Annotated in this window: 63 protein-coding genes (2 of these 63 cut by a window edge); 35 read left to right on the forward strand and 28 right to left on the reverse strand. The window is 62.8% G+C overall.

Going from position 1 to position 55940, the window contains the following annotated elements:
- Positions 1-851: the 5' portion of a recombinase RecA gene (gene recA / locus F1002_RS07520; RefSeq protein ID WP_150428393.1), read on the reverse strand. Its footprint begins 175 nt before the window's first position; only the first 851 of its 1026 coding nucleotides appear in the window; its start codon is at positions 849-851; its stop codon lies beyond the left edge, outside the window.
- Positions 852-1032: 181 nt separating this feature from the next.
- Here recA and F1002_RS07525 point away from each other — a divergent pair, with 181 nt between their 5' ends.
- The 14 genes from F1002_RS07525 (at position 1033) to F1002_RS07590 (ending at position 16841) form a co-directional block, all read left to right on the forward strand.
- Positions 1033-1233 (forward strand): hypothetical protein, encoded by a 201-nt coding sequence (locus tag F1002_RS07525; protein WP_150428394.1) that lies wholly within the window; start codon positions 1033-1035, stop codon positions 1231-1233.
- Positions 1230-1883, forward strand: coding sequence for an RluA family pseudouridine synthase (locus F1002_RS07530; protein WP_150428395.1), 654 nt, complete (start codon positions 1230-1232; stop codon positions 1881-1883). Before F1002_RS07525 ends, F1002_RS07530 begins: the two co-directional genes overlap by 4 nt.
- A 71-nt stretch (positions 1884-1954) precedes the next feature.
- Positions 1955-3448, forward strand: a complete 1494-nt coding sequence (locus tag F1002_RS07535) for a sodium:solute symporter family protein (protein ID WP_150428396.1) — start codon at positions 1955-1957, stop codon at positions 3446-3448.
- 107 nt (positions 3449-3555) lie between these two features.
- On the forward strand, positions 3556-4614 hold the full coding sequence (locus tag F1002_RS07540) for a VanZ family protein (RefSeq protein ID WP_150428397.1): 1059 nt from the start codon (positions 3556-3558) through the stop codon (positions 4612-4614).
- Positions 4615-4671: 57 nt separating this feature from the next.
- Positions 4672-7377 carry an HAD-IC family P-type ATPase gene (locus F1002_RS07545; RefSeq protein WP_223879495.1) on the forward strand — a complete coding sequence of 902 codons (2706 nt, stop codon included), beginning with the start codon at positions 4672-4674 and terminating at the stop codon, positions 7375-7377.
- Between the two features lie 125 nt (positions 7378-7502).
- Positions 7503-8612: an ABC transporter substrate-binding protein gene (locus tag F1002_RS07550; protein WP_223879496.1), complete on the forward strand. Its 1110-nt coding sequence runs from the start codon at positions 7503-7505 to the stop codon at positions 8610-8612.
- Positions 8612-10927 carry a hybrid sensor histidine kinase/response regulator gene (locus F1002_RS07555; protein WP_191090337.1) on the forward strand — a complete coding sequence of 772 codons (2316 nt, stop codon included), beginning with the start codon at positions 8612-8614 and terminating at the stop codon, positions 10925-10927. The genes F1002_RS07550 and F1002_RS07555 overlap by 1 nt, the downstream gene beginning before the upstream one ends.
- Positions 10928-10981: 54 nt before the next feature.
- The gene (locus F1002_RS07560; protein ID WP_150428399.1) at positions 10982-11290 is read left to right on the forward strand and encodes a ferredoxin; all 309 of its coding nucleotides are present in this window, start codon (positions 10982-10984) and stop codon (positions 11288-11290) included.
- Between the two features lie 4 nt (positions 11291-11294).
- Positions 11295-11933 (forward strand): alpha/beta hydrolase, encoded by a 639-nt coding sequence (locus F1002_RS07565; RefSeq protein ID WP_150428400.1) that lies wholly within the window; start codon positions 11295-11297, stop codon positions 11931-11933.
- The gene (locus F1002_RS07570) at positions 11921-12838 is read left to right on the forward strand and encodes an ATP-binding cassette domain-containing protein (protein WP_150428401.1); all 918 of its coding nucleotides are present in this window, start codon (positions 11921-11923) and stop codon (positions 12836-12838) included. Before F1002_RS07565 ends, F1002_RS07570 begins: the two co-directional genes overlap by 13 nt.
- Before the next feature lie 121 nt (positions 12839-12959).
- Entirely contained in the window at positions 12960-13850 is an 891-nt protein-coding gene (locus F1002_RS07575) for an HDOD domain-containing protein (protein ID WP_150428402.1), read from the forward strand.
- A 115-nt stretch (positions 13851-13965) separates the two neighbouring features.
- Positions 13966-14751, forward strand: a complete 786-nt coding sequence (locus F1002_RS07580) for an ABC transporter permease (protein ID WP_150428403.1) — start codon at positions 13966-13968, stop codon at positions 14749-14751.
- A gap of 9 nt (positions 14752-14760) precedes the next feature.
- A complete protein-coding gene (gene cutA, locus F1002_RS07585; RefSeq protein WP_150428404.1) occupies positions 14761-15078 on the forward strand; it encodes a divalent-cation tolerance protein CutA in 318 nt (105 codons plus the stop codon).
- On the forward strand, positions 15075-16841 hold the full coding sequence (locus tag F1002_RS07590; RefSeq protein WP_150428405.1) for a protein-disulfide reductase DsbD: 1767 nt from the start codon (positions 15075-15077) through the stop codon (positions 16839-16841). Before cutA ends, F1002_RS07590 begins: the two co-directional genes overlap by 4 nt.
- On the opposite strand, the gene F1002_RS07595 is transcribed toward F1002_RS07590, so the two are convergent.
- Entirely contained in the window at positions 16838-17512 is a 675-nt protein-coding gene (locus tag F1002_RS07595) for a phosphatase PAP2 family protein (RefSeq protein WP_223879497.1), read from the reverse strand. The genes F1002_RS07590 and F1002_RS07595 overlap by 4 nt on opposite strands.
- 116 nt (positions 17513-17628) lie before the next feature.
- Here F1002_RS07595 and F1002_RS07600 point away from each other — a divergent pair, with 116 nt between their 5' ends.
- From F1002_RS07600 to F1002_RS07660, 13 genes are read left to right on the forward strand one after another with little or no spacing between them, the layout of a single operon-like run.
- Positions 17629-17868, forward strand: coding sequence for an acyl carrier protein (locus tag F1002_RS07600; protein ID WP_150428406.1), 240 nt, complete (start codon positions 17629-17631; stop codon positions 17866-17868).
- A 3-nt stretch (positions 17869-17871) separates the two neighbouring features.
- Positions 17872-19128 carry a beta-ketoacyl synthase gene (locus F1002_RS07605; protein ID WP_150428407.1) on the forward strand — a complete coding sequence of 419 codons (1257 nt, stop codon included), beginning with the start codon at positions 17872-17874 and terminating at the stop codon, positions 19126-19128.
- A 17-nt stretch (positions 19129-19145) separates the two neighbouring features.
- Positions 19146-19418: a phosphopantetheine-binding protein gene (locus F1002_RS07610; RefSeq protein WP_150428408.1), complete on the forward strand. Its 273-nt coding sequence runs from the start codon at positions 19146-19148 to the stop codon at positions 19416-19418.
- On the forward strand, positions 19415-20080 hold the full coding sequence (locus tag F1002_RS07615; RefSeq protein ID WP_150428409.1) for a hypothetical protein: 666 nt from the start codon (positions 19415-19417) through the stop codon (positions 20078-20080). The genes F1002_RS07610 and F1002_RS07615 overlap by 4 nt, the downstream gene beginning before the upstream one ends.
- On the forward strand, positions 20077-21417 hold the full coding sequence (locus tag F1002_RS07620; RefSeq protein ID WP_150428410.1) for an AMP-binding protein: 1341 nt from the start codon (positions 20077-20079) through the stop codon (positions 21415-21417). Before F1002_RS07615 ends, F1002_RS07620 begins: the two co-directional genes overlap by 4 nt.
- The gene (locus tag F1002_RS07625; protein ID WP_150428411.1) at positions 21404-21709 is read left to right on the forward strand and encodes a hypothetical protein; all 306 of its coding nucleotides are present in this window, start codon (positions 21404-21406) and stop codon (positions 21707-21709) included. Before F1002_RS07620 ends, F1002_RS07625 begins: the two co-directional genes overlap by 14 nt.
- Positions 21706-22617: an acyl-CoA synthetase gene (locus F1002_RS07630; RefSeq protein ID WP_150428412.1), complete on the forward strand. Its 912-nt coding sequence runs from the start codon at positions 21706-21708 to the stop codon at positions 22615-22617. The genes F1002_RS07625 and F1002_RS07630 overlap by 4 nt, the downstream gene beginning before the upstream one ends.
- Positions 22614-23183 (forward strand): LolA-related protein, encoded by a 570-nt coding sequence (locus tag F1002_RS07635; RefSeq protein ID WP_150428413.1) that lies wholly within the window; start codon positions 22614-22616, stop codon positions 23181-23183. Before F1002_RS07630 ends, F1002_RS07635 begins: the two co-directional genes overlap by 4 nt.
- Positions 23180-25522: an MMPL family transporter gene (locus F1002_RS07640; RefSeq protein WP_150428414.1), complete on the forward strand. Its 2343-nt coding sequence runs from the start codon at positions 23180-23182 to the stop codon at positions 25520-25522. Before F1002_RS07635 ends, F1002_RS07640 begins: the two co-directional genes overlap by 4 nt.
- Before the next feature lie 28 nt (positions 25523-25550).
- Complete coding sequence (locus tag F1002_RS07645) at positions 25551-26192, forward strand: alpha/beta fold hydrolase (RefSeq protein ID WP_150428415.1); 642 nt, start codon at positions 25551-25553, stop codon at positions 26190-26192.
- A 2-nt stretch (positions 26193-26194) separates the two neighbouring features.
- Positions 26195-26995, forward strand: coding sequence for a polysaccharide deacetylase family protein (locus F1002_RS07650; protein WP_150428416.1), 801 nt, complete (start codon positions 26195-26197; stop codon positions 26993-26995).
- On the forward strand, positions 26992-27714 hold the full coding sequence (locus F1002_RS07655) for a class I SAM-dependent methyltransferase (protein WP_150428417.1): 723 nt from the start codon (positions 26992-26994) through the stop codon (positions 27712-27714). Before F1002_RS07650 ends, F1002_RS07655 begins: the two co-directional genes overlap by 4 nt.
- Before the next feature lie 9 nt (positions 27715-27723).
- Positions 27724-28896 carry a DUF1615 domain-containing protein gene (locus F1002_RS07660; protein WP_150428418.1) on the forward strand — a complete coding sequence of 391 codons (1173 nt, stop codon included), beginning with the start codon at positions 27724-27726 and terminating at the stop codon, positions 28894-28896.
- Positions 28897-28929: 33 nt separating this feature from the next.
- On the opposite strand, the gene F1002_RS07665 is transcribed toward F1002_RS07660, so the two are convergent.
- The 12 genes from F1002_RS07665 to F1002_RS07720 form a co-directional block, all read right to left on the reverse strand.
- Positions 28930-29370 (reverse strand): cyclopropane-fatty-acyl-phospholipid synthase family protein, encoded by a 441-nt coding sequence (locus tag F1002_RS07665; RefSeq protein ID WP_150428419.1) that lies wholly within the window; start codon positions 29368-29370, stop codon positions 28930-28932.
- A gap of 14 nt (positions 29371-29384) precedes the next feature.
- Positions 29385-29999, reverse strand: a complete 615-nt coding sequence (locus tag F1002_RS07670) for a LysE family translocator (RefSeq protein ID WP_150428420.1) — start codon at positions 29997-29999, stop codon at positions 29385-29387.
- Positions 30000-30395: 396 nt separating this feature from the next.
- Complete coding sequence (locus F1002_RS07675; RefSeq protein ID WP_150428421.1) at positions 30396-30731, reverse strand: hypothetical protein; 336 nt, start codon at positions 30729-30731, stop codon at positions 30396-30398.
- Between the two features lie 358 nt (positions 30732-31089).
- On the reverse strand, positions 31090-31554 hold the full coding sequence (locus F1002_RS07680; RefSeq protein WP_150428422.1) for a hypothetical protein: 465 nt from the start codon (positions 31552-31554) through the stop codon (positions 31090-31092).
- Positions 31555-31598: 44 nt separating this feature from the next.
- Positions 31599-32195 (reverse strand): hypothetical protein, encoded by a 597-nt coding sequence (locus tag F1002_RS07685; protein ID WP_150428423.1) that lies wholly within the window; start codon positions 32193-32195, stop codon positions 31599-31601.
- A 66-nt stretch (positions 32196-32261) separates the two neighbouring features.
- Positions 32262-32792, reverse strand: a complete 531-nt coding sequence (locus F1002_RS07690) for a methionyl-tRNA formyltransferase-like protein (RefSeq protein WP_150428424.1) — start codon at positions 32790-32792, stop codon at positions 32262-32264.
- An 81-nt stretch (positions 32793-32873) separates the two neighbouring features.
- A complete protein-coding gene (locus F1002_RS07695; protein ID WP_150428425.1) occupies positions 32874-33221 on the reverse strand; it encodes a hypothetical protein in 348 nt (115 codons plus the stop codon).
- A 96-nt stretch (positions 33222-33317) separates the two neighbouring features.
- Positions 33318-33665 carry an iron chaperone gene (locus tag F1002_RS07700; RefSeq protein ID WP_150428426.1) on the reverse strand — a complete coding sequence of 116 codons (348 nt, stop codon included), beginning with the start codon at positions 33663-33665 and terminating at the stop codon, positions 33318-33320.
- Positions 33666-33776: 111 nt separating this feature from the next.
- Positions 33777-34340: a hypothetical protein gene (locus F1002_RS07705; protein ID WP_150428427.1), complete on the reverse strand. Its 564-nt coding sequence runs from the start codon at positions 34338-34340 to the stop codon at positions 33777-33779.
- A 13-nt stretch (positions 34341-34353) separates the two neighbouring features.
- Positions 34354-34746: a hypothetical protein gene (locus tag F1002_RS07710; RefSeq protein WP_150428428.1), complete on the reverse strand. Its 393-nt coding sequence runs from the start codon at positions 34744-34746 to the stop codon at positions 34354-34356.
- A 132-nt stretch (positions 34747-34878) separates the two neighbouring features.
- Positions 34879-35301, reverse strand: coding sequence for a hypothetical protein (locus tag F1002_RS07715; protein ID WP_223879498.1), 423 nt, complete (start codon positions 35299-35301; stop codon positions 34879-34881).
- A gap of 93 nt (positions 35302-35394) precedes the next feature.
- Entirely contained in the window at positions 35395-36519 is a 1125-nt protein-coding gene (locus tag F1002_RS07720; RefSeq protein WP_150428429.1) for an ABC transporter substrate-binding protein, read from the reverse strand.
- A 136-nt stretch (positions 36520-36655) separates the two neighbouring features.
- Between F1002_RS07720 and F1002_RS07725 the strand changes: the two genes are divergently transcribed.
- The 7 genes from F1002_RS07725 to F1002_RS07755 all read left to right on the forward strand — a co-directional run bounded on the left by F1002_RS07725 (position 36656) and on the right by F1002_RS07755 (position 41239).
- The gene (locus F1002_RS07725) at positions 36656-37846 is read left to right on the forward strand and encodes a beta-ketoacyl-[acyl-carrier-protein] synthase family protein (protein ID WP_191090338.1); all 1191 of its coding nucleotides are present in this window, start codon (positions 36656-36658) and stop codon (positions 37844-37846) included.
- Positions 37843-38646, forward strand: a complete 804-nt coding sequence (locus tag F1002_RS07730) for a beta-ketoacyl synthase chain length factor (RefSeq protein ID WP_150428431.1) — start codon at positions 37843-37845, stop codon at positions 38644-38646. Before F1002_RS07725 ends, F1002_RS07730 begins: the two co-directional genes overlap by 4 nt.
- Positions 38640-39089 carry a hotdog family protein gene (locus F1002_RS07735; RefSeq protein WP_223879499.1) on the forward strand — a complete coding sequence of 150 codons (450 nt, stop codon included), beginning with the start codon at positions 38640-38642 and terminating at the stop codon, positions 39087-39089. Before F1002_RS07730 ends, F1002_RS07735 begins: the two co-directional genes overlap by 7 nt.
- Entirely contained in the window at positions 39086-39805 is a 720-nt protein-coding gene (fabG, locus tag F1002_RS07740) for a 3-oxoacyl-ACP reductase FabG (protein WP_150428433.1), read from the forward strand. The genes F1002_RS07735 and fabG overlap by 4 nt, the downstream gene beginning before the upstream one ends.
- Positions 39806-39877: 72 nt before the next feature.
- Positions 39878-40201 (forward strand): DUF4124 domain-containing protein, encoded by a 324-nt coding sequence (locus F1002_RS07745; protein WP_191090339.1) that lies wholly within the window; start codon positions 39878-39880, stop codon positions 40199-40201.
- A gap of 9 nt (positions 40202-40210) precedes the next feature.
- Complete coding sequence (locus tag F1002_RS07750) at positions 40211-40906, forward strand: DnaJ domain-containing protein (RefSeq protein WP_150428435.1); 696 nt, start codon at positions 40211-40213, stop codon at positions 40904-40906.
- Positions 40907-40990: 84 nt separating this feature from the next.
- Positions 40991-41239, forward strand: coding sequence for a hypothetical protein (locus F1002_RS07755; RefSeq protein ID WP_150428436.1), 249 nt, complete (start codon positions 40991-40993; stop codon positions 41237-41239).
- Positions 41240-41242: 3 nt separating this feature from the next.
- Here the strand turns inward: F1002_RS07755 and F1002_RS07760 are convergent, their stop codons facing one another.
- Genes F1002_RS07760 through F1002_RS07810 form a run of 11 tightly spaced genes read right to left on the reverse strand, consistent with a single transcriptional unit; the run spans position 41243 to position 51818 of the window.
- A complete protein-coding gene (locus F1002_RS07760) occupies positions 41243-41572 on the reverse strand; it encodes a thioredoxin family protein (protein ID WP_150428437.1) in 330 nt (109 codons plus the stop codon).
- Between the two features lie 14 nt (positions 41573-41586).
- Positions 41587-42786: a cation:proton antiporter gene (locus tag F1002_RS07765; protein ID WP_150428438.1), complete on the reverse strand. Its 1200-nt coding sequence runs from the start codon at positions 42784-42786 to the stop codon at positions 41587-41589.
- A 7-nt stretch (positions 42787-42793) separates the two neighbouring features.
- Positions 42794-43936, reverse strand: a complete 1143-nt coding sequence (locus tag F1002_RS07770; RefSeq protein ID WP_150428439.1) for an HPP family protein — start codon at positions 43934-43936, stop codon at positions 42794-42796.
- Positions 43937-43952: 16 nt separating this feature from the next.
- Positions 43953-44711, reverse strand: a complete 759-nt coding sequence (locus F1002_RS07775; RefSeq protein WP_150428440.1) for a class I SAM-dependent methyltransferase — start codon at positions 44709-44711, stop codon at positions 43953-43955.
- Between the two features lie 5 nt (positions 44712-44716).
- On the reverse strand, positions 44717-45475 hold the full coding sequence (locus F1002_RS07780; protein WP_150428441.1) for a glycosyltransferase family 2 protein: 759 nt from the start codon (positions 45473-45475) through the stop codon (positions 44717-44719).
- Between the two features lie 8 nt (positions 45476-45483).
- Positions 45484-46266, reverse strand: coding sequence for a 1-acyl-sn-glycerol-3-phosphate acyltransferase (locus F1002_RS07785; protein ID WP_150428442.1), 783 nt, complete (start codon positions 46264-46266; stop codon positions 45484-45486).
- On the reverse strand, positions 46259-47107 hold the full coding sequence (locus tag F1002_RS07790; protein WP_150428443.1) for a MipA/OmpV family protein: 849 nt from the start codon (positions 47105-47107) through the stop codon (positions 46259-46261). Before F1002_RS07790 ends, F1002_RS07785 begins: the two co-directional genes overlap by 8 nt.
- A gap of 1 nt (position 47108) precedes the next feature.
- Positions 47109-48107, reverse strand: a complete 999-nt coding sequence (locus F1002_RS07795) for a hypothetical protein (RefSeq protein WP_150428444.1) — start codon at positions 48105-48107, stop codon at positions 47109-47111.
- A gap of 3 nt (positions 48108-48110) precedes the next feature.
- The gene (locus tag F1002_RS07800) at positions 48111-49445 is read right to left on the reverse strand and encodes an NAD(P)/FAD-dependent oxidoreductase (RefSeq protein WP_150428445.1); all 1335 of its coding nucleotides are present in this window, start codon (positions 49443-49445) and stop codon (positions 48111-48113) included.
- A 41-nt stretch (positions 49446-49486) separates the two neighbouring features.
- Positions 49487-50137 carry a hypothetical protein gene (locus tag F1002_RS07805; protein WP_150428446.1) on the reverse strand — a complete coding sequence of 217 codons (651 nt, stop codon included), beginning with the start codon at positions 50135-50137 and terminating at the stop codon, positions 49487-49489.
- Between the two features lie 34 nt (positions 50138-50171).
- A complete protein-coding gene (locus tag F1002_RS07810) occupies positions 50172-51818 on the reverse strand; it encodes a B12-binding domain-containing radical SAM protein (RefSeq protein WP_150428447.1) in 1647 nt (548 codons plus the stop codon).
- 232 nt (positions 51819-52050) lie between these two features.
- Here F1002_RS07810 and F1002_RS07815 point away from each other — a divergent pair, with 232 nt between their 5' ends.
- On the forward strand, positions 52051-52659 hold the full coding sequence (locus F1002_RS07815; RefSeq protein WP_150428448.1) for a DUF2726 domain-containing protein: 609 nt from the start codon (positions 52051-52053) through the stop codon (positions 52657-52659).
- Positions 52660-52916: 257 nt separating this feature from the next.
- Here F1002_RS07815 and mnmE read toward each other — a convergent pair whose 3' ends face one another.
- The 3 genes in view from mnmE to yidD are tightly spaced (at most 24 nt apart) and all read right to left on the reverse strand, a layout consistent with a single transcriptional unit that may run on beyond the window.
- Positions 52917-54263, reverse strand: coding sequence for a tRNA uridine-5-carboxymethylaminomethyl(34) synthesis GTPase MnmE (gene mnmE, locus F1002_RS07820; protein WP_150428449.1), 1347 nt, complete (start codon positions 54261-54263; stop codon positions 52917-52919).
- 3 nt (positions 54264-54266) lie between these two features.
- Positions 54267-55910, reverse strand: coding sequence for a membrane protein insertase YidC (gene yidC / locus F1002_RS07825; protein WP_150428450.1), 1644 nt, complete (start codon positions 55908-55910; stop codon positions 54267-54269).
- 24 nt (positions 55911-55934) lie between these two features.
- On the reverse strand, positions 55935-55940 hold the 3' end of the coding sequence (gene yidD, locus F1002_RS07830; protein WP_150428451.1) for a membrane protein insertion efficiency factor YidD. It continues 204 nt past the right edge of the window; only the last 6 of its 210 coding nucleotides appear in the window; its start codon lies beyond the right edge, outside the window; the stop codon is at positions 55935-55937.

Consider the following 55940-nt stretch of genomic DNA (forward strand, 5'->3'; position numbering starts at 1 on the left):
ACCAGCTTGTGGGCGACGCCCATTTCGACGACTTCGCCCTGACGGGAAATGCCCTCGCCGTACAGGATGTCGAAAATGGCTTCGCGGAACGGGGGGGAAACCTTGTTCTTGACGACCTTGACCTTCGTTTCGCTACCGATGACCTCGTCGCCCTTTTTGATCGAGCCGATGCGGCGGATGTCGAGGCGGACGGAGGCGTAGAACTTCAGGGCGTTGCCGCCGGTGGTGGTTTCCGGCGAGCCGAACATGACGCCGATCTTCATGCGGATCTGGTTGATGAAGATAACCAGGGTGTTGGTCTTCTTGATGTTGGCGGTCAGCTTGCGCAGGGCCTGCGACATCAGGCGGGCGTGCAGGCCGACCATCTGGTCGCCCATTTCGCCTTCGATTTCGGCGCGCGGGGTGAGGGCGGCGACCGAGTCGACGATGATGATGTCGACCGAACCAGAGCGGACCAGCATGTCGGCGATTTCCAGCGCCTGTTCACCGGTATCCGGCTGCGAGATCAGCAGGTCGGAAACATTGACGCCGAGCTTCTGGGCGTATTGCGGATCAAGCGCGTGTTCGGCGTCGATGAAAGCGGCGGTACCGCCGAGCTTCTGCATTTCGGCAACTACTTGCAGACAAAGCGTGGTCTTGCCCGAGGATTCCGGACCGTAGATTTCAACGACACGGCCGCGCGGCAAACCGCCGACGCCGAGCGCGATATCCAGACCGAGCGAGCCGGTCGACACAACCTGGATGCCTTCGTCGATTTCGGCATCGCCCATCTTCATGATGGAACCCTTGCCGAATTGCTTCTCGATTTGTTGCAACGCTGCAGCGAGCGCTTTTGCCTTGTTGTCGTCCATGGGGTGACCTCGAAAATTTGAGCGGATTATGGCACAGGGGCCAAAGATGGAATAGAAATTGCTGGAAACCTTGCATCCGGGCCGGCCCAAACGCGGTATATTCGCCACCGCTACCGACCAGCCGGATACTGTGTATACATACAGTACATTGACCAGCCTTTTCTTGGCAAGAAAATTCTTCATGTCGATCAGACGTTTACCCATCGCTCTCCTGCTGCTGGTCAGCACCGCCGCCAGCAGCGCGCCGGCGCCGTGGTACTGGTGGACAAGCAAGGTGGACGGCAGCCGAGTCTGCCGCCAGACTGGGCTGGGCGAAGGATGGACGCAGGAACCGGTAGCTTTCAAGGACGCCCGCTGCCGACTTCGCCTCGCCCCCCGATGACTGCCTACCTGCCCCCACCCCCCGGCGCTTCGCCGGTCGTTTTTGCCGACGACTTTCTGATCATTGCCGAAAAACCCTGCGGACTGCTGTCGGTACCCGGTCGCGGCGAGCACAAGGCCGATTGCCTGCTCAGCCGGGTTCAGCAGGAATATCCGGATGCGCTGACCGTGCATCGGCTGGATATGTCGACTTCCGGTATCCTGGTCTTCGCCCGCGGCGCCGACATGCACCGCAAGCTGTCGAAGATGTTCCAGGACAGGCAGGTGGACAAGCTCTACGTCGCCGTGCTGGCCGGCCTGCTGCCCTACGACGAGGGTGGCGTGGACCTGCCGCTGATCGTGGACTGGCCGAACCGGCCGAAGCAAAAGGTCGATTTCGACCTCGGCCGGCCGTCGCAGACACGCTTCCGCCTCATCAGCCGCGACACGGAAAAGCAGACGACCCGCGTCGCACTCGAACCGGTCACCGGCCGTTCGCACCAGCTGCGGGTGCACATGATGTCCCTGCAACACCCCATCCTCGGCGACGACTTGTACGGCGGAGCGGCGGAAAAAATGGCCGATCGCCTGCTGCTGCATGCGATGGACCTCGGCTTTACGCACCCGGCAACCGGCGAGCGCATGGATTTTCACAGCGAACCGCCTTTTTGACGCCGCGAAAACGCGCAATAACCTTATAATCCGCGCAATTTCAACCCCTTAGCTCTTGTGGTTTGGCGCCCATGCTGATCTGGTTCGTCGTCCTCTATCTGCTTCTCTCCATCGGTATCGGCCTCTATGCGGCGACACGCGTCCATAGCGCCAAGGATTTCGCCGTCGCCGGCCGCCATCTGCCGCTACCGGTGGTCACCGCCACGGTTTTCGCCACCTGGTTCGGCGCCGAAGCCGTGTTCGGCGTCTCCGCCACCTTTGTCAAGGAAGGCCTGACCGGCGTCGTCGCCGACCCCTTCGGCTCCTCGATGTGCCTGATCATCGCCGGTTTCTTCTTTGCCAAGAAACTCTACAAGCTCAACATCCTGACGCTCGGCGACTACTTCCGCATGCGCTACAACCGCAGCGTCGAAGTGCTGACCACCTTGTGCATCGTCGCCTCCTATCTGGGGTGGGTATCGGCCCAGATCAAGGCACTCGGCCTGGTATTCAACGTCGTGACCAATGGTTTCGTCAGCCAGACGGCCGGCATGGTCCTCGGCGCCGCCATCGTGCTGACTTACACCACCTTCGGCGGCATGCTGTCGGTGGCCATTCTGGATTTCGTCCAGATGGGCGTGATCATGGGCGGCATGCTCTACATCGCCAGCGTCGTCGCCGTGCCGGCCGGCGGCGTCGAAACCGTGATCCAGCACGCATCGGCCGCCGGCAAGCTGGACTTTTTCCCGCCCCCCGATCCGTGGCTGTGGCTGACCTTCCTCGGGGCGTGGATCACCATGATGCTCGGCTCCATCCCGCAGCAGGACGTCTTTCAGCGCATCACCTCGGCCAGGACCCAGAAGATTGCGCTGTGGGGTTCGGTGATCGGCGCCACGATCTACTTCTGCTTCACTTTCGTCCCGATGTTCATCGCCTATTCGGCGACCCTGATCGATCCCGAACTGTTCAACGGCCTGCTCAAGACCGATTCGCAATTGGTCCTGCCGACCCTGGTTTTGCAGCACACCCCCGTTTTTGCGCAGGCCATCTTCTTCGGCGCCGTGCTGTCGGCCATCATGAGCTGCTCGTCGGCCACGCTGCTGGCCCCGTCGGTCGCCTTCTCGGAAAACATCGTACGCGGCTTCTACCCGAACATGGGCGACCACCAGTTCCTGAAAGTCATGCGCACCTCGATCGTCTGTTTTGCCATGGTCGTGCTCGGTTTTGCGCTGTATTCCAACGCCAGCATCTTCAAGATGGTCGAAAACGCCTACAAGGTGACGCTGGCCGGTGCCTTCGTGCCGCTCTTCTTCGGGGCTTTCTGGAAGCGGGCCACGACACAGGGCGCGCTGGCAGCGATTTTCGGCGGGCTGTCTTCCTGGCTGCTGATCGAAACGCTGATCGGCGAAGCCAGCCTGGTTCCGCCCCAGTTGATCGGCCTCGGCGTCAGCATGCTCGGCATGGTCATCGGCTCGCTGCTGCCGCAATGGGTTGGCCACAAGCACGCGGCGGAAGATATTCACGAGGCGCTGCACCACCGGGCCGCTGCCGAAACGCACCACGCCATCGAGCCGCATCGCCACTGATTTCATTCACACTGTGACCGGCCGACAGGAATTTCTGCGCCCACCGGAAACCAGTGTTTCCAGACGGCGAAGCTGACGCCCTGCCGGAAAGTCCCTAAAATCAAGGCATGCCCCATTCCAGCCTTGGCCCCGTCCGCTTTGCCACCTATCTTGCGCTCGCTTGGTGCGGCCTGGTCATTTATGGCAGCTTGCACCCGTTCAGCGGCTGGCGCGACACCGGCGTATCGCCGATCGCCTTCCTTGAAGGCGGCTGGCCGCGTTACTGGACAACCTTCGATCTGGCTGCCAATGTCGCCGTCTATCTGCCGCTCGGCTTTTTCCTGACGCTGGCACTGAGCCGTCTGCCCGGCCGTTTCACGGCACCGGTCATCGCCACGCTGCTCGCTGCGGGCGTCAGTTTCGGACTGGAAACCCTGCAAACCTGGCTGCCATCGCGCGTGCCCTCCAACCTCGACCTCGCCTGCAACAGTCTGGGCGGATTGTTCGGCGCGCTCTGGGCGAAAGCGGTCGGACCCCGCATCTTCGCCCGCGTCGTCGCCCTGGAACACCGCCTGATCGCCCCCATCCCGCACGCCGAACTCGGCCTGACCCTGCTCGGGTTGTGGCTGCTCGTGCCGCTATCGCCCGAAACACTCCTCTTCGGTGCCGGCGACGTCCGCCAGTTGTTCGGCCTGACCGGCGCCGTGCCTTTCGCCGCGGAAAGCTTCGTGATGATCGAAGCCAGCATCACCGCCTTCAATGCGGTGGCGGTCGGGCTCATCGTGCGCATGCTGAGTGCCCGACTGGCCGTGGCCTATGCCGTCGTACCGCTGTTCCTGCTGCTCAGTCTGGTTGTCGCCACCCTCGCCACAGCCATTCTGGTCAGTCCCGCCGACGCATTCTCCTGGCAGACGCAGGGTTCCCGCCTCGGGCTGATGGCCGGGGCGGCCATCCTGGCCATCGCCATCGCCCTGCCGCCCACACCGCGACTGATGATTGCCGCCCTGTCGCTGATGGCGGGGACCGTCCTGGTCAACCTGGCGCCTCCCAACCCTTATTCAGCCGCCGCACTGGCGACCTGGCGCCAGGGGCATTTTCTCAATTTCAACGGCCTGACCCGCCTGGTCGCCACGGCCTGGCCTTTCCTGACGCTACCCTTCCTGGTTCTGGCCAGCCGGCGCGGATAGCGCTCACCCTCAGGCTGCGCTAGACTGGCGCTGAAGCCTTTGCACGACAGGACTGCAATGCTGGGTCATGAAAACGACACGCACCGGGACGAGTACGCCCCCCGGAAAATGGCGTGGCACGCCCACTCGACCGAGTCGGCGACACGACACATGGACGTCGACGGCACGCAGGGACTTTCCGAAGCGGAAGCGGCGGATCGCCTCGCCCGCCACGGCCCCAACCGGCTGACCGAACGCCCGGGCAAGCCCGCATGGCAACGCTTTGCCGCCCAGCTCCGACAGCCGCTGGTGCTGGTCCTGCTCGCCGCCGGTGTGATCACCGCCGCCCTTGGCGAAACGGTCGACGCCGGCGTCATCTTCGGAGTCGTCCTGGTCAATGCCCTGATCGGCTACTGGCAGGAAGCCAAGGCCGAGGGCGCACTCGCTGCGCTGGCCCGCAGCGTGACGACGCCGGTCACCGTCCGCCGCGGCGGACATCGCCGACAACTGGATGCCGGCGAACTCGTACCGGGCGACATCGTCATACTGGCGGCCGGCGACCGGATTCCCGCCGACCTGCGCCTCTTGCACCAGCACGAACTGCACACTGACGACTCGATGCTGACCGGCGAATCCCAGCCCGTCGGCAAGCACGCCCGGCCACTGCCTGCCGATACCGAGCTGGCCGACCGCGCCAACATGGCCTGGGCCGGTGCCACGGTGGTCATGGGGCAGGGCAGCGGGCTGGTCGTGGCAACCGGGGATGCCACGGAAACCGGGCGCATCGCCGGGCTGATCGCCGCCGCCCCCGAACTGGTCACCCCGCTGACGCGCAAGATGGCGCGCTTTTCCAACTGGCTGCTGTGGGCCATCGCTGCGCTCGCCGGGCTGACCTTTGCGGTTGGTCTGGCTCGCGGCGAAACGGGTTTCGACATGTTCATGGCCGCCGTCGCGCTGGCCGTCGGCGCCATACCGGAAGGCTTGCCGGCCGCCGTCACCGTCACGCTGGCCATCGGCGTCGCCCGCATGGCCAGGCGCCGGGCGATCATCCGCCACCTGCCGGCGGTCGAGACGCTGGGCAGCACGACGGTGATCTGTTCCGACAAGACCGGCACGCTGACCGAGAACGCCATGACCGTCCGCGTCCTGTGGTGCGGCGGCGAAAGCTACATGCTGACCGGCCAGGGTTATGCACCGACGGGCGATATCCGCCGCGACGAAATGCCGGCCACCATCGCCGGTGTCGTTCACGAATGCCTGATCGCCGGCGCCTTGTGCAACGACGCTTCGCTGCGCCAGGAAGACGGTCGCTGGCTGATCACCGGCGATCCGACCGAAGCCGCCCTGCTCGTCGCGGCACGCAAGGGCGGGGAAGACGAACATGCCTTGCGCGCCAGCCATCCCCGCCGGAACGAACTGCCCTTCGACGCCACCCGGCAATACATGGCCACGGCCCACGCCGACGACACGGCATGCGTCCTCTACGTCAAAGGCGCACTCGAGAAGCTGCTGCCGCAATGCATCGACCAACTGGCAGCCGACGGCATCGGCCACCAGCCGCTCGACGTGCCGGCTGTCGAACGTGCGGCCCTGACCACCGCCGAACAGGGCATGCGCCTGCTGCTCATCGCCCGCCGCCGGCTGGCGACGGCCGACGAACTGAGCGATGCGTCCATCGCCGGACTGACCCTGATCGGCCTGGTCGGCATGATCGACCCGCCCCGACAGGCGGTGATCGGCGCCATCCGCAACTGCCATTCGGCCGGAATCCGGGTCAAGATGATCACCGGCGACCACGCCGCCACCGCCCTCGCCATCGCCCGCCAGATCGGCATCGACGCCGGTCATGCACTGACCGGGCGTGAACTGGCGGCGCTCGACGATGCCGCGCTGGCCGATGCGGCACTGGCAACTGACGTGTTCGCCCGTGTCGAACCGGAGCAGAAACTGCGTCTGGTCCGCGCCCTGCAAGGCCGGGGCGAAGTCGTCGCCATGACCGGCGACGGCGTCAACGACGGTCCCGCCCTGAAGCAGGCGAACATCGGCGTCGCCATGGGCCTGGCCGGCACCGAGGTGGCCAAGGAAGCCGCCGCCATGGTGCTCACCGACGACAATTTCGCCAGCATCGAAGCGGCGGTGGAGGAGGGCAGGGGGGTCTGGGACAATCTGGTCAAATTCATCACCTGGACGCTGCCGACCAATTTCGGCGAAGGCCTGGTCATCGTCGTCGCCATCCTGTTCGGGGCAACACTACCGATCACGCCGCTGCAGATCCTGTGGATCAACATGACCACCGCCGTTCTGCTCGGCTTGCCGCTCGCCTTCGAGCCGATCGAACGCGGCATCATGCACCGCCCGCCCCGACGGCTCGACCAGCCGGTGCTCGACGGCGCGCTGATCCGGCGCATCGTGCTCGTGTCGCTGCTTTTGCTGACCGGCGCCTTCGGCCTCTTTCTGCGCGAACTGGAGCAGGGGCATACCCTGGCCGAAGCGCGCACGGTGGCCGTCAATGTCTTCGTGATGGTCGAAGCCGCCTATCTGTTCAATTGCCGCTCGCTCAGCCAGGGCTTCTGGAAGCAGGGGCTGTTCTCCAACCCGTGGCTCTGGATCGGCATCGGCACCATGTTGGCGCTGCAGATTGCCTTGACCTACCTGCCGTTCATGAATGCCCTGTTCCAGACGGCCCCGATCGGGATGGAGGAATGGCTGACGATCCTTGCGATCTCCCTCATCAGTTCCCTGCTGATCGGCCTGGAAAAGGCAATCACCACGCGCAAACGTTGATTACCCCTTTCCGCCAGCGACAGCGGAGATGGACGCGTTCCGGAGGCAATGCTTGGCATAGAATGGCGTAACCTTGTCACAAAATATAGAACAAGAAAAATCAACAACAACGCGGAGGAGATGTCTTGGGTAATACATCCTTGCTCGCGGGGGCGCTCGCCCTGGCGTGGGTGCTGACCGGCTGCGCCCCTCCCGAACCCATACGTATCGGCCTGTTGGCCGGCCTTTCCGACCGCGGTTCCGACTTCGGCGAAAGCGTCCGCAACGGGGTGATCCTCGCCATCGAGCAACAGAACGAGGCCGGTGGCATCAACGGCCGCAAGATCGAACTGATCGTCCGCGACGATGGGCAGGACAAGGTGAAAGCCGAACTGGCCGCCCAGGAACTGATCGCCCTGCGCCCCGATATCGTCATCGGCCCGGTCACCAGTTCGATGGCCACCGTCGTCATTCCGCTGATGGACAAGGCCGGCCAGATCATGATCAGCCCGACGGTCGCATCGACCAATTTCTACGGGAAGGACGACAATTTCTTCCGGGTCAATTGCACGACGCGCGAAGCCGCCATCCAGCATGCCCGGGTCCTTTATGAACGCGGAGCACGCCGGGCCGGGCTGGCTTTCGATGCCTCGAACCTGCCGTTCAGCGGCACCTGGATCGAGGCCTTCTCGGCCGAGTTTGAAAAACTGGGCGGCAGCACCAGCGCAACGGCCGGCTTCGAGTCAGCTGGCAGTACCCGTTTTTCCGATGTCGTCGCCCGCCTGCTCGAATCGAAACCCGATGCGCTGGTGCTGGTGGCCAGCACCCTCGATACCTCGCGGCTGGCCCAGCAGGCGCGACGACAGGCCCCCGGCCTGCCGCTCAGCTCATCCGAATGGGCGGCCTCGGCCGAAGCACTGATCGAGATGGGCGGTAGTGCGGTCGACGGCCTGTTGATGACGCACGCCTACAACCGTGGCGACAACAGCGCGGCCTACCAGAACTTCCGGAATGCCTTCAAAAAGCGCTTCCAGCGCGAGTTCGGCTCGTTTTCCCTGCTTGCCTACGATACGGCCAACATCGTGTTCGCCGCCATGAAAAAGCGGGAAGCCGGCGAAGGCATGAAATCGGCCCTGCTCAAATATGGCCCCTACCAGGGTGTGCAGCAGGAAATCCGCTTCGATGCCAATGGCGATGCCACCCGCAAGGTCTATTTCACCGAGATTCGCGGCGATGCGCCAGTACAGGTGAAATGATGAAAACCCGACTGCGTGAATGGCCCCTGCATGCCTACCTGGGTGTCCTGCTGGCCGTCACATCGACGCTGACTTTCCTGATCGTCGGCTCGATCTTTCTTCTGATCCGGATTCCGCAGCTGGAATCCGAAATCCGCACCCGCGCCGAAAGCGATGCCCGCGAGCTGGCGTTCCGCATCGAAATGCAGATGCTGGCGCAGCAGGAACAGCTGGCTTTGGTCGCCTCCGCCCTGCTCAACAGCGAAGCGCCGGCTACCCTGATCAGCCAGGCGGTCGCTGGCGGCAAGGTGTTCCGGGCGCTGTACCTGCTCTCGCCGGACGGCGAGGTGATCAATGCCGGCCTGACACCGGAATATCGCCATCTGGAGCGGGAAGTGCTCGGCAGCGACCTGTCGGCGACGCCGCTCGTCCGCGAAGCCCGCCAGCGCGGCACGCCGGTATGGAGCGACAAGTACCTCTCGTCACTCAGCGGCGTCGTCACCGTCGGCCTGGCCGTACCGGTGAACGGCGGCCGCGTCCTGCTTGCAGAGATACCGCTCGACTACCTGCTCAACATCCTGGACCGGAATCCGGTCGACAAGCAGCGAACCATCTGGGTCATCGATCAACGGGGCGAACTGCTGGCCGATACGGAATCGACCAAACTGCTCGGTACGCTCAATCTCTACAACTCGCCCATCCTCAACGCCGTGCTCAAGGGCGAGGAACTGCCCACCCAGTTCAGTTTCTCCGGACAGCAGTACTACGTCGGCGGAGCACGCTCCCAGGCGCTCGGCTGGTCGTTCATCGCCCGCCTGCCGGCCGGATTCGCCAACCCGGAAATCCGCATGACCGTATTGATCGTGGTCGGTGGCTTCCTGGCCTCGCTGGCCATCGGCGCCCTGCTCTCGCTCTACGCAGCCAGACGCCTGATGCGGCCGCTGTCGGGTATCGTCAGTCGGGCGCATCAGCTCGCTCTCGGGCAAGCGGCCAATCAATGGCCGCACGGACGGATCGTGGAATTCAACCGCCTGTCGTCCGACATCGGCCGCATGGCCGGTGCCATCCTGGCCCGCGAACAGGAATTGCGCGACCTCAACACCCAGCTTGAAGCACGTGTCGACGAACGCACCGTCGCCCTGTATCAAGCGAAAGAAGCCGCGGAACAGGCCAATCGTGCCAAGAGCATCTTCCTGGCCAACATGAGCCACGAAATCCGCACCCCGCTCAATGCCATCAACGGCATGGCGCTCCTGATCCGCCGCAGCGGCCTGGCACCGGAGCAGAGCAGCCGTCTCGGCAAGCTGGAAGCCGCCAGCCAGCATCTGCTCGAAGTCATCAACATGGTGCTCGATCTCTCCAAGATCGAAGCCGGAAAGCTGGTACTGGAGGAAACGGCATTCGAACCGGCCACGCTTTTCGAGAACGTCCGTTCCATGCTGCACGAGCGCGTGCTCGAAAAGCACCTGGAGTTGATCTGCGAACCGCCGGGCGATCTGCCGAGCCGCCTGATCGGCGACCAGACACGTCTCCAGCAATGCCTGCTCAATTACGCCTCGAATGCCGTGAAATTCACCGAGCAGGGCAGTGTCGTATTGCGCATGCGCCTGCAGACCGATGAGCCGGAACACGTGATCCTGCGCTTCGAGGTCGAAGATACCGGCATCGGCATCGCACCCGAGGCCCAGGCACGACTGTTCAACGCCTTCGAACAGGCCGACGGTTCGACCACCCGGAAATATGGCGGTACCGGCCTGGGACTCGCCATCACCGCGCACATCGCCGCGGCCATGGGCGGCGAGGCCGGAGTGCGCAGCGAACCGGGGAAGGGAAGCACCTTCTGGTTCACCGCCCGCCTGAAGAAATCGGCGGACATCACGATACCCGAGCCCATCCACGCCGGCGATTACGAAGCTTCGCTGCGCCAGATGTGTTCCGGGATTTCGGTCCTGCTGGTGGAGGACGAGCCGGTGAACCGCGAGGTGGCCCAGATCCTTCTCGACGATATCGGTTTCCGGGTCGACACCGCCGAGAATGGCGTCGAGGCAGTCCGGATGGCCGGCCAGCGGCGGTATGACCTGATCCTGATGGACATGCAGATGCCGGAAATGGACGGCCTCGAAGCGACACGCCGTATCCGTGCGCTGCCCGGAGGCAGCGATCTGCTGATCATCGCCATGACCGCCAACGCCTTTGCCGACGACAAGGAACGCTGCCTGGCGGCCGGCATGGATCACTTCACCACCAAGCCCATCGACCCGGAGGTCTTTCTCAAGCTCCTGCTGACCAGCCTCTCCCGGCCGCACACGCCACCGGCGGGGCAGGCAGGCGCATAGGCGCCCACCACCAGGCCCCTCGCCTATAATGCGGGTCTGCACAGGAGAACCCGCATGAGCTATTTCAAACACCACGTCTTTTTCTGCACCAACCAGCGCGAGGCTGGCGAGCAATGCTGCAACAATCTCGGCGGCTCCGACCTGTTCGCCTATGCCAAGGATCGCATCGGCGCATTGAAGCAGAACGGCCCCGGCGCCATCCGCATCAACAAGGCCGGCTGCCTCGGTCGCTGCGACAACGGGCCGGTCATGGTGGTGTACCCCGAGGAAACCTGGTATTCGTTCATCGACAAGGAAGACGTCGAGGAGGTCATCCAGGAACACCTGATCGGTGGCAAGGTCGTAGACCGTTTGAAGATCTGATGACATGAAAGCCCCCGAAGAAAAAATCCTGATCGACGGCCCGGCCGGCAAGATCGACATCATCATGGAGCGTCCGGATGCGCCGAAAGGCATCGCACTGGTCGCCCATCCGCATCCGCTCGGCGGCGGCGCCAACACCAACAAGGTGGCCTACACCCTGGCGCGTACCTTTGTCGGCCTCGGCTACGCTGCCTTCCGCCCCAATTTCCGGGGCGTCGGCGGCACCGAAGGCCTGCATGACGAAGGCCGCGGCGAAACCGACGACCTGCTCGCCGTGCTGGAGGAAGCCAGGCGCCGCTGCGGCGACCTGCCGATCGTACTCGCCGGATTTTCCTTCGGTGCCTACTGCCAGAGCCGCGTCGCCAAGCGACTCAAGGAAGCCGGGCATCCGGCCCAGCGCCTGGTTCTGGTCGGCACCGCTGCCGGCTATGTCGAGAGCACCCGTCATTACGACACCGAGGCCGTGCCGCACGACACCATCGTCATCCATGGCTCGGACGACACGCTGGTGCCGCTGAGCAACGTCTTCGAGTGGGCCTTGCCGCTCGACCTGCCCGTCGTCGTCGTCCCCGGTGCCGATCACTTCTTCCACCGTCGCCTGCACGTCATCCGCGACATCATCACCCGCGCGTGGCGGCACTAGACGTCCGCAACCTGCGCAAGGCCTACGGCGACCAGGAGGTGGTCGCCGGGCTCTCCTTCGCGGTCAATTCCGGTACCTGTTTCGGCCTGCTCGGCCCGAACGGCGCCGGCAAGACGACCACGCTGCGCCTCTGCCTCGGCCTGACTGCACCGGCCGGCGGCGACATCACGCTGAACGGGCATGCCATTCCCGCCGCCGCGCAGCTGGCCAGGGCCCGGGTCGGTGTCGTGCCGCAGTTCGACAACCTCGACCCCGATTTCACCTGCGCCGAGAACCTGCTCGTCTTCGGCCGCTATTTCGGCATGGCGGATAGCGACATCCGCCGCCATATCCCGCAGCTGCTCGATTTCGCCGGGCTGGCCGGCAAGGCGGACGCCCGCATCGCCACGCTGTCGGGCGGCATGAAACGACGGCTGACCCTGGCCCGGGCGCTGATCAACGACCCCGATATCGTCTTTCTCGACGAGCCGACGACCGGCCTCGATCCGCAGGCCCGGCACCTGATCTGGGATCGGCTGAAGCAACTCAAGTCGGCCGGCAAGACACTGATCCTCACCACTCACTTCATGGACGAGGCGGAGCGCCTGTGCGATACGCTGATCGTCATCGACCACGGCCGCAAGATCGCCGAGGGCAGCCCGCGCGCCCTGATCGCGGAGTACATCGAACCGCAGGTCGTCGAAGTCTTCGATGAAGCGCGCGGCCAGTTGACGCCCTTCGTCGAGCGCCACCGCTTGCTGTGCGAGCGCGTCGAAACGAGTGGCGAAACCGCCTTCTTCTACTGCCGCGACCCGCGCCCCTTGCTCGCCGCGCTGGCCGAAGCCGAAGGCCTGCGCTACGTACACCGCGCCTCCAACCTCGAAGACGTTTTCATCAAGCTGACCGGCCGCGAATTACGCGACTGAGCCTTCGGTCCGACACCTGAGTCCGGCGGCCAGACGAGGGGCTGACAATCTGTCGCAAACCCGTTCCAAGCTATGACATAAGGCATATAATCGGCGCTTCGTGACCTTGACCGAGACTTGCGTGGAAGACCTCCAGCACAATCCCGCCGACCGCCAGAAGACGACGGCCGATGCCGTCGAATCCCGGATGAAGATTGAACTCCGCGATATCGGCATCCCGCCGCGACCGACCATCCTCGTCCAGATCGAACAGGAAACGGCCAAGGACAACCCCGATTTCCTTTTTCTCGCCAAACTGCTCGGCCAGGACGTTGCCCTCTCCGCCGGCGTGATCAAGGTCGCCAATTCGCCCTTCTTCTCGTTCGGCAAGAAAGTGCCGACGGTGCAGGAAGCCCTGCTCGTGCTGGGGCTCAAGCAGGTGCTCAGGACCATCGCCGGGCTGTCTCTGCAGCAGGTATTCAAGCACGTTCCGAACATGGACCGTTTCTGGGATGCATCGGCCACGACGGCCGAAGTCTCGGCCATGCTGGTCAAGGAGATTGGCAATGGTATCGGCATCCGCCCGGAAGACGCACACACCTTTGCGCTCTTCCGCGACAGCGGCATCCCGATGCTGATGATTCCCTTTCCGGAATACCGCGATGTTCTGACCAAGGCCAATCAGGAAGAAACCGTGAGCTTCACCGACATGGAAGAGCAGGCCATCGGCCTCAACCATGCCTTGCTCGGCGCCCAACTGGCGGAAGACTGGCTGCTGCCGGAGGAAACCTGCCAGGCCATTCGCCATCACCACGATCGGGCCACCCTCGAAGGCGGCCTGGATCTGACGGATCGCACCCGTCACCTGATCGCTGTCGCGCAACTGGCCGAATACCTGATCCAGCAGAAAACCGCCCAGTCACAGGACTGCGAATGGAAAAAGCTCGGCGATGCCAGCCTCGCCTGCCTCAAGCTGACACCGGAACAGCTGCCCGAACTCGCCCAGGCCTGCCTGCCGGAAACCACCGGCTGATCCGCCCCGGCAGACGGCCCGCCGAACGCTGTCACAAAGCATTACGGTCGACGCATCGCGGCGCCCCTAGAATGGCAGACTGTCACCGTCGCCCCTTTGCCGGATAACCGCCCCGATGCACGCCACCTTGCCCGCCCATCGCCCAAGCCTGACCGGCTTCCTGCCGGTGTGGCGCCGCAACTTCCTGGTCTGGCGGAAGCTGGCCTTGCCCTCCATCCTGGGCAATCTCGCCGATCCGCTGATCTACATGCTCGGCCTCGGCTACGGCCTGGGCGCCATGCTGCCCAGCGTCGACGGCCAGCCCTATGTCGCCTTCCTCGCCGCCGGTACGGTCTGCGCATCGACGATGAATGCCGCCACCTTCGAGGCCCTGTATTCGGCCTTCTCGCGCATGCACGTGCAGAAGACCTGGGACGCCATTCTTAACACGCCGCTCGGACTGGCCGACGTGGTCGCCGGCGAACTGTTCTGGGCGGCGACCAAATCGCTGTTCTCCGGCGCCGCCATCCTGGTCGTCATCACGGCCATGGGCTTGACCAACGGCCCGCTGATGCTCTGGGCGCTCCCGGCCATCGTGCTGACCGGCCTGGCCTTCGCCGCACTAGGTCTGATCTGGAATGCACTGGCGCCGAGCTACGACTTCTTCATGTATTACTTCACGCTGTTCATTACGCCGATGACGCTGATTTCCGGCGTTTTCTTCCCGACCGACCAACTCCCCGCCTGGCTCGCCGCCATCGGCGGCTGGCTGCCGCTGGCCCAGGGCGTAGCGCTGGTTCGCCCGCTGCTGGCCGGGCAAATGCCGGCCGATGCCCTGATGCACATCATGGCGCTGCTCGCCACGACGGGCGTAGCCTTTGCCATCGCCCTGCACCTGACCCGCCGCCGGCTGCTCAAGTAGAATTTCCCAATGGAAACCCTGATCGTCATCACCAACTGCCCCGACGAGGAGACCGCCAACGCCATCGCGCTGGCCGTCGTCGAGGAACAGCTCGCCGCCTGCGTGAACATCCTGCCGCGCGTGCAATCCGTCTACCGCTGGCAGGGCAGTGTCGAGTCGGCGGCCGAGATACCGCTGCTGATCAAGGCGACCACCTGCAATTACCCGGCCCTTGAAGCCCGGATCAAGGCCATGCATCCCTACGACGTGCCGGAAATCGTCGCCCTGCCGATCGCCCATGGCCTGCCGGCCTATTTGAACTGGGTAGCCGCCGAGACACGCCAATGACCATCCGCGTTCTGCTTTTCCTGTTTTCGCTGCTCGTCCCGCTCGCCCATGCCGACGAGTTTCTCGATCCGGCCGTCGCCTTCAAACCCTCGGTCCGTGCGCTCGACGGACAGACCCTCGAAGTCCGCTACGAAATCGCCAAGGGCTACTACCTCTATCGCGACAAATTCCGTTTCGCCATCGACGGCGATGCTGCCCGGCCCGGTACGGCGATCTATCCCAAGGGCAAGGAAAAGGACGACGACACCTTCGGCAAGGTCGAGGTCTATTACAAGTCGGTCGCCATCCGCGTGCCGGTTGAGCGAAATGCCTCGGGGCCGCTGACGCTCGACCTCAAGGTCACCTCCCAGGGCTGCGCCGATGCCGGCGTCTGCTACCCACCACAAACCCAGCCGCTCAGCGTCGTACTGCCCGACCCGGCGACCACCCCCAGCACAGCGGCGCCGGCCGAAGCCGGCGAGGGCGACGAAAGCGGACTGATCGCTGCCACGCTGAAGAATGCCGGCTTCTGGGCCATTCTCGCCTTCTTCTTCGTTGCCGGCCTCGGCTTGTCGCTGACCCCCTGCGTCTTCCCGATGATTCCCATCCTCTCCGGCATCATCGCCGGGCAGGGCCACAAGGCTTCGCACGCCCGCGGCTTTGCCCTGGCACTGGCCTACGTGCTCGGGATGGCCGTGACCTACGCCGCCGCCGGCGTCGCCGCTGGACTGACCGGCACGCTGATCTCCAGCGCCCTGCAGAATGCCTGGGTACTCGGCAGCTTCGCGCTGGTTTTCGTCGTTCTCTCCTTTTCGATGTTCGGCTTCTACGAACTGCAGCTGCCGACCGCGCTGCAGAGCAAGCTGTCGGAAGAATCGGGCCACCTGCAGGGCGGGCGCGGCATCGGCGTCTTCCTGATGGGCGCGCTGTCGGCGCTGATCGTCGGCCCCTGTGTCGCCGCGCCGCTCGCCGGGGCCTTGCTCTACATCGGCCAGACCGGCGATGCCGTCCTCGGCGGCACGGCGCTGTTCGTCATGGCGCTGGGCATGGGTGCGCCGCTGATCGCCGTCGGCGTCGCCGGCGGTTCCCTGCTGCCCAAGACCGGGCCGTGGATGGAAGGCGTCAAGAAGGCTTTCGGCGTGCTGTTGCTGGCCACTGCCGTCTGGCTGGTCTCGCCGGTCGTGCCGGCGGTCGCCAGCATGCTCGCCTGGGCGCTGCTGCTCATCGTGCCGGCCATCTACCTGCACGCCCTCGACCCGCTGCCGCCGCATGCCAAGGGTTGGCAACGTTTCTGGAAAGGCATCGGCATCGTCATGCTGCTCACCGGCGCATCCCTGCTGATCGGCGCCCTGTCCGGCAGTCGCGATCCCTTGCAGCCGCTGGCCGGCCTGCGTGGCAACGCGGTCGCCGCCGAAACCAGGCACCTGCCTTTCACGCGCGTCGTCTCGGTAGCCGACCTGGAAGCGAAAATCGCCGCTGCCGGCAAGCCGGTGATGCTCGATTTCTATGCCGACTGGTGCGTGTCATGCAAGGAAATGGAGAAATTCACCTTTTCCGACCCGGCGGTTCAGGCAAAACTGGCGGGGTACACCCTGTTGCAGGCCGACGTGACCGCCAATTCGGATGATGACAAGGCCTTGCTGGCCCGCTTTGGCCTGTTCGGCCCACCCGGCATCATCTTTTTCGACGCCAGGGGCCAGGAAAACAAGACGGTTCGCGTCGTCGGCTTCCAGGACGCCGAGCACTTCATCAAATCGCTGCAAAAAACCGGCGCAGCCGGCTAGATTTCTCTTTTCGGCGCCGTGCGCAACGCATGGCGCAAGCCGGACAGGCCGAAAGCGAAGCCGACGACAGCCCCGGCGATTACGTCGAGCACCACATGCTGACGCGTCGCGATGGTCGACCACAGGATGGCCAGGCAATGCAGCCAGCTCAACCAGCCTACGACGGACGGCGCGCCGACGCTTTCGAATATCCGCCCCAGCCAGACCGCGGCGAATACCGCCGAGGCGACATGCAGCGATGGGCAGGCATTGCCGCCGGTATCGACATCCTTGATGACGGCCATTTCCGGGTACAGCGACCAGTCAATGCCGGCCGGCGGCACGCCGCTCGGCAACCACCAGAAAATGCCCAGGCAGAGCAGGCACATCATCGCCATCCACAAGCCGAACAGCAGCATGGCGCGGATATCCTTCATGCAGGCGACCGGCAGCGAGGCATAGACCCAGAGCGAGGCGTAGAACGGAAAAGCCAGCGAGGTGACCGGTATCGCCGTGTCCAGCCAGGTCAGCGGCATCACGGTGACCGGATTCAACGGATTGCGCAGGATGGCGAAATAGGCCCAGAAGAAGATCACCATGAACGCCGCCGTACCCAATGCCTTGAGCGGCCACAGGGTATACATCCGGGCGGCGATCTGGCGATACCAGGGCAATTCGCGAAACAGGTGCATCGGTAGCTTGGCGTCAGTCGGAAAGGAGAAAGGGCGGCGGTATGGTAACAAATCGGCCGACGAGCTGCCCGGCAAGTCTTTGGAAAACATGGGCTTTCAGCTAAAATCGCGAACCTATGGATTCCATTGGCCTGATTCGCGAATTTCTCAAAGACCGCCTTGGCGTCGCGCCCGATACCGTCGTGCCGGAAGCGCCGTTGGCTGACCTCGGCGTCGACTCGCTGATGATGCTCGAGCTGATGTTCGAGTTCGAGGATCGCTTCAACATCAAGCTGTCCAGCGACCTGAAGACTCCCCAGACCGTCGGCGAAATGGTCGCCTTGATGGACGGGTTGATCGCCAGCCAGAAGAGCTGAGCCATGACGAAGCGGCGGGTAGCGATCACTGGCCTCGGGCTGGTCAGTCCTTATGGCGGCGACCTCGCTGACTTCTTCGCCCGCCTGAGCACCGGCGAATCGGCCATCCGCTACCTGCTGACCGACGATCTACCGCGCCCGCTGTCCATTCCTTTTGTCAGCTGCCCCGCCTTCGACCCGGATGCCGCGCTCGGCCGGCCGCTGGCCTCGATGATGGATCGCTTCGCGCAGCTCGGCATGGCTGCCGCGTTCAGTGCCTGGGACGATGCCGGCCTGCCGCGCAAGCGCGAAGACGATGCCGAATCGCGCGACACCTGGGGCGTATCCTGGGGTACGGCGCTGGGCGGTACGCTGGCCTATGAAAAGGGCTACCGCGAACTGTGGCAGAAGGGCCGCGAGCGCCTGTCGCCGCTTGCCGTCGTGCTCGGCATGAACAATGCCGCCAATGCCCACATCTCGATCCAGCTCGGGCTGGGCGGCATCAGCCAGAGCCATACCGTGGCCTGCGCCTCCTCGGCCATCGCCATCGGCGAAGCCTTCCGCCGCGTCCGTTCGGGTGAATCGACCATCATGGTCACCGGCGGCTCCGACGTGCCGCAAGCCTACGGTGTCGCCCGCGCCTGGGAAGCCTTGCGCGTCATGGCCCCCGGCGATGCCGACAGTTCGCCGTTCGCCTGCCGGCCGTTCGCTGCCGACCGTCGCGGCCTGGTGCTGGGCGAGGGCGGTGCCTCGCTGGTGCTCGAGGACTGGGACCATGCCGTCGCCCGCGGCGCCCGTATCCACGGCGAAATCGTCGGCTACGGCACCAGTTGCGACCACAGCCACCTGGTTCGCCCGGAAGTCGAAGGCCAGGTCCGCGCCCTCAACCTGACGCTGGCCGACGCCGGACTGATGCCCGACGACATCGACTACATCAATGCCCACGGCACCGCCACGGCCGAAGGCGACCCGGTCGAAGTCGGCGCCCTGAAAGCCATTTTCGGCGAACGCGCCGGGCAGCTGGCGGTCAGCGCCACCAAATCGATGCACGGCCATCTGCTCGGCGCCGCCGGCGCCATCGAGGCCATCGCCACCGTGCTCACCCTGCGCGAGCAGATCGTCCCGCCGACGGCCAATCTCGAAAACAATCTCGATCCGGCCTGTACCGGCGTCGATCATGTGACCGCCGGTCGCCGCCAGACGCTGCGCGCCGCGCTCTCCAATTCCTTTGCCTTCGGCGGCAGCAACGCGGTCCTAGCCTTCCGCGCCGTCGCCCCGTAAATCCCGGAAATCCCGTCATGTCGCAAGCAGCCATCGAAGCCCTGTTGCCGGAAGTCGCCGAATTGATCGTATCGGCCCTCAATCTCGACCTCGCCCCCGGCGAAATCGAAGCCGACGCCCCCTTGTTCGGCCACGGTCTGGGCCTCGACTCGATCGACGTCCTCGAAGTCGCGCTCGTCGTTTCCAAACGTTACGGCGTTCAGCTCAAGTCGGACAACGAGGACAACATCCGCATTTTTTCGTCGCTGCGCGCCCTGACCGCCTACATCGCCAGCCAGCGAACCCAATGACGATCACCCCGGCCCAGCTGCTGCGCGGCCTGGCCGTACTCGTCTTTCTCGTCGCCTGGGCACTACTCGCCCACTACGGTACGGCCGGCGACAGCTCTCCGGATCTGTCGGTTCTGCTCGGCGTGTCGCCGATTGTCGCGGCGGTCGGCCTGCTGTTCTGGCGTACCCGCCACCCGCTGCTAGCCGGCGGCGGCAACCTGTTGCTGCTCGGCAGCCTGATTTGGCTGTGGCCGACCCTGCGCCAGAACGTTCCGCTGGTCTTTTTCATCCAGCACCTCGGCACCAACCTGGCGCTCGCCACCCTGTTCGGGCGGAGCCTGTTCGGCGGCGGCGAGGCCCTGATCACCCAACTCGCCCGTGCGGTTTATCACGGCAAGATATCCGAGCGAAAACGGGTCTACACCCGGCAAGCCACCATCGCCTGGACGCTGTACTTCCTGGCCAACGCGCTGATTTCCGCTGTGCTCTGGCTGTTTGCCCCGCAGTCGGCATGGTCGGTCTTCGCCAACCTGCTGTCCTTCCCGCTGCTCGTCGGCATGTTCGTTGCCGAACACATCTGGCGACTATGTGCCCTGCCGCCCGAGGAAAGACCGAGCATCGCCCAGGTCGCCCGGGCCTATCGCATGCACGGCAAGCAGACTCCGCCGGCCAACCCGTCATGAACCTTGTGCCGCTGCTCGCCCATGGCGACCTTGCTGCCGTCTTCGCGTGGCGTTCGGATGGCCCGGTCAGCGTCGGCGACTATCTGGCGGATGTCCATGCACTGGCCGAACAATTGCCGGCGGCCGGCTACCTGCTCAACCTGTGCCACGACCGCTACCGCTTCGCCGTCGGTTTCGCCGCCGGCCTGCTGCGCGGCACGACCAGCCTGCAACCGTCCTCGCAATCGCCGGAAACCTTCCGTCGCCTGCGGGACGACTATCCCGCACTGCTCGCTCTGTGCGACGGATCGACCGACACACAGGACCTGCCGCGCTTCGATTTTCCCGAACTCGCCGGCGAGCGGAACGCAGTATCCGACATTCCAGGCATTCCGGCCGAACACCTGGCCGCCATCTTGTTCACCTCCGGCTCGACCGGCCTGCCGCAGGCACAGCGCAAGACCTGGGGAAAGCTGGCGCAGAACGGCCGGGCCGAGGCCGTCGCCCTGGGTCTCGACATCAATCCGCATGTGCTGGTCGGTACCGTCCCGGTCCAGCACAGCTACGGCTTCGAATCGACCTTCCTGCTCGCCCTGCACGGCGGTTGCGCCTTCTGGGCCGGCAAACCGTTCTATCCGCAGGACATCGCCGCCGCGCTGGCGGCCATGCCGCAACCCCGCCTGCTGGTCACCACGCCGTTCCATCTCTCGGCACTGCTGGCCTCGGGGATAGACCTGCCGGCCATCGACATCCTGCTTTCCGCCACCGCCCCCTTGTCTACGACGCTGGCGGCCGAAGCCGAAAGCCGTACCGGCGCCCCGATGCTGGAAATCTACGGCTCCACGGAATCCGGACAGTTGGCCAGCCGGCGCACTACCGACGGCGCGACATGGACCCTGCTGCCCGGCGTGCGACTGGAACAGGAGGGTGACGACACCGTCGCCTGCGACGGCCACGTCGAAGGACGTGTCACCTTGTCCGACGTCATCGAACTGCTGCCCGACAACCGTTTCCTGCTCCACGGCCGCCATGCCGACCTGATCAACATCGCCGGCAAGCGCACCTCGCTGGCCTACCTGAACCACCAGCTCGGGGCGGTTCCCGGCATCGTCGACGGCGCCTTCTTCCTGCCCGACGAGGAAGGTCCGGACGGCATCACCCGCCTGACCGCCTTCGTCGTCGCCCCCGGCCTGACAGCGCGACAGATCATCGTCGCCCTGCGTCAGCGGATCGAGGCGATCTTCCTGCCCCGACCGCTGCTGCTGGTCGACAAGCTGCCGCGCAACAGCACCGGCAAGCTGCCGCGCAACGAACTGCAGGCGCTGTACGCCGAAAGGGTAGGGCATGGCCGAGGCTGAATACCGCTGGCACGTCCCGGCCGATCACCCGGCCTTTCCCGGACACTTCCCTCAGCGCCCCATCGTCCCCGGTGTCGTGCTGCTCGACCGCGCCATCCTGTTCGCCGAGGAAATGCTCGGGCGCCCGGGTCTGGCCTGGCAAGTCGGCAACGCCAAGTTCTTCAGCCCGGTAGGCCCGGAGGAAGCACTCACTTTTCTGCTGAATCAGAAACCAAGCGGAGCGATTGCCTTTACGGTACGGGCCGACGATCGCGACGTCGCCGCCGGCAGCCTGACGCCCCCCGCGCCATGAACCAGGAAAAGCCCGCCGAAGCCGCGTGGCTGCGCCAGCAGGAACGCAGCAACCTCGCCATCCTGAAACTGATGGTGTGGATATCGCTGACCTTCGGCCGCGCCATCGGCCGCCTCGTGCTGCTCGGCATCGCCGCCTATTTCGTGCTGTTCTCGCCCAAGGCCCGCCGCTTCAGCCGCAACTACCTGCACCGGGCGCTGGGTCGCTGGGCCGAATGGTCGGACGGGTTTCGCCACGTTTTCAGTTTCGCGAGCACCATCCACGACCGGATCTACCTGCTCAACGACCGTTTCGACCTGTTCGACATCGAGGTGATCGGCGCCGACGCGGTGACTGAAGCGGCCCGGACTCATCCCGGCGCACTGCTCATCGGTGCCCACCTGGGCAGTTTCGAAGTGCTGCGCGCCGTCGGCCGGGGCAGGGAAGGGCTGCCGGTGGCGATGTTGATGTACGAGGAAAACGCCCGCAAGATCAACACCACGCTCGAAGCCATCAACCCGGCAGCCAGCCAGGACATCATCCCGCTCGGCCGCATGGATTCGATGCTGCAGGCCCGCGACAAACTCGATGCCGGCTACGCGGTAGGCATACTGGCCGACCGCAGCCTGAACCACGACGCCACGATCGACTGCCTTTTCCTCGACAAACCGGCTCCCTTCCCGCTCGGTCCCTGGCGTATGGCAGCCATGCTGCGCCGGCCGGTCTTCTTCATGACCGGGCTCTATCTCGGCGGCAACCGCTACCAACTGCATTTTGAGCCGCTGGCCGACTTTTCAGATACGCCGCGCGAGGAGCGCGACGCAGCGATTCGCGCAGCCATGCAGCACTACGCCGACCGTCTGACGCATTATTGCCGGCAGGCCCCGTACAACTGGTTCAACTTCTTCGATTTCTGGCAGAAAAAATGATCAAACGACTATTCGGCTGCATTTTCCTGCTCGCCCTGGCCATTCCGGCCAGCGCCGCTTTCGACATCGGCCAGCTGATGGGCGAACTGGCCAAGCACAAGGGCGGTCGCGCCAAGTTCGTCGAGAAGAAGTATCTGGCCATCCTCGACAAGCCGGTGGTATCGACCGGGGAAATGACCTATACCGCGCCCGACCGTCTGGAAAAACGGACGTTGACCCCGAAAATCGAGACCTTGCTGCTCGACAAGGACATCCTGTCCATCGAGCGCGAAAAGCAGAAACTGAGCATCAACCTGGCCAACCAGCCGGAGGCGCTGGCCTTCGTCGACAGCATCCGCGGCACCCTGTCCGGCAACCGGGCGGCGCTGGAAAAAAACTACGCCCTCCATCTGGCGGGCAACGCTGACAAGTGGGTGCTTACACTCCTGCCCAGCGACCAGAAAATTGCCAGCATGGTCCAGCGCATCACGGTGACCGGCAACAAGAATCAGGTGCGTGTCATCGAATACCTGCAGGCCGACGGCGACCGCGCGGTTCTCAACATCGACCCGATCGACGCCAAATGACCCGTCAAGCCGGCCGCGCCCTGGCAATCTGGCTGCTGGCCATGCTGGCCGGGGCTGTGATCGTCTGGAACAGCCGTTTCTCGGCCGACATGTCCTTCTTCCTGCCGGCCAAACCGAGCGCCGAGCAGCAGGTGCTGGTCGACCAGTTGAAGGAAGGGGTCGTCTCCCGCCTGCTCATGGTCGCCATCGCGGGAGGCGATGCCGCCCAGCGAGCGGAGACCTCCCGCAAGCTGCGCGCCCGCCTGGAAAAACTGCCGGAATTCGTCTCGATCCAGAATGGCGAAACCGGCAGCATGAACGCCGACCGCGACTTCCTGTTCAATCACCGTTACCTGCTCAGCCCGGCCGTCGCCCCCGAGCGCTTTACTGTCGACGGCTTGCGCGAGTCCATCGCCAACAGTATCGACCTGCTCGCCTCGCCGGCCGGCATGATGCTCAAGCCGCTGCTGCCGCGCGACCCGACCGGCGAACTGGTCGAACTGATCTCCGGCCTCAATGCCGGCGCCCAGCCCAACGCCCGTGACGGCGTATGGGCCTCGCGCGACGGCGAGCGCGCCATGCTGCTGATCCAGACCGCCGCCCTCGGCTCCGATACCGATGGCCAGGAACGCGCCATCGGCCTGATCTATAGCCAGTTCGCCGAGGCCGCGCCGGGCGGCCGGTTGAGCCTGCAACTCTCCGGCCCCGGCCTGTTTGCGGTCAAATCGCGGGCGACGATCAAAAGTGAAGTCAGCCTGCTGTCCACCCTCAGCACCGTCGCCATCGTCGCCGTGCTGTTCTTCGTCTACCGCTCGCTGCGCCTGATGACCCTCGGCCTGCTACCCGTCGTCAGCGGCGCGCTGGCCGGCGTCGTGGCGGTCAGCCTCGCCTACGGAACCGTCTTCGGCATCACCGTCGGCTTCGGCTCGGCGCTGATCGGCGAAGCCGTCGATTACTCCATCTATTACTTCGTGCAGTCCGGCCGGCTCGGGGTCAATCACTGGCGCGCCCGCTTCTGGCCGACCATCCGCCTCGGCGTGCTGACCTCCGCCTGCGGCTTCGGCGCGCTGCTTTTCTCCGGCTTCCCCGGCCTCGCCCAACTCGGCCTCTACTCGCTGAGCGGCGTCGTCGTCGCCGCGCTGGTCACCCGCTTCATCCTGCCGCCCCTGGCCGGCGACGACCTGGGCATGCGCGACCTGAGCCACATCGCTCCCCGCCTCAAGAGCGGCATCGCGCTGCTGCAAGGTCTGCGCTGGCCCATCCTGCTGCTGGCGCTGGCGGCCGCCACCCTGCTCGCTGTCAATCGCGACCGCCTGTGGCACCCCAACCTGTCGGCCTTGAGCACGGTCAGCGCGGCCGACGGCGAAATCGACCAGGCTTTGCGCGCCGACATCTCCGCTCCCGACGCCCGCTACATGGCGGTGATCACGGCATCCGACCGCGAATCGGCGCTGCAGGCCGCCGAGCGGGCAGGGCAGAAGCTCGACCGGCTAATCGTCGACGGCATTATCGGCGGTTACGACAGCCCGGCCCGTTTTCTGCCCAGCGAAGCGATGCAGGCCAGCCGACGCGCCAGCCTGCCGCCGACGGCCGAACTGCAAGCGCGCCTGCTGGTCGCGCAGGCCGATTCGCCGCTGGCCGCCGGCAAACTCGGCGGTTTCATCGACGATGTGGAAGCCACCCGCAGCCAGGGCCGGGTCAGCCGCGAATCGCTGGACGGCACCGGCCTGGCGCTGGCCGTCGATTCGCTGCTGCTGCAGCGCCCGAACGGCTGGAGCGTCCTGTTGCCGCTGCGCCCGCCCGGAGGCGACAAGGGGGTCGATATCGCCATCGAACCGGTGCGCGCCGCGCTGGCCGGGTCCGGCGCCCTGTTCGTCGACATGAAGAATGAATTCGACACGCTGTACAACGACTACCTGCATGAAGCGACGCTGCTGTCGCTCACCGGCTTCGTCGCCATCGTCGGCCTGCTCACCGTCACGCTGCGTTCGCCGCAACGCCTGGCCCGGCTGCTGCTGCCGCTGCTGCTGTCGGTCGTACTCGTCATCGCCGGCCTGCACCTGGCGGGGCAGCAACTGCATCTGCTGCACCTGATCGGCATGCTGCTGATCGTCGCCGTCGGCTCCAACTACGCGCTGTTCTTCGACGATGCCAGCCAGGCCACCCGGCGCTTCGAGGATTTCGACGACGCGACGCTGGTGGCGATGGCCGTCGCCAACCTGACCACTGCCATCGGCTTCGGCACGCTCGCCCTGTCCAAGGTGCCGGTGCTGCATGCCGTCGGCGTCACCGTGGGGCCGGGTGCGATCCTTGCCCTGCTGCTCTCGGCCTGCTTTGTCGGCAGGAAGGGCAGGGCATGAACGCAGCCGTTTCACGTGGAACCACGGCATGAGCGGGCCTTTGCGTACCGTCGGCCGCGCTTGCGGCGCCGGGACCTTGCTGGTGCTGCTGCCGGGCGCCTACATGACGGCCGACGACTATGCCGTGCAATTCTTCCCGGCCGTGGAACGGCGCGGCTTGAGGCTTGACCTGGCGGCCATCGATCTCGGCCTCGATGCCGTTTCGGCCGGCGACGCCTTGCCGGCCGTACTCGAACAGATTCTTCGCCCGGCGCGGCAGACCCATCGGCAAGTCTGGCTCGGCGGCATCTCGCTTGGCGGCCTGCTGGCGCTGGGCCTGACTGCCGACCACCCCGGTGCCGTCGACGGACTATGCCTGATCGCACCCTATCCGGGCAGCCGGCTGACCACCAACGCCATCGCCCGCAGCGGCGGACTCGATGCCTGGCAGCCGACCGCGGAAGAACTGAACGACCCCGAATTCCGCGCCTACCGCTGGCTGAAGGCACCGCCGGCGGCGTTGCCCGCCTTTGTCGGCTACGGCAGCGAAGACCGCTTTGCCACGGGCATGCAGGCCATCGCCGAACGCTTTCCCCCCGCTGCCCGGTGCGCCGTTCCCGGCAACCACGACTGGCCGGCCTGGTGCAATTTGTGGGAACATTTTCTGGATTCCGGTCTCATTCCCGCCTGACCATGCCGCCCCCCTGGAAACCCACCCCCGCCATCCACGCCACGCTCGCCATCCATGCCGGCGCGGCGGTCGGCTGCCTGCTGGCACCGGCCCTCTGGCCGTGGGCGCTCGGTGCGCTGGTCATCAACCATGCGGTGATCACCACCGCCGGCCTGTTGCCGCGCTCGACGCTGCTCGGACCCAACCTGACCCGCCTGCCGCCGGCCGCCATCGCCCACCGTGAGGTGGCCATCACCATCGACGACGGCCCCGACCCCGAGGTCACGCCCCAGGTGCTCGACCTGCTCGATGCCGCCGGCGCCAAGGCCACCTTTTTCTGCATCGGCTGGCGCGCCCGCGAGAACCCCGGGCTGTGCCGGGAAATCGTCGCCCGCGGCCATCAGGTCGAGAACCATGGCGACAGCCATTCCAAGGCTTTCGCCTTTTTCGGGCCGCGCCGCATGCAGGCCGACATCGCCGCCGGACAGGCCACACTGGCCGAGATCACCGGGCAGACGCCACGCTACTTCCGCGCCACCGCTGGCCTGCGCAACCCCTTCCTCGACCCGGTGCTGCACCGCCTCGGCATCAAGCTCGCCGCGTGGACGCGCCGTCCCTACGACACCCGCTGTGGCGATCCGGATACAGTGCTCGAACGCCTGACCCGCAACCTGGCACCCGGCGACATCCTGCTCATGCACGACGGTCACGCCGCCCGCATGCCGGATGGCCGGGCGGTTATCCTCGCCGTCCTGCCGCGTTTGCTCGCCACGCTGCACGAAAAACAACTCAACCCCGTCACGCTGAACGACGCCACCACATGACCAAGCGTTTCCTGAGAACACTGCTCGACGAAGCCAGCCGCCCCTTCCAGACCGGCGGCCATTTCGCCTACCGCTACGCACGCGGCAAGCTGTCCTCCGACAGCATCTTCCGCGAAGTCCTCAAGCGCGGCCTGTTCCCGGCCGAGGGCCGCTACCTCGACCTCGGCTGCGGCCAGGGCAGCCTGTTCGCCTGGCTGCTCGCCGCCCGCAAGCTCTACGAGGCCGGCAGCTGGCCCAAGGACTGGCCTGCCGCGCCCAAGGCCTTGCGCCTGCACGGCATCGAACTGATGCAGAAGGATGTCGACCGCGCCGCCCGTGCCTTCGGCCGCGATCACCCGGTCGTCCGCATCGAACAGGGCGACATGACCAAGGCCGATTTCGGCCAGGCCGACGTGATCACCATCCTCGATGCCCTGCATTACTTCGACCACGCCCACCAGAAGGACGTACTCAAGCGCATCCGCGCCGCGCTGCCGCCGGGCGGCCTGTTCCTGACCCGCGTCGGCGACGCCTCGGCCGGCCTGCCGTATCACCTGTGCAACTGGGTCGACCACGCCGTCACCTTCGTGCGCGGCCATCGTCTGCCACGCCTCTATTGCCGGCCGCTGGCCGAGTGGGTCGCGCTGCTGCAAAGCCTGGGTTTCAGCGTTGAAACCGACCCGATGAACGAAGGCAAACCCTTCGCCAACGTCATGCTGGTCTGCCGCGTGCCGGCCTGATCTCGCCCCATGCGCCGCGCCATCCTGCCTGCCTTGTTGACCGCCGCGCTGCTGGCCGGCTGCTCGACCTTCGACGAAGGCGAGGGCGACGGACCGGCCCTGCCGCCCGACATGGCCCGGCGCGCCGATGGCAAGACGGCCACCGCCTGGCCGACCTCGCTGGGCGATGTCGAAGTCAGGAAGCGCATCGCCCGCCTGCTGCCAGGCACCGTCAAGGACAAGGCCGGCTGGGCTGAAGACCTGCACACCGCTTTCAAGACACTGGAAGTGCCGCACGCGACCCAGACCTATTGCGCCGCCATGGCCATCATCGAACAGGAATCCGGTTTCCAGGCCGACCCCGTGGTCCCCGGCCTGCCCGGCATCGTGCGCAAGGAACTGGAAACGCGGGCCGGCCGCTACGGCGTACCGTCGCTGCTCGTCACCGCCGCGCTGAGCAAGAACTCGCCGACCGGCAAGAGCTACAACGAGCGCATCGACGCGCTGAAGACCGAAACCCAGCTCAACGACCTGTTCGAGGACATGATCGGCGAACTACCCTTCGGTCGGCAGTTGTTCGCCGACTACAACCCGGTGCGCACCGGCGGCCCGATGCAGGTCAGCGTCGAATTCGCCGCCCAGCACGTCAAGGAACGCAGTTACCCATACCCCATCGCCAGAAAACTGCGCAATGAGGTCTTCACGCGGCGCGGCGGCGTCTACTTCGGCAGCGCCATCCTGCTCGACTACGAAGTGCCCTACGACGCCGTCGTCTATCGCTTCGCCGACTTCAACGCCGGCCGTTACAGCAGCCGCAATGCCGCCTTCCAGCTCGCACTGGGCAAGCTCAGCGGCAAGCCCCTGACGCCGGACGGCGACCTGCTTCGCTACGAAAACGGGCTGCCGGCCAACGTCGCCAGCAGTGTCGAGGATGCCGCGCTGAACATCGCCTACAAACTGGAGATGAGCCGCCCGCAAATCCGCCGCGACCTGCTGCTGGAAAAAAGCGCCGCCTTTGGCCGCAGCCCGCTGTTCAACCGCGTCTTCGAACTCGCCGACAAGCAGGGCAAGCCCATGCCCCGCCAGGCCATGCCGCAGATCGACCTGAAAAGCCCCAAGATCACCCGCAAGCTGACCACCGAATGGTTCGCCAAACGGGTCGAAGGGCGCTACAAGACCTGCCTGGGACGCGGCGTCTCCTGAGCCGGCATGACAGGACGGCACGCCCCAGGCCGCTCAGCCGGCAGCGCGGTCAAGCCTGATTTCCAGCAAGGGATCGCCGCCATCGATGAACAACCTCCCGCGCCGGGAAAGCGCATGCCGCAGCCGCTCAAGCGCGACCAAGCCGGCTTGGGGATGGCGTCCGTCGAGCGCTCCGACACGTACCGCAAACGCCAAATCATAGGGCGGCTCGTCCTGCGCCAGAACGAAATCCTCGATGGCGACACAACGGAACGCCAGCCTGCCCGACGCCAGCTCCGGCAGTGATCCGGCCATGGCCTGATCGATGGCCTTGGCGGAACGGTCGATAGCGAGAATGTGCCCCTGGCCGAGCCGCTGACAGACCGCGCGAGCGGCAACCCCCGTGCCGCAACCGATCTCGAGAACGCGCATGCCGGGATGCAGCGGGAGCGCCTCGACTATCGCGGCAAGCCGGGGAGAAATTCTGGCGACCATGGATGACCTGGAGGTCATTTTTCGCTAAAGGCCAGATTGGCACCAAGACCCGCAAACGTTGCCGCAAACCCGCGCCGAAGCCAAGCCTGAACGCGGGACGACTCGATAACCGAGGCGCGGAATGCATGCGCGAGAAAGCCATACGCCACAAACACGCAGAACGTCATGACCATAAAGATGGCGCTCAGTTTGAAAAACTCGAGAAGCGGCTCGCTCGTTCCGGGCGGGACGAACTGCGGCAAGAACGCCAGGAAAAAGATGGTGAGCTTGGGATTGAGAATATTGAGCAGGAAGGCTTTGACGATCAGAGCAACGGCAGAATTGCCGGAGAGCGTTTCATCGACGGCAAAAGCGGATTTATCCCGCCAGGTGGCATAGGCGACGTAGAACAGATATGCGACGCCGGCATACTTTAGGGCTTGAAAGGCAAGCGCGCTGGTATGCATGACAGCAGCCAAGCCCAAGACCGTAGCCATGAGGTGGGGGATGATCCCGGCAGTACACCCGAGGGCGGCAAACACACTTGCCCTTCTGCCCTGGACAAGGCCGGTGGACACCGTATAGATGGCACCAGTGCCGGGAATGAGCACCACGATTAGTGACGTAACGAGAAACTCAAGGCTTACCATGTGACGAATCTCCTGAATGCCGCTGACCGGACGAGTATGAGGCCCAACGCGCAAGGCAGGGTGACGACACCCAAGGGGAATGCAGCTTGCGGCTCACTTTGACGGCAGCCACGAACGATCCGGCATCTGTTGAATTGGGGCTTCGGGCTGATACACACGGCACCATGCAACCTAACGCCTGAACTTAGCCGAGCCGTACAGCGGCTGTGGCTTGAATGGATTGTCTTCATTGTCGTGACGCCTATCCAACGCCGCCCGTTGATTTGTGCGGTATCTATCAACTCACGGTAGCGCTTTGGGTTGGATGAACAAACGTCTGTCATGAGGCACAACGTTGAAATGAGAGGCCTGCCCGGCTTTTCGCGCAGGCCCGTTCGACGGTAGGGGCAGCCGCTGTCATTCGGTTCGTAGCCCAGGAGACATAGCGGCCCCCAATGCAGCACTCATGTCGTCAGGCAAGGTCTTGACTCCCTTGATCACGAGCGGCCCTCCATTTTGCCAATGGATGCGGAAGCTCGCTGGCGATGCAGCCGTTTGAAGATTGACGGCCGTTAGTTCCAGTACGACTTCGGTTCCACCCTCCAGCATCGCGGGTGACGACAGAAATTTGATAACCGGCCCGAGTTCCCGAACGATGACTACGAGCAGCCGATCCGGCGGTGCACTTGCCAGGGAGGCAAGGGCTTGAAGTTCTTGCCTTGAGGAGACGCGTTCGATCTTCTCTTCAGGCAAGCGGCGAATTTCGACTTTTGAGAAACACCCGGATTGCGCAAAGTAGTCCTCAAGCCCTTGTTGTACCGCAGCTTCTCGGCGGGTGGCCTCCTTCTGGTTCGGGCGCCATTTAGGCCCCCACAGCACAAGGGTCGAAAGAGTCTCAGAGCTCGATTGGCACAAAGAGACCGTTGGAACCTCGCCCGAAGTTGCAAATTTCGTAGACGCGCAACCCAGCAGCGAAACACAGATGCCAAGGAGTATCAGATGAGGTATCCGGAACATGGCGAGAGGGGGGCCTTAGCGGCTAACGTGTCGCCAAGGGGCGTACCGTCGGCAGGCGATGTGCCCCGGTAACCGAAGGGCAAGCCTTGATCGGTTAGGCATTTTTTTGCTTGACACCTCGCCCTCCAAATCGATCTACAGCCATGTAGTACAGCCTGGCCAGCGGAAACCCGCGTTCTTTCAGCATGAGGTAGAACTGACGATCAATATCCCGCTTTGAGACAGGAACATCCTCAAGATATTGATAGAAGGCATCATGCACCATGGATGCGAAATAGGTAATTGGCTTTTCGGTCTCGATATCAATATGTCCGTCAGGTGTACCGAGAATAAAGAGCCCCAAGATACTTATCTTCGGAGTGCATCCATCCCAAGCGTAACCAGAACCATTGGCCTTGACGGTAACGGTTCCGTCAGGCTCTAACCGAAGCCATTTCGAATCAAATGACTTATCGCGGTGAATGCTCTGGAATTGAAAATCACTGTGAATCTTGAATATCCACGGGAAGCGCCGTAGCTTTCCAGCGGATCGATCTCGCGGAGCAGGAAAATCAGCCATGCATTCCTCCTGAAAAGCGGACGGAAAATGTCTAATGTTTGAATTCACTGGACTGGCGCGGCTTGCCGCGACAGGTCCGGTGGAATGATGGGTTGGGCGTCCCGGATCAGTGCCTCGGACGCAGACCGAATTCGGAGCCACATAGCGAACCCACCAATGTGGTCGTATTCGAACGGCTGACCATGAAGAGCAGCGAGATCAATGGAGAGAGGTGTGCCGCCTACTGAAAGTGAGAGCAGTCGCGCATGCTCCTTTCCGCGCGCCTCCCATAGAGGTAGGGCTGGATTGTGTGCGAACGCACAGCGAACCATATATACAAGCGTTCGCAACTCGTCGTTGGGTTGCCGTGACTGGGGTTTACGTTTCAGATTGGCCACGTCGAAAGCAGCGTCGAGGACCATTGCCGACGTGCCAAAGGCCATACCGACCAATGCGTTCGATGCGGAAACAACTGCTTCAATGGTTGCAAATGTACCCGACGGAAAGCCCACGTTCTCTCGCTCGAACAAGATGGTCAGGTCAGTGTCTAGGCGGGGCAAGTCGAGATGCTCCAACTCGCAGTAGCACATGAGACGGATGGCAAATTCAAGATGCCGAAACGCGTAATCGACATCAGCGAGTGCTTCGGTGATGGTGTTCATGACGCCCAACGTTCCAGCTAAGCGGACCAGCCAGCGGAGCTGGCGCAGGTCCGCTTGAGCGCAGGGTTATGCGTCATTTTGAAAACCAATTTCTCGGGCCGCGTGGCCAGCTTCATCGTGTATCCATAGCTCGATGGGAGGTGGCTCTTGCAATTCGCTCCAAGCCTTGCGCACACGCGCTGTCGTTGCCTGTACCCCATGCCCAAACACTAGGTAGATCGCGCGCTGGTATCCGACCTTGGACCGAAACAGCGCAAGCGTCTTGAGGTCCTTCTTAATACCTTCGTTCTGCGCGTTGGCAGACTTGACCTCGATGATGGTGTTGTTGCCCGCCATGTGGCCCGGCTGATGAACCAGAAGGTCAGGCTTGGCATAGTCCGCACCCATCTCGCGCAGTATCGGGTGAGCCGCCTTATCCAACTCACCGTTCAAATAGAACGGCGTGTCCGTTGGCCACAGGCACCGAAGCTGGTGATAAAGCTCGTAGCAATAGACCCGTTCGCGATACACCGGGTCGCCCCCATCGATGACGACCTGAAAGTACAACGGAGCAATTCGCGCCGTCGCACCTTTGAGCAGTTCAGTCAGTTCATGCACGCCGAGTCCTCTGACGCATAACGTTGAAAATCACCGGACGAAGGCAAGCGTAGCTTGCCGGAGGTCCGGTGCATTGGAATGTTAGGCTTCGAGAACACGCTTAACGACACCGAACCCGACAAGGCGTAACCCTTCCTGTATGCGCCACTTGGTACCAATGGCTAGGTGTTTTCGTAGACCGTGCACGTTTAGAAAGGTAACCACAAGATTTCTCGTTTGGCCCGGATAAAGAAACTCACCTTCTTCTAGTTCCAGTTGGCCAATGAACATGTTTCGATTGTCGGGTCCGCCGAAGTTATGGTTTGGGCGGTAGTGTTTTGTAATAGGCCGTTCTTTTCCACCTTGGTCGGCAGCGACCAAAGAAATAGTGGCCTCAACGAGAATGGGTTCGTTCCCAGCCGAATCAAGATTGTCGTAGATGAGGTCCATACCCGTTCGAAGCCTAACGTAAAGTTGAGGGGCGCGCCGCTTTTGGCGCGTCCCTCTCGAACGCCATGTTAGGCAGCAACTTGGAGATGGGCGGCTTCATTTGTGCTCATACTCCCGATGCAATGCAATGGCTACACGACCGATGAGATCAATAGGCAACGGTTGGTTGAGCGGGAAAGAGAGATTACCTTTCACACCTCGGTGCGGAGCAAGTTCCTTAATGAGCGCGGTATCCTCCTTTACTGGCGGATAAATGCCAATGTGCTTTTTAAACGCGGCGAAATAGAAGAAGACGCGCTTAGCTTTGAACGCTGGCATGTTGTAACTGATGCAGCGCGATGCGTTAGGCAACAAGGCTTCGACTTTTGTTTGGATGGACAACATAAGAGGCTGAACATCTGCTAGGACACTCTCGAAATATTCTTCATGTGATGAAAATGACATCAGTCTCTCCCAATATGCCTAACGTAGAGCTAACCGGCCGCCGGAGGCCGAAGGCCGGAGGGAACCCGCAAGCGCAGCTTGCGGGCGGTCCGGTTGAGCGCCATGTTAGATTTACCGCTTCCGCTTGTCATTTTCCTCGCCAATTCGTTTCTCTATGATTAGGCGAACCTTGTCTTCAGTCGTTCGGTCACCAATCGATTGCTGTAGCCGTGTTTCTGTCTTTGTCATGTCTTCTCTTAGCGAAAAAACTAGATTAGACACATACCAAGAGGCGAGGCCGATTGCTAGAGTAAGCACAATGGGAACGCCCCATTTCAATGTGGTTGCATCACCAAACTTTGATTCGGAAAGTGCCAACTTATCGGTCAGTTGTTGTTGGGTTGCAAACTTGGAGTCGGCTGCGGTACTAGCGCTGCGAATCTCTTGTTGCATTGCTTGTTGCGTAACAAACTTGTCGTGACCTGTCGCCTCGTGACTGTTTAAGCGACCCTCAAGATGCTTGATGTCTTTATCAAATTCCTGACGCGGAACAAAGGCACTTGTGCGTTCATCTAGAATTTTTACCAATGCGAGTATGACCGGGTTTTCTTCCGGTCGTGTCGGAGTGTTAACTTTCTCTCTTGATAACACACCCGGCTGATCTTTTAGCAGGTTGTCTTCCTTCTCATCGTTCATGATGAGCTACCTGTCAGTTGTCACTAAAAGGACGAAACCGCCGTTTGTCATAGTGGTAAATGATGAACTCCCCGTCGTCATCGACCATTCCAAGAACGAGGTTCATTGGCTCACGAAAGTATGGGGTTCCTGAGCCGTTCTCCTCGTCGTAAAAGGGCTTATCCAATATCTCGATGACCACCGCTGGTTCGTTGGGCCTAGGGCGTTTTCTGTTCTTTAGGCCCTGCTTCCACTTGACAAGCATGCCTGGGTGAAGGCTTGACTCGGAACCATCGGAAAAGGTTTTGTAGTGCTCAAGCGCAAGCGCCGAACGCTTCTTTACTTCCGAATCAGATAAGTCGGTGTCCGACTTTTTACGCTCTTCGATTAACTTCACTATCTTGTCGAAATCTGCTTCATCAGCCATCTGAAATACTCCTGTGGGAGGGAAAGAGAAAAATCTAACTACAAGTAGACGACACTTTCATATATCCATATCTGGCCATTTGTTGCCAAATATGGATATTTATTTCCAATAATGGACAGGTCGTGATTGCCATTATTGGACATCCTTAACGATGCGCTTTTCCAGCTTCATGGCGCGGGCGATATAGCCGGAGACACGCCACAGTTTGCGTTCGGCATCCCATACTCCGCCGGATTCCTTGATCTGCCGGCGCACTTCCGTTTCGCCGTAGCCCACCCGAACCCACACCATGGCTGCCGGAGGGCCGGCGCGCGCTTCGACGAGCAGTTCTACGGTGGTAAAGCGTTTGCCGGTACTACGGTCGATACGGTAGCGAACACAGAGGAGGTCTGCGCCGTAACGCTGAAGCAGTCTCCGGGTTCCTGGGTTTCCCGGTTTCAGGCGCTTGATCGTGGTCGAGCGCAGGAGCGCGGCGACCGCCTCGGTGGCGGCAACGGGCGCGCCGTGGAACAGCGCAATATCGTCAGGAGAATGGCGGCTAGGCTTATGAACCATGCCCGGCAGCTTACTGCTGATGCATGACACGAGCAACAACGGACCCGCACGTCATTTCCGGCGGGTCCGTTGTCGGGCAGACTTGCAGGGCTGTCAGCGCATCAGCCGCCCGGAACTGCCGACGATGGTGACTTCGACGAAACTCGAGCCGAGGCGGTTCTTGCTGTAATCGACGACGAAATTGCCGGCATCGTATTTCTGCAGGCTGGCCAGGGCGCTGACGAGCTTGTCGCGAGTCGGTTGCGGGCCGGCCCGGCGCAGGCCTTCGGTCATGACCTTGGCGGCGATGTAGCCTTCGAGGACGGTATAGGTCGGGCCGCTCTTCGGGGCGAATTCAGGAGGCAAGGCCTGGAATTCGCGGACGATGGTGGTGACGCCGCTCCACGGGTAGGGAACGACCTGGGCAATGGCGATGCCCGCCGCCGTTTGCCCCATTTCGGCCTGCAGCGCCTTGTAGCCGACGACGGAGAGGGCGAAGAACTGCGATTGCTTGCCGGCCTGGCGCATTTCACGCACGAAGGCGGCGGTCGGCTTGTAGGTGCTGATCATGACAACGCCTTGCGGATCGGCGGCACCGATGCTTTTCACCGCATCGCGCACGTCGTTTTTGGTCTTGTCGAAAGTGCCGACGGCGACCATTTTCAGGTTGCGCTTGGCGAGGGCTTTTTCGACCCCGGCCAGTCCGGACTTGCCGAAGGCGTCGTCCTGATAGAAGACAGCAATCTTGTTGATGCCCAGCGTGGTCAGTTGGTCGATGATCTTTTCGGTTTCATCGCCGTAACTGGCGCGCAGCCAGAAGGTCGTCGGCGATTTCTGGGCACGCAGCTCGTCGGAACCGGTGTAGGGAGCCAGCGACGGAATGGCCCGCTCGTTGATCAGCGGCAGCAGGGCGCCATAATTGGCCGAACCGAACATGCCGAGGAAGGCCAGTACGTCTTCCTGATCGATGAGCTTCTTCGCGTTTTCCACGCTGCGTTCGACCACATAGCCGTCGTCAAGCGTCAGCAGTTCGACACGGCGGCCGTTGATGCCGCCCTTGGCATTCAAGGCATTGAAGTAGGCGAGCATGCCGTCGCGGTACTCGCTGCCCAGTTCGGCCAGCGGGCCACTCAGGGGCAGGGACTGGCCGAGGCGGATCGGACCGTTCTGGGCGTGAGCGGTCAGCGCGAGCAGCGACAGGCCGGCCACTACCAGCCATTGCTTCAGGTTTGCAAACATTTTGTCTCCTCGAATCATTTTTATGAACCCGCAGTCTAGGTCGCAACCCGCGCAACGCATTGTCATCCGGATGACAAACAGGGGCTTTTCGGGGGCCTCTGGTAAAATCAGCTTTTGCCGATACGGACCGCAAACCGTGACTCCGCTGCTACTTTCTGCCTACACCGCCACGACCTGTCTCGGGCGTGGCCTGGACGCCACGCGTTCGGCCTTGCGCGCCGGCTACAGCGGGCTCGCCCCCTGCGCGTTCGAGACGGTGCAACTGGACACTTGGCTCGGCGAAGTCGCCCACGTCGACGACGAAAAACTGCCTGTCGCGCTGGCCGCCTACGATTGCCGCAACAACCGGCTGACGCAGATGGGGCTGGAAACCGACGGTTTCGCCGACCGTGTGCGCGAAGCCATTGCCCGCTACGGCAAGACGCGGGTCGGCGTTTTCCTCGGCACGAGCACGGCCGGCATCCTGCAAACGGAACTGGCCTACCGCCGCCGCGACCCGGAAACGAGCGCGCTACCCGACGATTTTCACTACCGCACGACGCATAACTCCTTTTCGCTGGCTGAGTTCACCCGCGACTACTTCGGGCTGGAAGGCATGGCGATGGCCATTTCGACCGCCTGTTCGTCGAGTGCCAAGGTCTTTGCCGCCGCCGCCCGCCAGCTTGAACTGGGCACCATCGACGCGGCCATCGTCGGTGGCGTCGATACGCTGTGCCTGACCACGCTGTACGGTTTCGCCTCGCTGCAACTGACCTCCACGCAGCCGTGTCGCCCGTACGACGCCGAGCGCAACGGCATCTCGATCGGCGAGGGCGCCGCCTTCGCGCTGCTGGAACGCACGGATGCGCCGGCGGCGGGTTCGATCCTGCTGCTCGGCACCGGCGAATCGAGCGATGCCTATCACATGTCGTCGCCGCACCCGGAAGGGCTGGGCGCCAGGCTGGCGATGGAAGCTGCTCTGCGCTCGGCCGGCCTGAATACCGCCGATATCGACTACATCAACCTGCACGGTACCTCGACGCCGGCCAACGATGCCGCCGAGGGCAAGGCGGTCGCCGCGCTGTTTGGCGCGACGGTCCCTTGCAGCTCGACCAAGGGTGCCACCGGCCATACGCTGGGTGCCGCCGGCGCCGTCGAGGCCATTGTTTGCGCGCTGGCAATCACAGACGGCTTCCTGCCCGGCAGCCCCGGTACGCAGACCCTCGACCCGGTCATCCCGGTCGATTACCTTAAACAGGGCAGGGCTGGCACCGTGCGCCGCGCCCTGACCAATTCATTCGGCTTCGGCGGCAGCAACTGCAGCCTGATCCTCGGAGTCGCCGCATGAACGCCAAACCCCTGACTGCCTGGATCGAAGGCATCGGCTTCCTGGCCCCCGGCCTGCCGGACTGGCCGACCGCCCGCGCCGTACTGCGCGGCGAGCAGGCCTACGAAAACGCACCGTCGGTGCTGCCCGCGCCGGCCATCCTGCCGCCGGCCGAACGCCGTCGCGCCAGCCGTGTCGTCAAGCTGACGCTGGCCGTCGGCCTCGAAGCCGCCGCCCATGCCGGGAGCGATGTCGCGCAGCTGGCGACCGTATTCTCAGCATCCGGCGCCGATGGTCACAACTGCCACGCCCTGTGCGAGCAATTGGCCGGGGAAGACCGCCAGATTTCGCCGACCCGCTTCCACAACTCGGTGCATAACGCCGCCGCCGGCTACTGGGGCATCGCCACCGGCGCCATGGCACCCTGCCAGGTGATCTGTGCCTACGACGCGAGCTTCGGCGCCGGCCTGATCGACGCACTCGGCCAGGTCGTTCTCGACCGCCAGACGACCCTGCTGATCGCCTACGACAGTGAATACCCAGAGCCGCTATTCGCCAAGCGCCCGGTGCCCGACGTGGCCGGCGTCGGATTGGTATTCACACCGGAGCGCAGTGAGCGCTCGCTTGCCTGCATTACCGTGACACCGGAAACCACCCCGGCGGATGGGCTGACGGATGGCGCACTGGAAACCCTGCGTACGGCCATTCCGGCCATGCGTGCCTTTCCTTTGTTGCGCAAACTGGCACTGGGCGAGGGCGGTACCGTATGCCTCGACTACTTGCCTCCGATGCAGCTGCGCGTCGCCATTCAACCGTGCTAGACCACGCCTGGATCGCCGCCCACATCCCGCACCAGGGCAGCATGTGCCTGCTGGATGCGGTGGGTGACTGGTCGGCCGAGGCCATCACCTGCACCGCCAGCAGCCATATCGACCCGGCCAATCCGCTACGCGCCAATCACCGACTCGGCGCCGCCAACGGTATCGAATACGCCGCCCAGGCCATGGCCATCCACGGTGCCCTGCTGGCCGGCAATGACGACCAGCCCCGCCAAGGCTACCTGACCAGCGTGCGCGGCGTGACCCTGCATGTCGCCCGTCTCGACGACCTGCCCGGTGAATTGCTGGTCCGCGCCGAGCGCCTGTCCGGCGACGCCAACAACATCCTCTACCAGTTTTCCGTCAGCCACGACGGCCGCTGCCTGCTCGAAGGCCGCGCCGCCGTGGTCCTTGACGCGAGTGCGATCAGCAAGGAACAACCATGAAACGTGCCCTCGTGACCGGCGGCAGCGGCGGCATCGGTGCCGCCATCTGCCGACGACTGGCTGCCGACGGCCATCACGTCATCGTCCATGCCAGCCGTAGCCTGGAAAAGGCCGAGGCCATCGTCACCGCCATCCGCGAAGCCGGTGGCAGTGGCGAGGCCGTTGCCTTCGACGTCACCGATCGTGCCGCCACGGCTGCTGCACTGGAAAAACTGCTTGAAGCCGGCCCCATCCAGATTCTGATCAACAACGCCGGCATTCACGCCGATGCGGTTTTCCCCGGCATGTCGGGCGAACAGTGGGATTCGGTGATTGCGGTGTCGCTGAACGGCTTCTACAACGTGACCCAGCCGCTGACCATGCCGATGATCCGGACCCGCTGGGGCCGCATTGTCACTATTTCATCGATTGCTGGCATCACCGGCAATCGCGGTCAGGTCAATTACTCGGCAGCCAAGGGCGCGCTGCACGCCGCCAGCAAATCACTGACACTGGAACTGGCCAGTCGCGGTATCACGGTCAATGCCGTGGCGCCGGGCATCATCGCCACCGACATGATCGAAGGCGCTTTCGATACCGACGCGATCAAGCAGTTGGTACCGATGAAGCGGGCCGGCAAGCCGGAGGAAGTCGCCGACCTCGTCGCCTTCCTCGCTTCGGATAGCGCCGCCTATATTTCCGGACAAGTCATTTCGATCAATGGCGGGATGATCTGACCTCCGGGATATTTACACGGCATTACCCGCTCCCCTAGAATGCGTCGGTCACTCGATGGGAAACGTATAAAAATGAATGCCGGAAAATGGCTCATGGGGTCAGCGTTAGCGATCGCCTGTTCGAGCGGCGCCGTCGCCGAAATCTATAAATGCACGCAGAACGGCAAGACCGTGATTTCCGATGCGCCATGCGCCCATAATGCAAGCCGTGTTGACCAGCAGCATGACAAGGTCGACCGGAGCCAGCAGCGCCAGGCGGAATCCATCCATATCCGCAACAGCACCCAGTTGAACGAGCTGGAATCGAAGGCCCGGTATGACCGTTCCATTCTGGGCGGCGTGCAAATCGTGCCCGGCCCGGCCAGCCCTGCCGACACCCCGCGTCGTAGCCGTTAAGAATTGAGCATGCAAAAAAGCCTCTACGATCTGCTCGAAGTGAGCGCTACCGCCGGTCAGGACAGCATTGCCGTCAGCTACCGCCGCCTGCACGCCAAATTTGCCGAATTGCAAAGCAGCAGCGACAACGAGGACGCCACGAATCAGCTGATCGCGCTCCGCGAAGCCTATTCGACACTCTCCAACCCCGAACGGCGGGCAGCCTACGACGAAAAGCTGGCCGCCCACGCCACGGTCGAACAGAGTCAGGATGGCGAACCGCGCTCCTATGCCAAGCTGCTGGTGCTGCTCGCCCTCATTGGCGCCTGCGGATTCGGCTACGCCCGATATCAATCCAACCAGGCGCAACAGGCGGCTCTTGACCGGGAAAAAGCGGCCGCCGAGGTACGGCTTGCCGAAATCGAGGCGCAACGCGAACGGGAGCGCCTGGCGCAGGAACGCCATGCCGCCCGGCAGGAAGAAAGCCAGCGCGAGCAGGAAGAGCGGCGCGCCCGGTACGAGCGGGAACGCGATCAGGAATACGGCCGGCAGATCTCCCGCGACCTGCAGCGGCAGGAAGCGAGCGCGCAGTATGAAAAACAGCGCGAGGACCAGCGCAAGCTGCGTGAAGAGCAACAGCGCCAAAGCGACGCCGAACGCCGCCTGGCCCAGGACAAGGCCACCCTGCGCCGGATGGAAGCCGAGAACGCCCGTCGCTATTATTGAGACGTCGGCGTTTCCCGCTCGGCCGGGGCAAGCTCGGCCGCGCATCTGCTACATTGGCAGTTCACCACCGCCACGGAGACGATCATGAGCGAGAAATCCATGCTGAACCTGCACGAAGCGGCGCTGGCATTGTGCGCGGCTTCCGACGATCCGCATGCCCTGGAGGTCGCGCTGGCTCACGCCATCGAACACGGCGACCTCCGCGCCAACGTCAAACGCTGGGCAACCGAACAGTGGGAAAGCAAGCAGTTGCCGGGCAACATCAACCGGCTGGAAACCTGGATCGAGCGCTCGGAACTCGACGCCTGGCAGCAACGGCGCCAGCCGGCCTGATCGTCAGCCGGCCGGCAGCCGCCTGAGGGCCGCCGCGACGTCGGCCTCGGCGGTCGGCCGGACCAGTCGTTCGACCTCCTGACCGCCACGCAGGAAGATCAGTGTCGGCCACAGCTTGACCCGATACGTGCGCCCGAGTCGACGGCCCGGGCCATCTTCGATCTTGATATGCGCCAGATCGGGGTAAGCGAGCATGGCTGCGGCAATGGCCGGCTGTGCGCCCTGGCAGTGGCCACACCAATTGGCGCCGAATTCGAGCAACGCCAGGCCGCTGCGGGCCTCGATTTCCTCACGCGGCGGTGCCTGCTCGGCGTAAGTCGCGACATAGGCCATATCGTCTCCTCTCCTCAGGCGGAACGCTGGATCAGCGACTGCATGCGGGCCAGCTGCGGCGCCACTCTCGGCACGGTCAGCATGGTGCTGGCGACGGCCATCAGCAGCAGGGCGGTGAAGGTTTCGCTGGTGATGATCTGCTTGTCGAGCAGGATGTTGGCGAAAATGATCATGATCAGCGCCTTGGTCTGCAGCAACCAGCCGATGATGCCGGCTTCGCCCGGCGCCCAATTCAGGATGCGGCCGGCGAGGCGCACGCCGATCAGCTTGCCGGCAATCGAGGCGAACAGGAGCAGGGCGGCGGCAATGAAGACGGCGGCGCCGCCGACGTTCCAGTTGGTACGCAGGCCGGTGGACAGGAAGAAGACGGGCATAATGACGAGCAGGACATGGTGGCGCAGCATGTCCATTTTTTCCTGGTTGAACCACGTCGCTTCCATGCTCGCCCCGGCCAGGAAGGCACCGACCATGAAATGCAGGCCGGCCCAATCGGCGCTGAAGGAAACCGCCGCCAGCCAGATCAGCGCGACGAACCAGCGGTCGCGCTCGGCCAGACGAACCATCAGCTGGTGGAAAAGCCAGGCGGCGATCACGAAGCCGCCGAGGAAAGTACCCTGGCGACCGATACGCTCCCAATCCATCAGGATCAGCGCCAGCACACCCCAGATGGCGATATCGTCCAGGCTGGCGTAGCGCAGGATGCGCTGGCCGATCGGGGCACGCAGAATGTCCAGTTTTTCCATGAGCAGGATCAGGATGGGCAGCGCCGTCACCGCGCAGGCCATGCCGACACCGACGACGAATTGCCAGGTCAGCGCCTTCGGCCCCATCCAGCCGTCGAAGCCCATCATCAGCGCTGCCGCCGCGCAGCCGAAGAGCAAGGGCACACCCAGCGCCAGGCCGGCGGTGATGCCGCTTTCCCGGCGATGCGCCCAGGCCTTCTTGAGATCGAGTTCCACGCCGGCGATCATCACGAACAGCATCACCGCCCACCAGGCGATGCCGTTCAGCGACTGGATCACGGCCGGGTTGAAGACGAAGGCGTAATAGTCGGGAAATGCCTTGCCGAGAATGCCCGGCCCGAGCAGGATGCCGGTGATGATCTGGACAACGACCAGCGGCGCGTAATAGTCAGTCTTGCCGAGCCGCCAGATCAGGTAGGGCACGGTGAAGATGATCGTCATCGCGATCAGGAAGATTTCGGTAGTGTTCATGCGCTGTTCAATGACGGGCCGCCGCTGCTGCCTGGCGGTGGTAGATCGCCGCCAGCAGATCGGTCTGGGTTAATACGCCGGCCAGGCGGCGCTCGGCATCGACCACCGGCACGATGGTCGGATGATCCTGGGCGGAAAGCAGGGCCAGCATGTCGCCGAGCGGCGTCGAAACCGATGCCGTGGCGAAATGGTGGCTCATGATCTGGCCAACCACTTCTGGCTTGTCGGAATACGAGGTCGGCGTCGGCCGCAGCAGCCGGCGGATGTTGTCACCGATGCTCCGGCCGTTGTCGGGCGCGACATGGCGCAGGTAGTTCTCCAGCGTCACGACGCCGATCACGCGACCGGCCGGGTCCACCACCGGCAGGCCGTGCAAGTGATGTTCCTGCATCAGCGCCCAGGCTTCATTCAGCTCGGTGGCAAAGGTCGCGGACAGCGCCGGCGAGGACATCACTTCACCGCAGGTTCGCCGCTCGTGGCGGCGATGCGCGTGCACGGTAGCCAGATCGTAGATGGTGACCAGATCCTCTTCGCTGACGTCGAGATAGGTATCGAGCTTTTCCAGCGCATGCTGCAGGTCCTCGTGGCGAATGCTGCGCCGCGGCGGCCGGACCGCCGGCGTGCGTACCGGCGCGCACTGCGGATAGCGCCGCCCGGGCATCAGGTTGTTGATGGCCAGCACGGCGATCAGCGCGGCAACGGCATTCAGCAAGGCAGTGAGCAACGATACGGTGTGTTGCTGGGCAGCGATGGCGAATACCACGGCCATGGCACCGCCCGGCGGATGCATGCAGCGGAGCAGGGCGGTCAGCCAGATCGACAGGCCAAGGGCGAGTCCGATGGCAAGCCAGGCCGGTTGCACCCACAGGCCGCACCCGTAGCCGATCAGGGCCGACAGGAGCAGGCCGCCGACCAGCGACCACGGCTGGGCCAGCGGACTATGCGGCAGGGCGAACAGGATCACCGTGCTGGCACCGAGCGGAGCCAGCAGGTAACTGAGCTTTTCCCCGGCCGGCAGAACGGTCAGGATGCCCTGGATGAGGAGGATGCCCAGGCAGCCGGCCAGCGCACTGATCCAGCGTTCGCGGGCCGACAGCGGCGCGGCATCGGCGATCAGGTAACGGACGGCGAACTGGCGCAAGGCTTCCATGGTCGGGGTCGCTCCGTCAGGGTTTGCGGGCGAGATATTCCCGGAAAATGCCCATGCTGACGGTGCAACGAACGTCGCAGAACCCCGCCGCGCCCAGGGCGTCCAGGATGCGCGCCGGCTCGATGGCGGCGTCGATGGTGTCGCCGTAGTATTCCCAGAGGCGGCCGACATCGGCACGGCTGCCGGCGAAGCGGGTGAGGATGGGGACGATGCCGCGGATGTATCCCGAGAGCAGGATCTGGCCGAAACGACCGGTCGGCCGGCTGATTTCCATCAGGCAAACCTGGCCGCCGGGGCGCAGTACGCGCAAGTATTCGGCAAAGGCCTTGTCCAGATCGCCGACATGGCGCAGCGCGTAGCCCATGGAAACGAAATCGACCTCGGCGTCGGGCAGCGGAATATCCTCGGCGTAGCCTTCGAGCATCTCGACGGCGAGCTTCTTGCGCAGTTCGCCGAGCATGCCGGGGGAAGGATCGAGCGCGACGACGCGCCCGCCCGGACCGACCAGTTCGTGCGCCGCCACGGTTACCAGGCCGGTTCCGGCGGCCACGTCGAGCACATGCATGCCTTCCTTCAGGCCGCAACGGCGCAGCACACCCTTGCGATACCAGGGGCCGGTGCCGAGGCCGGTCCACCGTTCGGCTACATCGTATCCGGGCGCCGCCCGGTCGAACATCTCACGCGTCACCTGCCGCCGCGCCACCTCGCCAGAAAAATAGGCATCGAGCCGGGGATCGGCCTTCAGGGCCGCATTGCGAACGGGAGGCTGGGTCATGTCGCTCAATTCATCAGGTAACGGACGAGAAGCATCGGCAGGCGGAGCACGAAACCGATGAACAGGCGGGTGTGCATCCAGGTCAGCAGGGTGTTGTCGCGCAGGTATTTGAAGTGCGACACACCGCCTTCCTCGGCGCTCAGGTAGCGTACCGGCGCATCGATATTGATCGGGCGAACCCCGGCCCAGCAGAGCCGCACAACGGCCTCGGGATCGAAATCGAAGCGGCGCATGAAGCGGTTGGCGCGCATGATCTTGATCAACGGAGCGACGGGATACACACGGAAGCCGTACAGGGAGTCGCCAATACCCATCCACAGGGTTTCCAGGTTGGCCCAGCCGTTCGAGACCTTGCGGCCATTGACGCGCAGGGCCGGGGCCTCGGGGCCGAAGACCGGCTTGCCGAGCACCATCTTCTCCGGTGCGGCCTGTGAAGCTGCCATGAAGGCGGGGATCAGGTCGGCCGGGTGCTGGCCGTCCGAATCCATGGTCAGCGCATGGGTGTAACCCTGAGCCGCGGCCTGGGAGATGCCTTCGAGCACCGCCGAACCCTTGCCGCGGTTTTCGGGCAACACGATGACCGTCAGGTCGTCGTCACCGGCCGCCAGCGCCTGGAGCTGCCCGGCCGTACCATCGGTGCTGCCGTCGACCACTACCCACACTGGCGCCCATTGCGCCCGCGCGGCGCGCACCGTATCGAGCACCCCGGGGCCGGGGTTGTAGCTGGGAATCAGGACGAGATGGGTCGATGAACGGGACGGCATGGTGCGATTCAGGCGGATACGGGAATGGGCGCTGCGACGGTTTGGCCCAGTTCGCTCCGGAAATAGGCTTCGATCTCGGTCGTGAAGGCTTGTACGTTGGTTGGCGGATCGAAACGGCGGCCCAGGCGCACGCGACAGCTCAGGGGCAGGGTTGGCCGGCGAAACAGCGGCCAGGCCTTGCCCAGGTAGGGTGTCGAGAACTCGATGAGCACCGTCTGCACCGGCACCTTGGCGCGGTTGGCAACCAGACCGGTACTCGGCGTGCAGGGATCGAGCGGAAAATTCCCGGTGCGCGTGCCTTCCGGAAAGATCACCAGCCGGGCGCCATCCTGCAGGGCCTGCCGCGAATTGAGGATCATCTCGAGCGGTGCATCGTTGCGGATGTAGCGCGCCAGGCGAGCGGCGGCGCCGAACAGCAGGTTATCCATCAGCGAGGCCTTCATGACGCAGACGGCGTTGGGCAGGCGGGAAACGATCATCACCGCATCAAGCAGCGAGGGGTGGTTGGCAGCCACGATCAGCGGCCCGGAATCACGCAGCTTGTCGAGCTCCTGCAGGTCGAAGCGACAGGCGCAGAAGATTTCAAGGATGCGCAGGTAGAAACGGAAGCCGTTGGAGATAAAGCCGCGTCCGATCGGCTGACCCCATGCTTGCGGCAGCAGGGGCTTGAAGATCAGCGCGAAGGGCAGCCAGCCAAGACAGATAAGCGCCAGCACGCCCAGACCGACGACCATGGCAAGGATTTCATAGGCAATCCACAGCGGATTCCCGGAATGGCCGCGATCAGTCATCGACCTTAACGCGGGTCGACGATTCTCCGAGAATCCAGGTGATGGCGATGCCGCCGGCAACATAGTCCTTCTGGCGCACCAGCGGGCTGTTTTCGAAGCTTGCGCCGCTCAGGTTGTCGTAGCGGACGAAGGCGCCGACCCAGTACTTCGGAAAGCGCTTGGACAGGGCAGCCAGATACTGCATGCCGGCATAGCCGGAGCCGGCCTCGTAGGCCGGACGGGCGGCGGTCGCATATTGCGGCGCCACTGAATAATAGTAGGCGTGCTGGCGCTTGTCGCCGAACAGCGGCCCGGCCAGCAGGCCGAGGTTCCAGCCGGCCATGCCGGGAATGTCGGTGACGTCCATGTTCAGCTTGGGGTGAAAGACCCAGCCGATATCCTTGGGCGAACCCTCGACGGTGAAAGCGGTGCGCAGAGGCAGCAGCACCTTGACGAAGCGGGCGCGGTTTTCGGAACGCCACAGGGTGAGGTCGATCTGCGGACCGATCTCGAAGCTTGCCTTGAGATCAGGCATGCCGCTGCGCGCCGCAATGTCGTTGCTGTTGGCCGGTGGCGACAGGGCGGCGGAAACCGTCAGGTCGATACGGTCGGAATCGAAAAAACTGCCGCGGATGCCGTGCCGGTCGGCCTTCAGGAAGTCACCGTGGTAAGTGAAATGGGGAACCGGCATCAGGAAGTTGTTGGTCTGGTCGGAACCGCGGTAGGAAGGAAAACTGAATGCCGCGACGCCGGCACCCACTTCCCACAGCGGCTTTTCCTCGGCAGCCTGTGCCGTTCCCGTCACGGCGATCGCGGCTGCGATCGCCCAGTTCCATTGACCAGCAAAACGTCTCTTGGCCATTTCAGTTCTCCAGCGCGTGCGAGGCAAAGGCCTCGATTTCGAGCAACAAGTCGTGCCTGCAGATATCGGCCTGCAGATAGACGATTTCGGCTTCGCCGATCAGCGGTTTCAGCGTGTCGCGAACCTTCTGGAAGTCCCGGGCATGACGAATATAGACCCGATACGACAGTTCGGCGAGGACAAAGGCCGGTGAGCGGCACAGGCGGGCAGCCTCGCCAACCACCGCGCCAATATTGGCCATGGACTCACGCGTCTGCCCGACGACATCTCCGGGATGCACCGTCTGATGTCCGACGATGCTGGCCGTACCGGAAACAAACAGGATTTCCTGCCCTTCGGGATGGACCAGCACGGCGCGCGAGAAAGTCGGGCTGCGCGGACCATAGTCGGCAGGGTAGTTATAGGCGCTGACCTGGCGCGGGTTTTCGACCGGAACAGCCGGCGTCGCACCGGCCATGAAGGCAATGTTCAGCGATCCGCCGATCAGCCCGATGGCGCAGGCGGCCGGCACGTTACCGGTGGCCCCCCGGTGGCATTCGAGAAAAGCATCCTGCCGGCCGATATTGAACTGGCGATAGCGTTCAAGTCCGCCGGTTTCCAGGTTGATGTTGCCCAGGTAATTCCATACCCGCCACAGGTGCGGCATGCCTTGCTCGTCGAGCAGCCGGAAAATCCGGCGATAAGCCTCCGCACTCGCGGCCTGCAACGACGAGCAGCCCGGCGTATCCGGGAAATCGACCTCGTTCAGTTCGATCGTCCCGTAAAGCACGCCATCGGCGCGATGCCAGCCGATCCCTTCGCTCCGGCCGGCCCGAACGGGGTGATCGCTCAGCCAGGTTTCATGGATGGCGGCCGAAGTGGCGCCAAGCAGGGGTGCGAAAACCCGTTGTACCGGCCAGGCAGGCAGGACACCGTTCGATGGTTCGCCGACCACGGCACCACCCAGTTCTCCGCCGGTTTCACGTGAAACCGCAGAGGGCGAAAAGACAAATCGAAGCATTGTTTAGGCGTTATAGACGACGTTGTCGTCGACCTTGCGGATATTGAACTTCCGGCGTTTCCAGCCCATGAAAGCCCGCCTGGGCTGCATGATGTTGGCGACGTAGTAAAGCATCTTGAATGCCCAAATCGACGACCAGATCGGTGTCTTGCCGAAGATATCCCCGGCCAGCATGGACAGGACGGCTTCCTTGGTACGGAACAGGTTGCGCGGTCCCATGAAAAAGTCGCGCATGATGGGATTGGTCACGCGATAGATAAACCACGAGAATTCCTTCGGCCCGTGTTTCATCAAGGCATCGAATTTTCTCAGCGCAGAGGCTGCCTTGGCCGGTGTTTTCAGGCAGGTATCGATCGCTTCGGCAGCGATGACGCCGCTGTTCATGGCCAACAGGACGCCGGACGAGAATACCGGATCGATGAAGGCATACGCATCGCCGAGCATGACGTAGTTGTCGCCGTGGTTGCGCTCGGATACGTACGAGAAGTTGCCGGTCGCTTCGACCTCGTTGATCAGCCTGGCCTCGGCCAGCCGCTCGGTCAGTTTGGGGCACTGGGCAAAACCGTCGCGCAGAAACTGTTCGAGGCTGCGCTCGCCCTTGGTCTTCATGTAGTAAGGCCAGGTCACCATGCCGATGCTGGTGATATCGTTCTGCATCGGTATGAACCAGAACCAACCGTGATCGAACCAGAAGATGGAGATGTTGCCGGCTTCCTGACCCGGATTGCGGCGCACGCCGGTGAAATGGCCATAGATGGCCGAACTGTTGTGCTTGGGGTTGCGGTGCTTGATCTGGAAGCGGTTGGCCAGGAAGGTATCGCGCCCCGAGGCGTCGACCAGGAAACGTGCATGCCACTCGGTTTCACGCCCGTCGTCGTGCAGGGCGCGAACGACGACCGTGTTGTCGGGCTGGAAGTCCACCGCCTTCGCCTTGCAGCCTTCGTGCACCTCGACACCCTTGCGCGCGGCGTTGCGGATCAGGATGGTATCGAACTGGTCGCGCTTGACCTGGTAGGCATGCGGCATCGACTTGTCCCAGGCCTCGGCGAACCAGAATACAGACGACTGGTCGTGGTTCGGCGAAACGAACTCGGCACCCGGCTTGTGCATCCCGATGGCCTTCACCTCCTCGGCGATGCCCATGCGCTCGAAGAGCGGCAGGTTGGCCGGCAACAGGGACTCCCCGATATGAAAGCGCGGATGATGCGCTTTTTCGAGGATCACCACCCGGTGGCCCTTTTCGGCCAGGAACGGCGCTACCGTTGTGCCGGCCGGCCCACCGCCGATGACCAGCACGTCGCATTGCCGACGTTCAATCGTCTGTGCCTGCTGTTCCATGATTGCAACCTTTTATCGATCTCTGCGGCGGCGAAGAATTCTTATTTGCCCTTGTAGGTCATGTAACCCACGGTTTCGGAGTGACCTTCGATCTTGCTGACCGATCCCTTGGCCCAATACACGTAATACGGACCGAAACTCGACCACCAGTAACGCCAGTACGGACCGTCCAGCTTCGGATTTTCGTTCGTCTGCGGGTGGCCGACCGACATGATGACCTGTTCCTTGGTCATTCCCTTCAACAACTGGCCCTTGGCGATCGCATTGCGGATGGCGGGCGAAAACTTGGCGATCTTCGGTTTGGGATCGTCAAGGACGACGATCTTGCTGACCCATTGTTCGGTCGTTTCTTCGGCCCGGCCATAGTCATGCCCCAGGCGCATCGGCTTGCCGTCGATTTCCACGTAGGCGCGGTAGCCATCGATCTTCTTGACGCTGATCGGCGTACCGGCCGCGATGAAGGGCAACTGGGCCAGATTCGAATCGCTGATCCAGTCGCCGGAGTAGTGGAGGTTGCAACAGGCATAGCCGTTACGGATCCCGGATTCCTTCTTCGCCGGTTCGGATGCAGTAGCGGCCGGTTTGCCTTCCTCCGGTTTGCTTTCGTTACTCTTGCAAGCTCCCAGCGTAAATGCCACGCAACAGGCGACAGCCAGCAGACGGACGTTTCCGAACTTGGCGAATTCCTTCATGACCGGCCCCCATTCCTGTACGAAAGACCGGCAATTATACCGCTGCTGTTACAGGCGACGGCGTACCGCACGAACCGCCTTCATATACGACCGGAATGATCAGCTTGGCGGCGTCGCGTCGTTTCATTTTGACGCCGGACATCGAAACGATGTTGTCGATCTGCAAATCCGTCGACAGTTGCGGCTTGAGTCCGACCGGCTGGCGTGGATGAAGCTTGAATTCGCGTTTGGCTTTTTCCAGCTGTTCCTTGTTGGAGCTGAAATAGCGGGCTGCGGCAATGGTTTCAGGCAGGTGCTTGAGGACGTGCCACAAACTCCAGCGGTGCTGCCATAGCCGTTTGGCAAAACGCCGACGATAGCCTTTGCTATCGTAGAAGCGTTTGACATGCCAGTTGTACAGCGCATCCATTTCCTCGCGTGTCTCGAAACCTTCCGGTTTGTAGACGAAATTCAGGCAATTCATCAGGCGCCAGTCCTCGATGAAGTCGCCGGTCGGATCATTGATGCATTCCTCCCAGATCGGCGCACCGTGCAAGGGACTGAACTTGGTCATGTTCATTTCGTCGAGGCCGAGCGAGAGAATGAAATCGCTGGTCGTTCGTACGGTTTCCGGCGTCTCGCCAGGCATGCCGAAAATGAACAGGCCCTTGGCGCGCAGGCCGGCAGCGTGGATCTGGCGCACCGTATCGCGCACCGCATCCAGCGTGACCCCGGCCTTGTGGCGTTCCATCATTTCCGGGTCAGCCGATTCGATGCCGATCGACACCATCAGCGCACCGGCCTTCTTCAGCTTGGCCAGCATCTCGTCGGAGGTATGTCCGGCCCGGATGGCGCAGTTGAATTGCATGCCGAGCGGCTCGGCGATCAACAATTCGCACAGATCGAAGACGCGCTGTTTCTTGGCGGTGAACAGGTCGTCATACATGTTGATGTGCCAGACGCCAAACGTGTCCCGCAAATACTTCATGTGGTCGTAGATATATTGCGGCGAGTTGGTCTTGTACTGGCGCTCGAACACGGTGCGGTCACAGAACGAACAGGTGTAGGGGCAGCCGCGCGACGTGATCATCGTTGCACCGTGCTTCTTTTCGTAGGCAAAGAGCGGCAGGTGGTAATCGTGCGGAAAGCCGGCCAGCTTTTCGTAGGCCGGGAAGGGCAGTTCATCGAGATCGACGATGCGGTTGCGTCGCGGATTGACGATGATTCGTCCCGCTTCGTTGCGCCAGATCAGGTTCCCGATTTCAGCCATCGGTTTGCCGTCGGCCAGTTCGAGCATGGCGCCTTCGCCTTCACCCATGACCAGACAGTCTATTTCCGGAAATTTGTCGAGAATCGGGGCGCCGAGCGACGACACATGCACGTTGCCGAACACGATTTTGACCTCGGGCCGGCGTTCGCGGATATAGGCGGCAATTTCGAACGCATCCATGAAACCCGAGGTCGTTGCCGAAAATCCGACCATCTCGGGATCGGTCGCCAGCACGATTTCTGCATTTTCAGCCGTTGTCGGCGGTGCGTACGGTCCGAGGCAGTCATGCAGTTGTACGACATGGCCAAATTTTTCCAGCCATGAAGCCAGTTGCATGATGCCGATGGGCGGCATTCGGTTGGCCAGTACCGAAAAGTCAGGTTGTCCCGGTACAAAATTGAAACCAGCTGGATGAACAAGTGTGACGCGCATGAATCTTCCCCGGACGAAGTGGCTGAATTCTATTAGAAATGACCCAATCTTCAGCAGTTCAATGAAGCTTTGGCATCAATGGTCCGCTTCACCGTCTTGGCGAACATCCGTGATCGGTATGCATGATTGTCGTCTCCGAAAAGAACTGTTTCCCGGCAAAAAAACATTTGCATAATCCGACCGAAAATTTATGCCATCATACTGACTGTGCAGAATTCTCGACTAAGTACCAATGGATCTGTTGACCGTTGCCATCCTCGCCGCATCAGCCATTCTGGTCTATGTGCTGTTGCGGGGCCGCGACCGATATTCACCTGATAGAAAAGAGGGGGCATCCTTAGTGCCTCCCATCGCGCATCCCGGAAATTCCCGATGGCCTGCGTCAAGGCTGACGCTCGATCCGCAAACGCGAAATGCCGATGCCCCTGTGCAAAAGCCGTACCGTCTCCTCAACGATGCCGAGCAGATTCTGTATTTCCGCTTGTATGAAGCCATGCCCAGGATGCTCGTATTTGCCCAGGTTGGCGTGGCTCAACTGGCTCAGTTGAGAGGACGCCGGGAAGCCCGAAAATTGAGTTCGATGCTTGGCAGAGGTGTCGATTTCGTTATCTGTGACAGTGATTTCCGAATCGTGGCAGCCATCGACCTTGCATGGCCAGCGGATGACAGTACTGAAAATTCGCCGCAGGAAGAAAAGCGACGTGCGCTGCAAAACCTGGGTATTCCGCTGATTGTGTATCGTCCCAATCAGTTGCCGGATGCCAATACACTCAGCAATGAGGTGGCCAATGCCATCGTTTACCGAAAACGTCTTGAAGCGGAGCGTAGCTCAGCACAATGAGCCGACAGGCGTTCCAGTGGGTTTATATATTTAAACTGTTTATACAGTTACTACTGAGAATATATCAGAGACAACTCTGTGGATAAAATAGTTTTTACTTTAATTTTCAGTTAGTTGAATCAATAAAACGGATTCTGTAAACCCTCTGGATTGGCTGTGGATAAAATCGGGATAGTTTTCGGGAATTTCGAAAATGTCGATTTACCCACATTGCGCGGACAGTTTGTTCACAGGCTTATCGACAGCCGGAAGCAGGCCTATTTTCCGATGCAGAAGCGGCTGAAAATAACCCCCAGCAGGTCGTCGGCAGTAAATTCCCCGGTGATTTCACCAAGTGCGTACTGAGCCAGGCGAAGTTCCTCGGCAAACAGTTCAAGTGCCGGAAGAATGCCTTCGGCGACGCTTCGTGCCGCAGCAACGTGCTCCTGCGCTGTAGCGAGGGCCCGCAGATGACGTTCGCGGGCAATGAATACGTCTTCGGCCTGGTGCCAGCCGGCGATTCTCAGCAGTTCCTGGCGCAGCAAATCGATACCCTGATTGGCCTTGGCGGATAGCGAGATCGCCACGCCGTTGGCTTCGTCATGCCGCTCGGCCTCGCGTTGGGCCAGATCGATCTTATTGTAGAGCGTGATCCGTTGCAGGGCCTTCGGCAGTCGTTCAAGAATATCCCGATCGGCATCGCTGACACCTGTTCGTGCATCGACGAGGAGAAGAACGACGTCGGAGCGTTCGATTTCCTTCCAGCTGCGCTCTATGCCAATCCGTTCGACTTCGTCGTCGGTTTCGCGCAGGCCGGCGGTATCGATGATATGCAGCGGAATGCCCTCGATCTGGATGGTCGAGCGCAAGGCGTCGCGCGTGGTGCCGGCAATGGGCGTGACGATGGCCAGGTCGTCGCCAGCCAGGCGGTTGAGCAGCGAGGACTTGCCGACGTTGGGCTGGCCGGCGAGTACGACGTGCAGGCCGGATTGCAGCAGCTTGCCCTGGCTGGCGCGGTCGAAAATCTCGGCGAGCTTCAGTTGCAGGCGTTCGAGGCGGCCGAAGGCATCCGCTGCCTTGAGGAAATCGATATCTTCCTCGGGGAAATCGAGCGTGGCTTCAACCAGCATGCGCAGGTTGATCAATTCCTCGTTCAACTCGCCAATCGCCTTCGAGAACTCGCCCTGCAGCGAGCGCACCGCAGAGCGGGCTGCGCTGGCCGTGGCGGCATCGATCAGATCGGCGACTGCTTCGGCCTGGGCAAGGTCCATCTTGCCGTTGAGGAAGGCGCGACGGCTGAATTCGCCGGGTTCGGCCAGACGGGCGCCGAGGTCCAGACAGCGGGCGAGCAGCATCTGCATGACTACCGGACCACCGTGGCCCTGCAGTTCGAGTACATCTTCGCCGGTAAAAGAATGCGGGTTAGGAAAGTAAAGCAGCAGGCCGGTATCGATCGTGCTGCCGTCGGCAGCCCTGAAATCGGCCAGCGTCGCGTAGCGCGGCCGGGGAGTCTTGCCGCTCAGTGCAAAAGCAAAGGGCAGCAAATTGCTGCCCGAGATGCGGATGACGCCGACACCGCCGCGGCCGGGGGCCGTGGCGATGGCGGCGATGGTGCCCTTGTTCACACTTTAGGCTTTCGCATCGTTGGCAGCCTTGCCGCCAGTGTCGATCATGCGGGTGATCTGCCACTGCTGGGCGATGGACAGCACGTTGTTGACCACCCAGTAGAGCACTAGACCGGCAGGGAACCAGAAGAACATCACGCCGAAGATCAGCGGCATCATCATCATGACCTTGGCCTGGATCGGGTCCGGCGGGGTCGGGTTCAGCTTGGTCTGCACGAACATCGACACCATCATGATGACGGGCAGGATGTAGTAGGGGTCGGCCGAAGCGAGGTCGGTTATCCAGCCGATCCAAGGTGCATCGCGCATTTCGACGGCGCCGAGCAACACCCAGTAGAGCGCGATGAAGACCGGGATCTGGACCAGGATGGGCAGGCAGCCGCCGAGCGGATTGACCTTCTCGGTCTGGTACAGCTTCATCATTTCCTGGTTCAGGCGCTGCTTGTCGTCGCCGAAACGTTCCTTGAGCTGCATCAGGCGCGGCGTCAGCACCTTCATCTTGGCCATCGACTTGTACGAAGCGGCCGACAGTGGATAGAAAACCGCCTTGATCATGATGGTCAGGATCACGATCGCCCAGCCCCAGTTGCCGACCAGCTTGTGGATGGCTTCCAGCGCCCAGAAGATCGGGGCGGCAACCACGGTCAGCCAGCCGTAGTCGACCACCAGATCGAGGCCGGTGGCGACCTGCTTGAGGGAAGATTGTTCCTGCGGGCCGGCATAAAGGCCGACCGAGGCTTCTCCCTTGGCGCCCGGCGCGATTTCGGCGACCGGAACGATCACGCCGGCCTGGAAGATATTGCTGCCATCGACCTTGCGCATGTAGAACTCGCGCTGGGTCTTGTCTTTCGGTACCACGGCGGCAACGAAATAGTGCTGAACCATGGCCAGCCAGCCGTTGTCGGCCGTCTTGGCGAATTTGGCCTTGTTGTCGGCGATATGGCCGAAATCGACCTTCTGATACTTGTCGGTTTCGGTATAGACGGCAGGGCCGGTGAAGGTCGATACCATCTTGCTTTCGCCCGCCGGTGCGACGTCGTCGCGCTGCAACTGGAAGTAAGCATGCGGTGCGATGGCCTTGTCGCTGCCGTTGGCGATTTCCCAAGCGACATCGACCAGATAGGACCCACGCTTGAAGGTCAGGATCTTGGCGACCTTGACGCCGTTCTGTTCGGCTTCAAGACGTATCTTCAGCTCGTCACTGCCATCGGCCAGTTCGCTTGCGCCGGCAACACGCTTGAAGGTGGTGCGGTGGGTCGGCAGGCCTTCGCCGATCAGGCCAGCCTGAGCCATATAGTGATGTTTGGCGTCAAACAGGACGAAATGCTTGTCCTTTTGATCCTGTTCCCGGTACTTCAGCAACTCCAGACCGACCAGATCGCCGCCTTGAGTGGAAATGGTGGCCTTCAACAGGTCGGTGCTGACCGTGAAGGTTTCGGCGGTCGATGCCGGCACAGCTGCCGTTGGCGTTACCGGAGCAGCCTTCCCCTGCAGTCCGACCGACGGCGTCGGTACTGAGCCGGTGGATTGGCCTGCAACCGCAGCTTCCACGGCGGGTTTCGGCTGATTGTATTTCTGCCAGTTTTCCCACAGCATGAAGCTGGAGAAGGTGAAGATCAGAACCAGAATAAGGCGTCGAGTGTCCATGAACTGCCTACAAAGAATTGTTCGTCAGGG

The organism is Dechloromonas sp. CZR5 (genome assembly GCF_008711155.1).
Classification (GTDB): domain Bacteria; phylum Pseudomonadota; class Gammaproteobacteria; order Burkholderiales; family Rhodocyclaceae; genus Azonexus.

Coding starts and splice junctions, on each gene's coding strand:
- F1002_RS07525 (WP_150428394.1), top strand. CDS start 1,033: ATGTCGATCAGACGTTTACCCATCGCTCTCCTGCTGCTGGTCAGCACC.
- F1002_RS07530 (WP_150428395.1), top strand. CDS start 1,230: ATGACTGCCTACCTGCCCCCACCCCCCGGCGCTTCGCCGGTCGTTTTT.
- F1002_RS07535 (WP_150428396.1), top strand. CDS start 1,955: ATGCTGATCTGGTTCGTCGTCCTCTATCTGCTTCTCTCCATCGGTATC.
- F1002_RS07540 (WP_150428397.1), top strand. CDS start 3,556: ATGCCCCATTCCAGCCTTGGCCCCGTCCGCTTTGCCACCTATCTTGCG.
- F1002_RS07545 (WP_223879495.1), top strand. CDS start 4,672: ATGCTGGGTCATGAAAACGACACGCACCGGGACGAGTACGCCCCCCGG.
- F1002_RS07555 (WP_191090337.1), top strand. CDS start 8,612: ATGAAAACCCGACTGCGTGAATGGCCCCTGCATGCCTACCTGGGTGTC.
- F1002_RS07560 (WP_150428399.1), top strand. CDS start 10,982: ATGAGCTATTTCAAACACCACGTCTTTTTCTGCACCAACCAGCGCGAG.
- F1002_RS07565 (WP_150428400.1), top strand. CDS start 11,295: ATGAAAGCCCCCGAAGAAAAAATCCTGATCGACGGCCCGGCCGGCAAG.
- F1002_RS07580 (WP_150428403.1), top strand. CDS start 13,966: ATGCACGCCACCTTGCCCGCCCATCGCCCAAGCCTGACCGGCTTCCTG.
- cutA (WP_150428404.1), top strand. CDS start 14,761: ATGGAAACCCTGATCGTCATCACCAACTGCCCCGACGAGGAGACCGCC.
- F1002_RS07590 (WP_150428405.1), top strand. CDS start 15,075: ATGACCATCCGCGTTCTGCTTTTCCTGTTTTCGCTGCTCGTCCCGCTC.
- F1002_RS07595 (WP_223879497.1), bottom strand. CDS start 17,512: ATGCACCTGTTTCGCGAATTGCCCTGGTATCGCCAGATCGCCGCCCGG.
- F1002_RS07600 (WP_150428406.1), top strand. CDS start 17,629: ATGGATTCCATTGGCCTGATTCGCGAATTTCTCAAAGACCGCCTTGGC.
- F1002_RS07605 (WP_150428407.1), top strand. CDS start 17,872: ATGACGAAGCGGCGGGTAGCGATCACTGGCCTCGGGCTGGTCAGTCCT.
- F1002_RS07610 (WP_150428408.1), top strand. CDS start 19,146: ATGTCGCAAGCAGCCATCGAAGCCCTGTTGCCGGAAGTCGCCGAATTG.
- F1002_RS07615 (WP_150428409.1), top strand. CDS start 19,415: ATGACGATCACCCCGGCCCAGCTGCTGCGCGGCCTGGCCGTACTCGTC.
- F1002_RS07620 (WP_150428410.1), top strand. CDS start 20,077: ATGAACCTTGTGCCGCTGCTCGCCCATGGCGACCTTGCTGCCGTCTTC.
- F1002_RS07625 (WP_150428411.1), top strand. CDS start 21,404: ATGGCCGAGGCTGAATACCGCTGGCACGTCCCGGCCGATCACCCGGCC.
- F1002_RS07630 (WP_150428412.1), top strand. CDS start 21,706: ATGAACCAGGAAAAGCCCGCCGAAGCCGCGTGGCTGCGCCAGCAGGAA.
- F1002_RS07635 (WP_150428413.1), top strand. CDS start 22,614: ATGATCAAACGACTATTCGGCTGCATTTTCCTGCTCGCCCTGGCCATT.
- F1002_RS07640 (WP_150428414.1), top strand. CDS start 23,180: ATGACCCGTCAAGCCGGCCGCGCCCTGGCAATCTGGCTGCTGGCCATG.
- F1002_RS07645 (WP_150428415.1), top strand. CDS start 25,551: ATGAGCGGGCCTTTGCGTACCGTCGGCCGCGCTTGCGGCGCCGGGACC.
- F1002_RS07650 (WP_150428416.1), top strand. CDS start 26,195: ATGCCGCCCCCCTGGAAACCCACCCCCGCCATCCACGCCACGCTCGCC.
- F1002_RS07655 (WP_150428417.1), top strand. CDS start 26,992: ATGACCAAGCGTTTCCTGAGAACACTGCTCGACGAAGCCAGCCGCCCC.
- F1002_RS07660 (WP_150428418.1), top strand. CDS start 27,724: ATGCGCCGCGCCATCCTGCCTGCCTTGTTGACCGCCGCGCTGCTGGCC.
- F1002_RS07665 (WP_150428419.1), bottom strand. CDS start 29,370: ATGGTCGCCAGAATTTCTCCCCGGCTTGCCGCGATAGTCGAGGCGCTC.
- F1002_RS07670 (WP_150428420.1), bottom strand. CDS start 29,999: ATGGTAAGCCTTGAGTTTCTCGTTACGTCACTAATCGTGGTGCTCATT.
- F1002_RS07680 (WP_150428422.1), bottom strand. CDS start 31,554: ATGGCTGATTTTCCTGCTCCGCGAGATCGATCCGCTGGAAAGCTACGG.
- F1002_RS07685 (WP_150428423.1), bottom strand. CDS start 32,195: ATGAACACCATCACCGAAGCACTCGCTGATGTCGATTACGCGTTTCGG.
- F1002_RS07695 (WP_150428425.1), bottom strand. CDS start 33,221: ATGGACCTCATCTACGACAATCTTGATTCGGCTGGGAACGAACCCATT.
- F1002_RS07700 (WP_150428426.1), bottom strand. CDS start 33,665: ATGTCATTTTCATCACATGAAGAATATTTCGAGAGTGTCCTAGCAGAT.
- F1002_RS07705 (WP_150428427.1), bottom strand. CDS start 34,340: ATGAACGATGAGAAGGAAGACAACCTGCTAAAAGATCAGCCGGGTGTG.
- F1002_RS07710 (WP_150428428.1), bottom strand. CDS start 34,746: ATGGCTGATGAAGCAGATTTCGACAAGATAGTGAAGTTAATCGAAGAG.
- F1002_RS07715 (WP_223879498.1), bottom strand. CDS start 35,301: ATGGTTCATAAGCCTAGCCGCCATTCTCCTGACGATATTGCGCTGTTC.
- F1002_RS07720 (WP_150428429.1), bottom strand. CDS start 36,519: ATGTTTGCAAACCTGAAGCAATGGCTGGTAGTGGCCGGCCTGTCGCTG.
- F1002_RS07730 (WP_150428431.1), top strand. CDS start 37,843: ATGAACGCCAAACCCCTGACTGCCTGGATCGAAGGCATCGGCTTCCTG.
- fabG (WP_150428433.1), top strand. CDS start 39,086: ATGAAACGTGCCCTCGTGACCGGCGGCAGCGGCGGCATCGGTGCCGCC.
- F1002_RS07745 (WP_191090339.1), top strand. CDS start 39,878: ATGAATGCCGGAAAATGGCTCATGGGGTCAGCGTTAGCGATCGCCTGT.
- F1002_RS07750 (WP_150428435.1), top strand. CDS start 40,211: ATGCAAAAAAGCCTCTACGATCTGCTCGAAGTGAGCGCTACCGCCGGT.
- F1002_RS07755 (WP_150428436.1), top strand. CDS start 40,991: ATGAGCGAGAAATCCATGCTGAACCTGCACGAAGCGGCGCTGGCATTG.
- F1002_RS07760 (WP_150428437.1), bottom strand. CDS start 41,572: ATGGCCTATGTCGCGACTTACGCCGAGCAGGCACCGCCGCGTGAGGAA.
- F1002_RS07765 (WP_150428438.1), bottom strand. CDS start 42,786: ATGAACACTACCGAAATCTTCCTGATCGCGATGACGATCATCTTCACC.
- F1002_RS07770 (WP_150428439.1), bottom strand. CDS start 43,936: ATGGAAGCCTTGCGCCAGTTCGCCGTCCGTTACCTGATCGCCGATGCC.
- F1002_RS07775 (WP_150428440.1), bottom strand. CDS start 44,711: ATGACCCAGCCTCCCGTTCGCAATGCGGCCCTGAAGGCCGATCCCCGG.
- F1002_RS07780 (WP_150428441.1), bottom strand. CDS start 45,475: ATGCCGTCCCGTTCATCGACCCATCTCGTCCTGATTCCCAGCTACAAC.
- F1002_RS07785 (WP_150428442.1), bottom strand. CDS start 46,266: ATGACTGATCGCGGCCATTCCGGGAATCCGCTGTGGATTGCCTATGAA.
- F1002_RS07790 (WP_150428443.1), bottom strand. CDS start 47,107: ATGGCCAAGAGACGTTTTGCTGGTCAATGGAACTGGGCGATCGCAGCC.
- F1002_RS07795 (WP_150428444.1), bottom strand. CDS start 48,107: ATGCTTCGATTTGTCTTTTCGCCCTCTGCGGTTTCACGTGAAACCGGC.
- F1002_RS07800 (WP_150428445.1), bottom strand. CDS start 49,445: ATGGAACAGCAGGCACAGACGATTGAACGTCGGCAATGCGACGTGCTG.
- F1002_RS07805 (WP_150428446.1), bottom strand. CDS start 50,137: ATGAAGGAATTCGCCAAGTTCGGAAACGTCCGTCTGCTGGCTGTCGCC.
- F1002_RS07810 (WP_150428447.1), bottom strand. CDS start 51,818: ATGCGCGTCACACTTGTTCATCCAGCTGGTTTCAATTTTGTACCGGGA.
- F1002_RS07815 (WP_150428448.1), top strand. CDS start 52,051: ATGGATCTGTTGACCGTTGCCATCCTCGCCGCATCAGCCATTCTGGTC.
- yidC (WP_150428450.1), bottom strand. CDS start 55,910: ATGGACACTCGACGCCTTATTCTGGTTCTGATCTTCACCTTCTCCAGC.